Origin of the sequence: Rathayibacter sp. AY1C7, from assembly GCF_002931865.1 — a bacterium.
Taxonomy (GTDB): Bacteria; Actinomycetota; Actinomycetes; order Actinomycetales; family Microbacteriaceae; genus Rathayibacter.
The window spans coordinates 110,365-167,137 of sequence record NZ_PSWB01000002.1 but is presented as its reverse complement, the minus strand read 5'-3'; the positions used below and the strand labels follow the sequence as shown (position 1 = coordinate 167,137).

Here is a 56,773-nt window from a genome sequence, read left to right as displayed (position 1 = left end):
CGGATCACGACGGGGCCGTCAAGCCTCCGCGCACTCAGGTTCCGCGGGAGGGCGCTCCGATATTCTTGACCGACTTATGCGCTGGGTACACCTTGGGAGGAACATGTGATGCTCCTCATCCTCGTGATCTCGTTCGCGATCGCCGTGGTGACCCCCTGGCTGGTGGACCGGTTCGGGCCGAAGACGTTCTACGCGCTGGCGCTGATCCCGGCCGCGAGCTTCGTCGCCACCGCGACCGCCCTGCCGACGATCCTCGACGGCGGCGAGATCCGCGAGTCCGTGCCGTGGATCCCCGCGCTCGACATCGCCCTCTCCTTCCGCCTGGACGCGCTCTCGATCGTCCTCGCCCTCGTGGTCAGCGGAGTCGGCGCCCTGGTCCTCGCCTACTGCGCGACGTACTTCAGCCGCGACGAGCCCTCGCTGGGCCGGTTCGCAGCGCTCCTGTCCGCGTTCGCCGGAGTGATGTACGGGCTGGTCACGGCCGACGACGTGATCATCCTCTTCGTCTTCTGGGAGGCGACGAGCGTCCTCTCCTACCTCCTCATCGGCCACTACAGCGGGCGCAAGGAGAGCCGGGGTGCCGGGCTCCAGGCGCTCCTGGTCACGACTCTCGGCGGGCTGGCGATGCTGGTCGGGATCATCGTCCTGATCGTGCAGGCCGGTACCACCAGCCTCTCCGGGATCGTCGCCGCCGCCCCCTCCGGCCCGATCGTGTCGACGGCGCTGGTGCTCGTACTGCTCGGCGCGTTCTCGAAGTCCGCCCTGGTGCCGTTCCACTTCTGGTTGCCGGCCGCGATGGCCGCTCCCACGCCGGTCAGCGCCTACCTGCACGCCGCCGCGATGGTGAAGGCGGGCATCTACCTCGTCGCGCGCCTCGCGCCGGGCTTCGCCGACGACTCCGTCTGGCTGCCCGTGGTGGTGAGCGTCGGAGTCTGGACCATGCTCGTCGGCGGCTGGCGCTCGCTCCGGCAGTACGACCTCAAGCTCGTGCTGGCCTACGGCACCGTCAGCCAGCTCGGCTTCCTGACCGTCGCCGTCGGCTTCGGCTCGCGCGACGCCGCGCTGGCCGGACTGACCCTGCTCGTCGCCCACGCCCTCTTCAAGGCGCTGCTCTTCCTCACCGTCGGCATCGTCGACCACCGCGCCGGCACGCGCGACCTCCGCAAGCTCAGCGGCCTGGGACGGCAGGCGCCGGTGCTCGCGGGCGCCGCCCTCGTCGGCGTGCTGTCGATGGCGGGCATCCCGCCGCTGCTGGGCTTCGTCGCCAAGGAGGCCGTGTTCACGAGCCTGATCTCGGCGATCGAGCAGGGCTCGTTCTGGGCCTGGGTCGCGCTGGTCGGCCTCGTCCTCGGCTCGATCCTCACCGTGGCCTACTCCGCGCGCTTCTTCTGGGGCGCCTTCGCCCGGAAGAAGGGGCTCGAGGACACGCACCTGCACGCCGAGCCGTGGACCTTCACCGCCGCCCCGGTGCTGCTGGCCGCCGCCAGCGTGATCGGCGGGATCGCCGCCTCCGTGCTCGACCCGCTCGTCGCCGTCTACGCGGACACCCTCCCCTACGCCGCCCCGGACGCTGACCCGGAGCTCGCCGCCGCCGCGGAGGCCTCCGACCACGGCGGCTACCACCTCGCGCTCTGGCACGGCTTCGAGCCCGCGCTGGCACTCAGCGCCCTCGTGATCGCCGTCGGACTCCTGCTCTTCGCCAAGCGCGTCGCCGTCGCGCGCGCCCAGTCGATGCTGCCCAACCGGATCGACTCCGCCGAGGGCTACTGGGCCACCGTCCGCTGGCTCGACCGTGTCGCCAGCACGGTCACCGAGTCCGTCCAGCGCGGCTCGCTCCCCCGCTACCTGACGGTGATCTTCGCGGTCTTCGTCCTCGGCGTCGGCGGTGCGGCCGCCCTCAACCGCACCTGGCCGGGCGATCTCGTCTTCTGGGACAGCCCGGGCCAGCTCGCGGTCGCGGCCGTGATGATCCTCGCGGCGGTGCTGTGCGCGATCGCCCGCAACCGCGTCGCCGCCGTGCTGCTGGCCGGCGCCACCGGCTACGGGATGGTGGCCCTCTTCGCCCTGCAGGGTGCACCAGACCTCGCCCTCACCCAGGCGCTCATCGAGACGGTGACCCTCGTGGTCTTCGTCCTGGTGCTGCGCCGCCTCCCGACCCGCATCGCCGCGAAGCACCAGCCGATGCGCAAGCGCCTGCGCGCCGTCATCGGCATCGCGGTCGGAGCGGTCATGGCCCTCGCCGCCACCATCGCCCTCGGCGCCCGGACCGCGACGCCGATCTCGGCCGAGCTGCCCCGCCTCGCCTACGAGGAGGGCAAGGGCCGCAACATCGTCAACGTCCTGCTCGTCGACATCCGCGCCTGGGACACGATGGGCGAGATCTCGGTCCTCGTCGTGGTCGCCACCGGCGTCGCGAGCCTGATCTTCCTCTCCAGCCGGGCCGGAGGCGCTCCCCGCCTCGAGTCGCAGAGCGCCGACGACCGCCGCGAGCGCGCGATGGACCTGACCACCTCCTCCGCCGACGCCGAGCGCGACGGCGACCGCGGCTCCTGGCTCGTCGCCGGGCGCACGCTCCGGCCGGAGAACCGCTCGATCGTGCTCGAGGTGCTGGTGCGCCTGCTCTTCCACCCCGCGATGATCGTGTCGGTCTACCTGCTCTTCACCGGACACAACACCCCGGGCGGAGGCTTCGCGGGCGGCCTGCTCGCCGGTCTCGCCCTCGTCGCGCGCTACCTCGCCGGCGGCCGCTTCGAGCTCGGCGAGGCCGCGCCGATCGACGCGGGCAAGGTCCTCGGACTCGGCCTCTTCTTCGCCGTCGGCACGGCCGTCTCCTCCCTCGCCTTCGGCCTCGAGGTCCTCGAGTCGAGCTGGCTCGACCTCGAGGTGCCGGTGCTGGGCGAGCTCCACCTGGGCACGTCCACCCTCTTCGACATCGGGGTGTACCTGATCGTGATCGGCCTCGCCCTCGACATCCTCCGCAGCCTCGGCGGCGAGGTCGACCGCCACGGCGAGGAGGCCGAGCAGGGCTCCCCCTCGGGCGACGGCGTCACGCACTCGACGGACAGCACCCCCGGCCCCGGCCAGGGCACGGTCGACGGGCTCGAGACCTCGCTCCCCACCGGCTCCACGGTCGTCGGCGGACCGGGCAGGGGGGACGGCGCATGAGCATCACCCTCGTCCTCGTCGTCGTGATGGCGGTGATGTACGCGGCGGGCGTCTACCAGATGCTCGAGCGCAGCCTCACCCGCATCCTGATCGGGTTCCTGCTCGTCGGGAACGCGACCAACATCCTCATCCTGCTGATGGCCGGCCGCTCGGGCATCGCGCCGTTCGTCACCGACGACGGGCGCTCCTACGAGCAGATCGCCGCCGAGATGGCCGACCCGCTGCCGCAGGCGCTGATCCTCACCGCGATCGTGATCACCTTCGGGGTGTCCGCCTTCCTCCTCGCGATGATCTACCGGCGCTGGCGCCTCGCCAACGCCGACCAGGTGGAGGACGACGAGACCGACGCCTCCGTCCGCGAGGACGCGGCGGGCATCTCGGCCCAGACCACCGCCGACGACCGGGCGCTCGACGTCCTGCTCGAGTCCAGCGACGAGGGCACCGCCGCCAAGCACGGGGAGAGCGCCATGACCGACGACAGGAAGGAGGACCGATGAACGCCCTGATCCCGCTCGTCGTCACCCTCCCCCTCCTGGGAGCGGCCGTCGCGCTGATCCTCGGACGCCACCGGCGCGCGCAGATCACCGTGAACATCGTGACGCTCTCGAGCGTTCTGGTGATCTCCTCGGTGATGCTCGTGCTGGTCCTCACCGGCGACGGAGGCGGCAGCGCCGTCTACGTGGGCGGCTGGGAGCCGCCGTGGGGCATCGTGCTGGTCGTCGATCCGCTCGCCGCGCTGATGCTCGTGATCACCTCGATCACCCTGCTGGGCGTCCTGCTGTTCTCGGTCGGCCAGGGCCTCGTCGACGGCAACCGCGAGACGCCGGTCACGATCTTCCACCCGACCTACCTGATCCTTTCGGCGGGCATCCTCAACGCCTTCGTCGCGGGCGACCTCTTCAACCTCTACGTCGGCTTCGAGATCCTGCTGGCCGCGAGCTACGTGCTGATCACCCTGGGCGGCACCGCGCCGCGGATCCGCGCCGGCACGACCTACGTGGTCGTCAGCCTGGTCTCGAGCGTGTTCTTCCTCTCGGCCATCGGCCTGCTCTACGGCGCCACCGGCACGGTCAACATGGCGCAGCTCTCGATCCGCATCGCCGAGCTCCCCGCCGACGTGCAGCTGGTGCTCCACGTGGTGCTGCTGCTCGGCTTCGGGATCAAGGCGGCCGTGTTCCCCCTGTCGTTCTGGCTCCCGGACTCGTACCCCACGGCTCCGGCGCCGGTCACCGCCGTCTTCGCCGGACTCCTCACCAAGGTCGGCGTGTACGCGCTGATCCGCACCGAGACCCTGCTCTTCCCCGGCGGGAGGCTGAGCGAGGTGCTGCTGGTGGTGGCGCTGCTGACGCTGATCGTCGGCATCCTCGGCGCCGTCGCGCAGGCCGACATCAAGCGGATGCTGTCCTTCACGCTGGTCTCGCACATCGGCTACATGGTCTTCGGGATCGCCGTGGGCACCCCGGCCGGCTACGCGGCGACGATCTTCTACGTCATCCACCACATCACGGTGCAGACGACGCTCTTCCTCGCGACCGGCCTGATCGAGCGCGTCGGCGGCACCACCTCGATCCTGCGCCTCGGCGGGCTGCTCAAGGCCTCGCCGCTGCTGGCGCTGCTCTACTTCATCCCCGCGATGAACCTCGGCGGGATCCCGCCGTTCACCGGCTTCCTCGGCAAGGTGGGGCTCTTCGTCGCCGGCACGGAGGCGGCCGTCGACCAGCCGTCGTGGCTGATCTGGGCCGTCATCGCCGCCGGAGCCGTCACCTCGCTCCTGACCCTCTACGCCGTCGCGCGCGTCTGGAACATGGTCTTCTGGCGCCGGCAGGAGGAGGTGCCCGGCTACGAGTCGCCCCTGATCGACCAGCTGCAGGAGGACCCCGACGACACGGGCAGCATCCGCACCCGCCACTCGCCGCCCATGATGGTGCTCGCCACCGCGGGGATGGTCGTCGTCGGCGTCGTGCTGACCGTCGGCGCCGGTCCCCTCTACGACGCGAGCGAGCGAGCGGCGAGCGCGGTCGCCGACCCCGCGACCTACATCGCGACCGTCTACCGCGACTCGTCCTTCGGAGAGGAGGGGCCGCGATGAGCCCCCGCCGCCGCGTCGACATCTGGAACCGCGTCGCGATGTTCGTGACCCTCGTCGGGATCTGGGTGCTGCTCTGGGACGACGTCTCGGTGCTGTCGATCGTCACCGGCTTCCTGGTCGCCCTGCTGATCACCCGGGTGTTCTACCTGCCGCCGGTCGAGTTCTCGAACCGCATCAACCCGTGGTTCGTGCTCCTCTTCCTCCTGCGCCTGCTGGCCGACATCGCGGTGGCCTCGGTGCGGGTGTCCTGGCAGATCCTGACCCTGCCGGTCCCGGTGCACAACGCCATCGTCGCCGTGCACCTGCGCAGCCGCTCCGAGGGGATGCTCGTCTGGACGACGGAGGCCGTCTCGCTCGTCCCCGGCTCCCTGGTGATCGACGTGGACCCGCAGCTGAACGTCCTCTACCTGCACGTGCTCGGCGTGACCCACGACGAGGGCGAGCGGATCGACGAGGTGCGCCGGACGGTCCTCCGGACGGAAGCGCGCATCGTCCGGGCCATCGGCTCCCGCGAGGACGTGCAGCGCGTGAATCGGCCGATCGAGGCCGGATCGGGGGTGGTCCGGTGATCGACTGGCTGATCTGGATCCTGGTGCCGGTCTTCGGCGCCGCCTGCCTGCTCGCGCTCGTGCGGATCCTCCGCGGTCCGTCCGTGCTCGACCGGGTCGTCGCGGCCGACGTGCTCGTCGCGACGATCATCTGCGGGATCGGCGCCGAGATGGCGGTCAACCACCACGCGCGGACCCTGCCCGTCGCGCTCGGGCTCGCGCTGTTCGCCGTCTTCGGATCGATCAGCGTCGCCAAGTTCATGGCCAACCGCGAGGAGGACTGACATGGACCTGTTCTTCGACGTGCTCACCGCTGTGCTGCTGCTGGTCGGCGCCCTGCTCTCGCTGCTGGCCGCGATCGGCTTGATGCGGTTCGACGACCTGCTCTCCCGGATGCACGCGGGCACGAAGCCGCAGGTGCTCGGACTGATCTGCGTGATGCTCGCGGTCGCCATCCGGAACCCCGGCTTCGCCGCCGCGGGGACCATCGTGCTGGTGATCGGCTTCCAGCTGCTGACCGTGCCCGTCTCGGCGCACATGGTCGGCCGGGCGGCCTACCGGGCCGAGGCCGTCTCTCCCGGGTACCTCGTCGCCGACGAGCTCGCGGAGGCGGTCACCCGCGCCGACGAGCAGGCCCGCGCGACCGGGCCCGAGACCGCGCACGCGTCCGAGGAGCGGGCGCGCACCTCCTCCGCGCCCCCGCCCGAGGACGAGGACGGCCCGGCCGCGACCGCCTAGGCGACGAGGACGAGCTGCACGGCGGAGGCGCCGGTCATGCTGCGCAGCGCGAATCCGCCGATCGCGAGGGTGACGGCGACCAGGCCGCCGACCAGCAGCACCAGCAGCGGCACCACCCACAGCAGCGCCCGTCGGCGTCGGGCTCGGGCCTCGTCCGGCGTCTCATCGATCACCCGTCGACTGTACGGGACGGCGGAGGGCGTGCCCCCGGCGCCCCTGAGCCGCCCGATAAACTCGACCCCATGACCCTGGACTCCGCTCTCTCCGGCGCGCCCGAGAACTCCCCCGGCCCCGACTCCGAGGCCGAGCACCGCCGGGGAGCCGAGTGGTGGCGCACCGCCGTCATCTACCAGATCTACCCGCGCTCCTTCGCGGACGCGGACGGCGACGGCATCGGCGACCTGCCCGGCATCGCCTCGCGCCTCGAGAGCCTCGCCGAGCTCGGCGTCGACGCGATCTGGCTCTCGCCCTTCATGACCTCGCCGCAGAAGGACGCGGGCTACGACGTCGCCGACTACTGCGACGTCGATCCGCTCTTCGGCACCCTCGCCGACTTCGACGCGATGCTCGCCCGCGCTCACGCCCTGGGCATCCGGATCATCGTCGACCTCGTCCCCAACCACTCCTCCAGCGCCCACCGCTGGTTCCAGGAGGCGCTCGCCGCTCCCGCGGGCAGCGCCGAGCGGGCGCGCTACCTGTTCCGCGACGGCCGGGGCGAGTCGGGCGAGCTGCCCCCGAACAACTGGGAGTCTGTCTTCGGCGGCCCCGCGTGGACCCGCGTCATGGAGCCCGACGGCTCGGCCGGCCAGTGGTACCTGCACCTCTTCGACACCTCGCAGCCCGACTTCGACTGGACGAACGAGTGGGTGCGCGAGCGCTTCCGGGAGGTCCTCCGATTCTGGCTCGACCGCGGCGTCGACGGCTTCCGCGTCGACGTGGCGCACGGGATGATCAAGGCCGAGGGGCTGCCCGACTACACGCCGCCCGCCGACAGCGGGTCGATGGGCGGAGTCGCTCCCGCCGACGGCGAGGAGCCCGCCACCGCCCCCTACTGGGCGCAGGACGGCGTCCACGAGATCTACCGCGACTGGCACTCCCTGCTCGCCGAGTACCCGGACGACCGCGTGCTCTGCGCCGAGGCGTGGGTGCAGCCGCTCTCCAAGCTCGCCCGCTGGGTCCGCCCCGACGAGATGCACCAGGCCTTCAACTTCGCCTACCTCGAGACCCCGTGGAGCGCACCCGCCCTCCGCGACATCATCGACTCCTCCGTCGAGGCCTTCGCCGCCGTCGGCGCCCCGTCGACCTGGGTGCTGTCGAACCACGACGTCGTGCGCCACGCGAGCCGCCTGGCACTGACGTCCGACAACCCGCAGGGCTACGGCATCGGCCCGCGCACGCCCGGACTCCCCGACCCCGTCCTGGGGCTGCGCCGCGCTCGTGCCGCGACCGCCCTCATGCTCGCGCTCCCCGGCTCCGCCTACGTCTACCAGGGCGAGGAGCTCGGGCTCCCCGAGGCGATCGACCTGCCGGACTCGGCGCGTCAGGACCCGACCTGGTTCCGCACCGGCGGCGAGCGCTACGGCCGTGACGGCTGCCGGGTGCCGATCCCGTGGGAGGCGGACGCGCCCGCGTACGGCTTCAGCGGCTCCGGCGACTCCTGGCTGCCGCAGCCCGGCGACTGGGCGCCGCTCGCGCGCGACCGCCAACGCGGTGTCGCGGGCTCGACGCTCGAGCTGTACCGGTCCCTGCTCGCGGTGCGCCGCGCCGAGGACCTGGGCTCCGGCGCCGTCGAATGGCTCGAGGGCTACCCGGAGGACGTCGTGGCGTTCCGCAACGGAACGGTCACGGTGATCGCGAACGTCGGCGAGGCTCCGGTCGAGCTGCCCGTCGGCTACGTGGTGCTGTCCTCGGAGGAGCTGCACGAGCCGGCGCTGCCCGCCGACACCACGGTCTGGCTGCGCGCGGAGTAGCGGGCCGCGGGGTCCGCCCGGCGACTCCCGCGTCCCGCCGCCGGGTCAGCGCCCGGCGTTGGCCTTGAGCCAGAGGTAGGAGTCGACCTTCGTCACGCCGTCGAGGCGGATCTCGAAGTGCAGGTGCGGGCCGGTCGACATGCCGGTCGTGCCCACCAGGCCGAGCAGCTGGCCGACCTTCACCGGGTCGCCCTCGGACACGGCCGCCGAGCCGTGCTGCATGTGCGCGTACACGCTCGAGACGAGCTGCCCGTCGATCTCGTGGTCGACGATCACGTGCACGCCGAGCGAGCCCTCGCCGTCGATGACCGTGCGCACGACGCCGTCGGCGATCGCCTGGATGGGCGAGCCGTCGCCCGGGTTGAAGTCGGTGCCGCCGTGGTTCACCGAGCAGCCCGCGCAGTTGCGGTAGCCGAAGCGGTCGCCCACCGGCACGCCGACGGCGAAGGGCCACTGGATGGACGCGTTCGGGTCGTTCGTGAAGCCGGTGTCGGAGGTGCGGACGATGTCGGCGACGTTGGTCTGCGTCTTGCGCTCCTGCACGCCGAAGCCGTCGCGGGCGACCGTCTCGGCGCTGACCTCGCCGGCGACGAACGACTGCGCGCCGCGGCGGGCGTCGGCGCCGAAGGGGGTCGAGAGGCTCTGCGCCTGCACGTCCTCCGCGGTCAGGAGCGATGTGGCCGGCAGAGAGGTCGCCGCCACGATGGCCGCGACGAAGGAGAGGGCGACGAGTCCGCCGACCCGGGCCCGGCGCACGGGCCGGAGCGGCGTCGCGCGCGGTGCGGGGACGGGGGCCGGGGCGTTGCGGACCGAGGCGACGCGGCGCTCCGCCTCGCGCAGCTGCTCCGCCGTGGGTGCCGCGAGGAGGTCGTCGGAGCCGCTCGCCAGCGAGACGTCGGAGGCGAGGGCCAGAGCGCGCTCGCGCTCGCGGAGTTCGCGACGGGAGAGGGGTGGAGTCGATTCGCCGGGGGTCGATGCAGGGGCAGCGGGGGCGGGCGAATCGGGGCTCACGAAATCGATGTCTTCCGTCGGGGGCAGGGGACGAGCGGGCCTCCAGGGAGAGGCACCGCTCGGTTACGTGAGCGCAGCCTGTGCGAACATCACGAATTCATAAAGGATAACCACGGCCGGCGGGATCCGGCCAGAGGCCGCCGCGCACAGGCGCGATCGGGGCACGACGCGCGGCGAGCCCCGGCGGGATCCTGCGCCGATCCGCCTCTCGGCGCACGGAATCCTTGTCGGCCCGGCCTGGGAGAGCGGTTACACCTCGTCCGCGCGCAGGCGGCGCAGCAGATCCTCCAGCTCGGCGAAGAGAGGATCCGGTGCCGCGATGAGCAGGCCGGAGCCGAAGGGCGCGCCGTCGAGTCCCGCGACCCGCGCGCCCGCCTCCTCGGCGATGAGGGCGCCCGCAGCGAGGTCCCACGGGTTCAGGCCCCGCTCGTAGTACGCGTTCAGCTGCCCGGTGGCCACCGAGCACAGGTCGAGCGCCGCCGAGCCGATGCGGCGGATGTCGCGGACCGAGCCCAGGAGCTCCTGCACCACGGCGCCCTGACGCATCCGGCGGCCCGCGTCGTAGCCGAAGCCGGTGCCGACCAGCGCGAGCGAGAGGGAGGAGGGAGCCGAGACCTGCAGCGCGACTCCGTCCCGCTCGGCTCCCCCGCCTCGGCTGGCCGTGGTCACCTCGCCCGTCGCTCCGTTCACGACCGCGCCGGCGAGCGCGGTCCAGGTCGCGGGATCCGGCTCCCCCTCCACCACAGCGATGCTGACCGCGTAGGAGGGGATGCCGTAGAGGTAGTTGACGGTCCCGTCGATCGGATCGACGACCCAGGTCAGCCCGCTCGTGCCGCCCCCCGACCCCGACTCCTCGCCGAGGAAGCCGTCGTCCGGACGCGCCTCGGCCAGGCGCCGGCGGATCAGCTCCTCGACCTCCCGGTCCGCGGCCGTCACCACGTCCTCCGGGGACGACTTCGACGCGGCGATCTCGACACCGTCCTGCCGCCGCTGGCGGGCGAGGTGCGCCGCCTCGACGGCGATCGAGCGGGCGATGGCGAGGAGGGGGGCGTTGTCGCTCATGGCCCCAGCCTAGGGATCGGGCCCATCATGGGGGGATGAGCACCCCTATCGCCCTCACGGGAGCCACCGGAGCCGTGGGCGGTCGCGTCGCGCGCGAGCTCGCCGACGCCGGTCACGCCCTCCGCCTGCTGGTCCGCGACCCGTCCCGCGCGCCCGAGCTCCCCGGGGCCGAGGTGGTGCGCTCCTCCTTCGCCGACGCGGGCGACTCGCTCGAGGGCGTGCGCCTCCTCCTGATGGTCTCCGCCTCCGAGAACGAGGAGCGCCGCGCCGAGCACCTCGCGTTCGTCGACGCAGCCGCCGCCGCGGGTGTCGAGCACGTCGTCTACACCTCCTTCGCCGGAGCCGCACCCGACGCGGTCTTCACCCTCGCCCGAGACCACGCGGCCACCGAGGACGCGATCCGCCGCTCCGGCATGGGCTGGACGTTCCTCCGCGACAACCTCTACCTCGACTTCCTGCCCGCGATGCTCGGCGACGACGGCGCGATCCGCGGACCCGCGGGATCGGGCCGTGCCGCCGTCGTCGCGCGCGAGGACGTGGCACGCTCGGCCGCGGCGGTCCTCCGCTCCCCCTCCGAGCACCGCGGAGCCGCCTACGAGCTGACCGGACCCGAGGCCCTCACCCTCGACGAGGTCGCCGCGACACTGACGGCGGCCGGCCGCCCCGCCGTGTTCGTCGACGAGACCCTCGAGGAGGCGTACGCATCTCGCCGCCGGTGGAACGCACCGGACTGGCAGCTGGACGCCTGGGTCAGCACCTACTCCGCGATCGCCGCCGGACAGCTGGAGCACGTCTCGGGCGACGTCGAGCGGCTGACCGGACGGCCGCCGCTCTCCCTCGCGGGGTTCCTGGAGCAGGAGGCGCGGGGCTGAGGCGACGGCGCGGGCCTGGCCGACAGCGCGGGCCGGGCGACCGCGGAGGCCGGGCCGACGGCGTGCGGGGTGCGACGGGACGAAGACGCCGGGCCCGGCGATCCGCCGGACCGGTGCTCCCCCGGAAAGGCACTCCGCCGGAACGGCGATCCCCCGATATGCGGAACGCCCCGCGCATCTCGTGATGTCGGGGCGTCTGCTGGGTGTTCCTGCTCGGTGGCGAGTGAGGGATTCGAACCCCCGAAGGCTACGCCGTCTGATTTACAGTCAGATCCCTTTGGCCGCTAGGGTAACTCGCCGTGGCGCACCCGACCGCGTGTTCACAACCGGAGGCACTCAGCAAGGATACCCACGCGACCGGCGGATCGGAAATCGGTGCCGCGAGGCCTCAGTCCGCCTCCGCCGCGTAGCGGGACGCCGCCTCCGCGACCTTCCCCGCGTAGCTCCCGGCCGGGTTGTAGGCCGCGATCGCCGCCCGCCATCCCGACTCCGTCGAGAGGTCGCCGCCGGCGTCGCAGAGGTACCGGGCGGCGGTCACCGCCTGCTGGTCCACGTTCTGCGGATCCCATCCGCTCGACGCCCACGCCATCCACGTCGCGGGGATGATCTGCAGCGGACCCATCGCCCGGTCGACCTCGGCGTCGCCGTCCAGAGCCCCGCCGTCGTTGTCGGGGACCCGGTCGAAGCGCGTTCCGTCCAGGCGCGGACCGTAGATCGGCTCCGTCGGCCGCCCGTCCTCGCCCAGCTCGCCGCCGTCGATCGTGCCGTGCCTGCTCTCGACGTAGCCGATGCCGGCCAGGGTCGCCCAGTCCAACCGGCAGTCGGGGTCGACCGACGCCGTGAGGAGGGCCGTGCCCGCGTAGGCGGTGAGCGCACGCAGCGGGATGCCGCTCCCCTCGGACGCCGTGCCCAGCCACGCCTCGTCGGCGAGCAGTCGCACCGGCGTCGCCGCGGCCTGCTCGGGATCCTCCAGCACGACGGGGTCGGCCGCGACGGGAGCGGTCGCCGCGGGAGGGACGGTGGACAGGCCCTCCTCGACCGTCAGGGCGGGCGGCCGCTGGCCGCAGCCGGCCAGGAGGAGGCCGGCGAGCGGGACGAGGACGAGAACGGGGAGGCGGCGCACCCCTCAGAGGTACCAGCCGCGCCTGGGGCCGGGCTCCGCCACGCCTGAAAGCTAAACTCGGAGCCATGGCAGATTCAACGTTCGACGTCGTCAGCAAGATCGACAAGATGGAGGCGGACAACGCCCTGAACCAGGCCCACAAGGAGGTCGAGCAGCGCTACGACTTCAAGAACGTCGGCGCCTCGATCGCCTGGAGCGGCGAGAAGATCCTGATCAAGGCCAACACCGAGGAGCGGGCGAACGCCATCCTCGACGTCTTCCAGTCGAAGCTGATCAAGCGCGGCATCAGCCTCAAGAGCCTCGACGCGGGCGAGCCCTTCGCGTCCGGCAAGGAGTACCGGATCGAGGCCACCCTCAAGGAGGGCATCGACCAGGAGCACGCGAAGAAGATCAACAAGCTCATCCGCGACGAGGCGCCGAAGTCGGTCAAGTCGCAGATCCAGGGCGACGAGCTCCGCGTCTCCTCGAAGAGCCGCGACGACCTCCAGGCGACCATGGCGCTCCTGCGCGGGGCCGACCTCGAGCTCGACCTCCAGTTCGTCAACTTCCGCTGAGGAATGACGCACACGGGAGCACGCGCGTGACCGCCGGCATCGACGAGCCCGACCGGCGGGGCCGCACCGGACTCGACCGGGAGGGCCTCGACCTCGTCGGGAACCCCGACGTCGTCGTGAAGGAGGTCACCCTCCTCTCGAGCGACTGGTACGTCCTCCGCACCACCCGCTTCGACTACCGGCACCGCGACGGCAGCTGGACCAGCGAGCAGCGCGAGACGTACGACCGGGGGAACGGCGCGGCGGTCCTGCTCTACGACCCCGACGCGCGCACCGTCGTCCTGATCCGGCAGTTCCGCTACCCCGCGTACGTGAACGGCGACCTCGACGGGATGCTCCTCGAAGTGCCCGCCGGTCTCCTGGACGAGGACGGGCCCGAGGAGGGCGCCCGCCGGGAGGCGTCCGAGGAGACCGGACTCGAGGTCGGCCGGCTCGAGCACGTGTTCGACGCGTTCATGAGCCCCGGCTCGGTCACCGAGAAGCTGCACTTCTACGCCGGCCGCTACCGCGCGGGCACCCGCAGCGGAGCGTTCGCGGGACTCGCCGACGAGGGCGAGGACATCGAGGTACTCGAGCTCTCGTTCGACGAGGCGCTGACCCAGATCGGCGTGCAGATCGTCGACGCGAAGACGATCATGCTCCTGCAGTGGGCGGCTCTGTCCGGCCCGTTCTCGCGCTGACGCGCGAGCGTCGCGGCTGCGGACGCGTCAGCGCGCGTACTCGGCGAGGGCGCGTCCGGTCAGCGTGTCCGCCGCCGCGAGCCCGACCGGAGTCCCCTCGAAGACGATCGTCCCTCCGTCGTGCCCGGCTCCGGGCCCCACGTCGATGATCCAGTCCGCGTGCGCCATCAGGGCGCGGTGGTGCTCGATCACCACGACCGAGTTCCCGGAGTCGACCAGCCGGTCGAGCAGTCCGAGCAGCGTGTCGACGTCCGCGAGGTGCAGGCCCGTGGTCGGCTCGTCGAGCAGGTAGACGGATCCGGACGAGGTCATGTTGATCGCGAGCTTGAGGCGCTGGCGCTCGCCCCCGGACAGCGTGTTCAACGGCTGTCCGAGCGTGAGGTAGCCGAGACCGACGTCGACGAGACGGGCGAGCACCGTGTGCGCCGGTCCGCTCGCGAAGAACTCCGCGGCGTCGACGATCGGCATCGAGAGCACCTCGTGGATGTTCCTCCCGCGGAGGCGGTACTCGAGCACCTCAGCGGTGAACCGCTTGCCGTCGCACTCCTCGCAGACCGACGAGACCGTCGCGGCGGGGCCCAGCTCGGTGAAGATCATCCCGGCCCCCTTGCAGACGGGGCAGGCGCCTGCCGAGTTCGCGCTGAAGAGCGCCGGTCTCACACCGTTCGCCTTCGCGAAGACCGCCCGGATCGCGTCGAGGACCCCGGTGTAGGTCGCCGGATTGCTGCGCCGCGAGCCGCGGATCGGCGACTGGTCGGCCACCACCACGCCGGGCCGACCCGCGAGCGAGCCGTGCAGGAGCGACGACTTCCCCGACCCTGCGACTCCGGTGACGACGGTCAGCACGCCCAGCGGGACGTCCACGTCGACGCCGCGGAGGTTGTGCGTGGAGGCCCCGCGGATCTCCACCGCCCCGGTCGGACGGCGCACGGCCTCCTTCAACGGGACGCGGTGACCGAGATGACGGCCCGTCAGGGTGTCCGACGTGCGCAGCTGCGCCACCGACCCCTCGAACCGCAGCTCGCCGCCGTGCGCACCGGCCCTCGGACCGAGGTCGACCACGTGATCGGCGATCTCGATGATCTCCGGCTTGTGCTCGACCACCAGGACGGTGTTGCCCTTGTCCCGCAGGCGGCGCAGCAGCTCGATCATCCGCGAGACGTCGTGCGGATGCAGACCCGCCGTCGGCTCGTCGAAGACGTAGGTGACGTCCGTGAGGCTCGACCCCAGATGCCGCACCATCTTGACCCGCTGCGCCTCACCGCCCGAGAGGGTGCCCGACTCCCGATCGAGCGACAGGTAGCCGAGGCCGACCTGGACGAGGGCGTCGAGCGTCCCGAGGAGGGTCTCGACGATCGGAGCGACGGACGGCGCCTGCAGTCCGCGGAGCCACGCGGCGAGGTCGGTCGCCTGCAGCGCGGCGCACTCGGCGATGTTCCGGCCCCCGATGCGCGACTCCAGCGCCACCCGGGTGAGCCGGCCGCCTCCGCACTCGGGACAGGCGGCGAAGGTGGCCACCCGCTCGGCGAAGGCGCGGATGTGCGGCTGCGCCGCCTCCTTCGCCAGGTAGAGGCGGGTGACCTTCACCAGGAGGCCCTCGTAGGTCATCGTCATCCCGGCGATGGCCATCTTCGTGGCCGGACGGTGGAGGAACGCGTCCATCTGCTCGGGCGTGAAATCGGCGATCGGCACATCGGCCGGATAGAGGCCCGACTCGGCGAGGCCCTTCCAGTACCAGCCGCCGACGACGAAGTTGGGGATCGCATCGAGAGCGCCGCCCTCGAGCGACTTCGAGCGGTCGATCAGCGCGTCGAGGTCGATGCTCGACACCCGGCCCGTCCCCTCGCACCGCGGGCACATCCCCTCCGGCAGGTTGAAGGAGAACGCACCGCTCGTGCCCGCGTGCGGATCGCCGATCCGGCTGAAGAGGATCCGCAGCATCGTGTACGCGTCGGTCGCCGTGCCGACCGTGGACCGGCCGTTCGACCCCATCCGCTCCTGGTCGACGACGATCGTGGCCGACAGTCCGTCGAGCGACTCCACGTCCGGGCGGGCCGGCGACCCCATGAACTGCTGCACGAAGGCGGAGTAGGTCTCGTTGATGAGGCGCTGGGACTCGGCCGCGATGGTGCCGAAGACGAGCGACGACTTGCCGGAGCCCGAGACCCCGGTGAACACGGTGATCCTCCGCTTCGGGATGTCGACGTCGATTCCCCGGAGGTTGTTCTGGCGCGCACCGCGCACCCGGATGACGTCGTGGGGCGAGGCCGTGGTCATGCTGTCTCCGTCCAGAGCGGTGCCCGAATCCTAGAGGAGGTGCGCGGCGTCCGCGCCGGAACGACGAACGGCCCCCCCGGAGTGCACCGGAGGGCCGTTCGGAGAGCACGCGTCAGAGCGCGACCGGCTCCGCCCGCGAGATCGCGATCATGTCCTCGCGAGGAACGACCTTCACGCGCGCACGGCCCTCGGGCTCGCCGAGCGCCATCTCGTGCTCGTCCAGCCGGTGCCAGCCGTCGAGATCCGTGTAGGCGATCTCCCGCTCCTCGAGCAGGGCGACCACGGCCGCCTCCTCGGGGTGCTCGGGCGTCCACCAGGACGCCTGGTCGTTGAGCACGTGCGCGACGGTCTCCATGGCGTCGGACTTGGTGTGCCCGATGAGGCCCACCGGTCCGCGCTTGATCCAGCCGGTCGCGTAGACGCCGTGGACCTGCTGGTCCTCGTCGTCCAGGACCTGGCCCTCGCGGTTCGGGATCACGCCGCGCATCTCGTCGAACGGGAGGCCGTCGAGCGGCGAGCCGAAGTAGCCGACCGCGCGGTACACGGCCTGCACGGGGACCTCGCGGATCTCACCCGTGCCGCGCACTCCGCCCTCGCCGTCCGGCTCGGTGCGCTCGTACCGGATCGCGCCGACCCGACCCGATCCGTCGTCCACGAACTCGAGCGGCTTCGCCCAGAAGTGCAGGTGGAGACGACGCGAGGCGCTCCCGACCTCGCGGGTGCGCCACTGGTTGAGCACCCGGTTGATGACCATGACCTGCTTGTTGGTCGCGATGGCGGCCTCCGAAGCGGGATCGAGGTCGAAGTCCTCGTCGGCGACGATCATGTCGACGTCGCGCAGCTCGCCCAGCTCGCGCAGCTCCAGCGGCGTGAACTTCACCTGAGCGGGACCGCGGCGCCCGAAGACGTGCACGTCGGTGACGGGAGAAGCCTTCAGCCCCTCGTAGACGTTCGGCGGGACCTCGGTGGGCAGGAGGTCCTCGGCGTGCTTCGCCAGCATCCGCGAGACGTCGAGCGCGACGTTGCCGTTGCCGATGACAGCGACGGAGGACGCCTCCAGCGGCCAGGTGCGCGACACATCGGGGTGGCCGTCGAACCAGCTGACGAAGTCGGCCGCACCGTAGGAGCCCTGGAGCTCGACACCCGGGACGTCGAGCGGAGCGTCGCGGACGGCGCCGGTCGCGAAGATCACGGCGTGGTAGTGCCGCTTGAGATCCTCGAGCGTGATGTCGGTCCCGAAGTGCACGTTGCCGAAGATGCGGATGTCGCCCCGGTCGAGCACCTCCCGCAGCGCGGTGATGATCCCCTTGATGCGCGGGTGATCGGGCGCGACGCCGTAGCGGACCAGGCCGTAGGGCGCGGGCAGGTGCTCGAACAGATCGATCGAGACGTCGTACTTCTTCTCGGCCTTGATCATGAGGTCGGCGGCGTAGATGCCCGCGGGACCCGCGCCGACGATGGCCAGCCTGAGCTTGGTCATTGCGTTCCTCCTGCCGGGGCGCCGCAGCGCACAACCGGTCTCATTCCTGCGGCGCAGGGCGCGCCGCGACGATCGGGGTCAGCCGTTGCGCTCGACGACGGTGTCGGCGAAGCGCGTCAGCGCCTTGCGGACGGAGCCGTCGGGCAGCGGAGCGAGGGCGGCGACGGCCTCGTCGGCCCACCGGTGGGCCTCGGCGAGGGTCTGCGCGGTGACGTCGTGATCGCGCAGCTGAGCGATGGCGTCCGAGATGTCGGCGCTCTGCTCCTCCGTGTGCGCGATGGCGTCGTTCGAGCGGCTCACATAGCTCTCGATGCGGGCGAGGAGAGCCGCGGCGTCCCTGTCCGAGGAGGCGCGCTCGCGCAGGCGCAGGATCGGCAGCGTCGACACGCCGGCGCGGATGTCCGTGCCGGGGTTCTTGCCGGTCTCCTCCGGCTGGGGAGAGAGGTCGATGACGTCGTCGACGATCTGGAAGGCGACGCCGATCTTCTCGCCGAAGACGCGCATGGCCTCCTCGTACTCCTCCGGAGCCTCCGAGAACGCGACTCCCGTGCGGCCCGCCGCGGCGATCAGGGACCCGGTCTTGTCGGCCAGGACGGACAGGTAGTGCTCGACCGGGTCCTCGCCGTCGGTCGGGCCGACCGTCTCGTGCAGCTGCCCGAGGACGAGACGCTCGAACGTGTCGGCCTGGAGCCGGATCGCCTTGTCGCCGAGCTCGACCATCAGCTGGTTCGCGCGGGCGAAGAGCAGATCGCCCGTCAGGATGGCCACGTTGTTGCCCCACACGGTCTGCGCCGACGGGACGCCGCGGCGCTTCTCCGCCTCGTCCATGACGTCGTCGTGATAGAGCGATGCGAGATGCGTGATCTCGATCGCCTGCGCACCGAGCAGGACCTGCGGCGTGTTGCCGCGGCCCAGCGACGCGGCCAGGAGGGTGAGCATCGGGCGCACGCGCTTGCCGCCCGCCTCGAGGAGGTACCGGGTGGAGACGTCGGCCACGGCGTCCGCGAAGGACAGCTGCCGGACGAGACCCTCCTCGACCTGCTCCAGACCCGCGTCGATCGTGCGGGCGAGAGCGCGGTCCGACGAGGAGGAGAAGATGCGCTCGGAGAGGCCGAGCTGCGCCGTCAGAGACGGGCTGCGACGGGCGACGGGCGCAGTGGCGTTCACAGGGAAACCCTAACGTCTCGGCCTGTGCGGACCCCGGTCGTCATCGGGTCGCCGCGATCGGCTTGACGCCGCGGTGCAGCGCCACGATGCCCGCGGTCAGATCGCGGTAGGCCACACGCTCGAAGCCCGCCGCGCGGAGCCAGGCGGCGACGACGCTCTGCTCCGGCCAGGCCCGGATGGAATCGCCGAGATAGTCGTACGCAGGATTGTTCGACGACGCGAGGCGCACGACGGCGGGCATGACCGTCGACAGGTAGAAGTCGTACGCGGCGGCCAGCGGAGCGATCGGCGGAGTCGAGAACTCGCAGATCACGACCCGGCCGCCGGGCTTCAGCACACGCAGGAACTCGGCGAGCGCCGTCCTCGGCTCGGCCACGTTGCGCAGACCGAACGAGATGGTCACGGCGTCGAACGACTCGTCCTCGAACGGGAGGTCCATCGCGTCGGCCTGGACGAACTCGATCCGGTCGTTGCCCGCCTGACGGCGACGGCCGACGGCGATCATCCCCGGGGAGAAGTCGGCTGCGACGACCTGGGCGCCCGACCGCGCCAGCGACGCGCTCGACGTTCCGGTGCCGGCCGCGATGTCGAGGATGCGCTCACCGGGAGCAGGGTTGACGGCGCGAGTCGTCGCGATCCGCCAGAGCCGGTCGTTCCCCACCGAGAGGAGTCCGTTCACCAGGTCGTAGGCGGGAGCCACGGTGTCGAACATCGAGGCGACCTCGTCGGGCCGTTTGGTGAGGTCTGCCTTCGTCACGATCCGCAAGTCTACGGCGAGACGAGGGACGGCGGCTGTGCATCCGCCGTCCCGCGCCCGGTCGGCGCGCTCCCCCCTGGGGAAGCGCCGGGACCGCCCCGCTCCGCCTCGCGCGGCGGCCCCGGACCGGATCACGGTAGCAACGGAGCCCTGCGCCCCGAGCCCCGCGGCATGGGACGTCCCATCCTCTGGCGCGGGCGTACCCTGCTGAGGTGACGCTCATCGGCGCTGGAACCCCCCTGCTGCGTGCGGAGACGACTCCACTGGACTCTCCGCCGTCGCTCCTCTCCCACTCCGACCCGAGGCGGCCCCTCCTCTGGCAGCGCGACGGCGCCGGCCTCAGCGCACGCGGCGAGGCCCTGCGCCTCGAGTTCTCGGGCCCGGAACGGCTGCGGGAGGCGGCGGCAACCTGGCGTCGGCTCTGCGACGCGGCGACGGTGGAGGACCGGGTCGGACTGCCCGGGACGGGGCTGGTCGCGTTCGGGACCTTCGCTTTCTCGAGCCGATCCGAGGCGACGAGCGTGCTGATCGTGCCGCGCACCGTGATCGGGACGCGCGACGGCCGGTCATGGCTGACGCGGATCACGATCGGCGAGGCGGAGGGACCGGATACGCCGGGCGAGGAGCCGCTGGGGGCGGAGTACCACGTGCCGCTCTCGCCGGGTGCGCTGCCGCCGGACGGGTACCGCGCGGCGGTCGCTGCCGCGGTGGAGACGATCCGGTCGGGCGAGCTGTCCAAGGTCGTGATCGCGCGCGATCTGCAGGGGCGGCTCCCGCCGGGGGCGGACCTGCGTCGGATGCTGGGTGCGCTCACCGAGCGTTACCCGGACTGCTGGGGCTTCGCCGTGGACGGATTCCTCGGCGCCAGTCCGGAGACGCTGGTCGCGGTCGATCGGGGCGAGATCTCGGCGAGGGTGTTGGCCGGCACGGCTGCACGCGGAGCGGACCCCCTCGCCGACGCGGACGTGGAAGCCGCTCTGCTCGAGAGTCCGAAGGACCGCTCAGAGCACGCTTTCGCTCTCGCCAGTCTGGTCCGGGAGCTCGAGCCCCACACACGGGAGCTGACGGCCGGCGCCGCCCCGTTCACGCTCCGCCTGCCGAACCTCTGGCACCTCGCGACGGACGTGCGAGGAATTCTGGACGACTCCTCCAGCGCGCTCGATCTCGTCGATGCTCTTCACCCGACCGCCGCAGTGGCCGGCACTCCGACCGCCGACGCCCTTGCGCTCATCGAGCACCTGGAGCCCTTCGACCGCGGTCGGTACGCAGGACCCGTCGGCTGGATCGACGGCAACGGCGACGGCGAGTGGGCTGTCGGACTCCGCAGCGCCGAGGTCACGGCCGAGGGCGCGGTCACGGCCTGGGCGGGCGCCGGCATCGTGGCCGACAGCGTTCCCGAGTCCGAGCTCGCCGAGACCCGCATGAAGTTCCGCCCGATCACCGACGCGCTGGCCTGACGCACGTCGGGAGTCGTTGAAGCCGTCGGCTACCCGGCGCCTACCCCGCCGGGTCCCCGTCGAGCCGGGGAGCACCCGGCCGTCGTCCTGCGCCCACCGGCGGACGCCCGGGCAGTGCCGGCGGCCGGGTCGTCACGCGACGGCCGGTCGGTGTGGTCCAGTCCGCTGTGCCGTCCGGATGGAGCAGATACGTCCACCGGTCGCCGTGGCGCACGTGGTGGTGGGCGACGCACAGGGAGGCGAGGTTGTCGGGAGTCGTCTCTCCCCCGTTCCGCCATTCGACGCTGTGGTCGGTCTCCGTCGAGGACGCCGGCCGGGTGCAGCCCGGGAAGCGGCAGGTCTGGTCGCGGAGGCGGACCAGCAGCCTCATCCTCGGCGGCGGGAGGCGGTGGCGGCGCCCGACGGAGACGACCGCGCCGGTCTCCTCGTCGGTCAGCACGGGAGTGAAGGCGGCGGCGTCGTCGATGAGCGCTCGCACCGCCTCGGCAGGGATCGGCCCGTAGCCGTCGAGCTCGGCGGCCGCCTCGTCGTCACCCGCGGCGGTGCTCGCCGCCACGGTGACTCTCACCTCGGCCCGCAGCCCGGTCGAGGGCGCCGCGGCTCCCTCCGGAGTGGTCCCCGCCACGTCCCCGTGGCAGAGCAGGTCGGCCCACGCATCGGCGCGGAGCTGCGCCAGCGTCCGCAGATCGCGGTCCCCTTCGGCGCCGTCCCGCAGATCCCTCGCGATGCGATCGAGCCGGGCGAGCGCTCCGACGGCCTCGGGCGCGGGGACGTGCGCGCACACCGTCGCCATGCCGTCGATCCCGGCTGTCATCCACACCCGGCGGTCCTCACGGGCGCGAGCGTGCCGCTCGGCGAGGGGCTCGTCGTGCAGCTCCTCCCGCACCCGCGCGAGGGCGTGGCGCAGCTGCCCCGGGGTCAGCGTCTCCGCGAGGTCGACGGCCCGGTCGTCGTAGGCCGCGCGCGCCGCTGCCGGGAGGGTCGCCGCGACGGAGCAGACGAGCTGGCCGGCCTCCCAGCGCATCCTGGCGTCGGCGAGCGCGGAACGGGTCCGCGGCAGCTCCTCCATCAGGAGCGAGGCGTGCAGCAGCTCCCTGGCGGCGGTGCGCTCGGAGACCCCGAGGGCGACGGCGAACTCCGCTCGGATCGACCGTTCGACGAGGTCCGTCGCATCCTTGCTGTCCGCCGAGGAGCCTCGGGCGAACGCGTCGGGACAGGCCAGCGCCGCGCAGTGTCCCGCGTGCAGCGCCTCCGCCGCGGACAGGAGCACCGGGGAGGCGCTCCTCGCGAGCGCCGCCGCCCGGTCGCCGAGGGCGAGGACCTCTCCTCGCACGGTCTCCGCATCAGCCATTCCTCCAGCGAAGCAGCAGCTGACGAGCTGCGGAGCTCGAACGAGGCGTCCCCGGGAGAACAGCGTCCGACGACGACCTGTGGAGGACCGTCCGACCGGACCCGCGCGGACTCAGCGCTCGAGCCGGATCTCCACGATGCCCGGCCCGTCACCCGGCGAGGTCAGCGCCTGCTCCAGCTCGCCGCGCGTCGCCGCACGACGGTGGCCCCACCCGTAGGCGCGCGCGAGAGCCTCCAGATCGGCGCTCTGCGGGGTGAACTGCACGCGGTCGAACGCATCGGGATGCGAGCTCGACGCGACCTCGAGTCCGTCGAAGATCGTGCCGCCCCCGTCGTTCACGACGACGAGCTGCACGCGCGGGCGTCGCTCTCCGGGCGGGAGGAGGAGGCCGCCGGCCTCGTGGAGCAGAGTGAGATCGCCGAGGACCGCCCGGGTGACTCCGCCGGCTCCCTGCTCGGTCGCCTGCGAAGCCACCGCGATCCCGAGAGCCGTCGAGATCGTGCCGTCGATGCCGGCGAGGCCGCGGTTCGCCAGGACGGATATCCGCTTGCCAGGCAGGGTCCCGTCGGCGACGCGGATCAGCCGCGACGCTCCGAACAGCAGCCGGTCGTGCGGCCAGGTGACCTTCCAGACCGCGGCGACGACGAAGTCGCGGGTGAGCGGTGCCCTGATCGCGGCGAGGGCGTTGCGCGCGTAGCCGCGGCGGTCCTCGACCGACATCGACCCGGCGTCGGGGACCTCGTCCAGCTCGTCGGGGTCGACCGTCAGGGCGCGGCTCGCGGACACCCAGGATCCGGCCCAGGCGCGCTCGCCGCGCTCGGGACGCGGCGACCCCTCGGGTCGGACCACGTCGACGCCTCCGACGCGGCGGGCGCGCCGGCCGGGGTTGTAGAACTGCTCGCGCACGGCGTCCACGACGATGACCTCGACGTCCTCGCGCCGCAGCAGCTCGGGGACCTCGCGGGAGAGCGTCGGGTGTCCGAGCACGATCGCCCGGCGGATGCGTCCGCCGAAGTCGGGCTCGCCGAGCAGGCCCCGCCAGGCGACGACGAGCTGCGGTCCGAAGCGGGCGCCGGAGGAGACCTCGGCGAGCAGCGGCCAGTCGCCGGCGCGAGCGATCTCCTCGGCCGCGGCGCCCGCCTTGTCCCCGGCGATGACGACCGTGAGCGGCTCATCAGGGCCGGCGGTCACGACGGCACGCGGGATCCCGGATCCGACGGCGGGCGACGAGACCGGTTCGATCCGCTCGATGTCCGGCAGAGCGGAGGAGAGCGGATCGCGGAAGGAGAGGTTCAGGTGGACCGGCCCGCGGCGCGCCGCGGTGACGGCACGATCGGCGAGCGCCCGCGCGTCCTCGGGCAGGGAGGCGTCGTCCGGAGCAGCGACGTCCTCGAACAGCCGCGCGGCTCGCCCGTACAGCTCGCGCTGCTCGGCCGTCTGGTTCGAGCGGATGCCGCGCAGCTCGTCGGGCCGGTCGGCGGTCAGGACGATCATCGGCACGTCCGAGGCGTCCGCCTCGAGCACGGCCGGGTGCAGGTTCGCGGTCGCCGTGCCGGAGGTCGTGATGACGAGCGCCGGCATCCCGGATTCGAGGGCGAGGCCCAGCGCCAGGAACCCCGCGGAGCGCTCGTCGATCCGCACGTGCAGCCGGACGTCGCCGCGGGTCTCGAGCTCGGCCGCCACCAGGGCGAGCGCCTGCGAGCGGGAGCCCGGAGCGACGACGACGTCGCGGACGCCGAGCGCGACGAAGCGGGTGAGGAGGTCGACCGCGAATCGGGTGGAGGGGGCGACCGGCCGGTGCTCAGGCATCCCGGCGGCCGGGGCCGTCGGCCTCGCCCTGCTCGTCCATGTCGGCGAGGTCGCGCTCGAGCTGGGCGATGCGCTCGGCCTGCAGGCGTTCCTCCTCGGGGTCGCGCTCGGTGCGGAGGGTGCCGAGGAAGTCGGGGTCGTCGTCCGGAGCGGTGTAGCGGCGGCCGGCGGCGCGCTGCTTTCGGGGGCGGCCGATCCAGAACCACAGTCCCGCACCGATGACCGGGAGGATCAGCACGACCAGGAGCCAGGACCACTTCGGGATCGCCCGCACGGCGTGACGGTTGCTCATCGCGACGTCGATCACGGTGTAGACCGTGAAGACGGCGAGGGCCACGAGCAGGCCGATGACGAGGCGGATCATGGACACGAGTCTACGTCCGGCACCCCCGTCGGGAAGGGTCCGCACGGACGCTGGACAGGAGGCTCCCACGGTGCTCACGGAAGCGCGTGCAGGGGCCGACGTACACTGTCCCGGTGAAACTGAGCCGCGCGGTCGTCGTCTACTCGCTCCTGCGCCTGGCGATGTTCGCCGGCGTCTTCGTGCTGGTGTACCTGCCGGCGCGCACCTTCGTCGACTCGGAGCTGACGGCCGCGGTCACCGCGGGCTTCGTCGCCGCGATCGCGAGCCTGTCCCTCTCCTACATCCTGCTGAGGAAGCCCCGCGAGCGCATCGCGGAGGCGATCTACGAGCGCCGCAAGGACGTCCCGCGCGCCCCGACCGACGACGACGTCGAGGACGCCGCGGTCGACGCGACCCGCGACGACCGCTGACCCGGGCGCTCCCGCCGGCGAGGGCTCCCCTCGGACGCGCTGACCCCGCTCGCACCAGGCCCGGCACGCAACAGCCGTTCTCACCCGAATCCGGCCCACCCGAGCCCGCCTCGTGCGAGCCGCCGCTCTAGAACGCCAGCGCCGCCCCGAGGATGACCGCGTAGGCGAGCCCGCCCAGGCTGGTCAGCTGCAGCGCCAGGATGAGCTCCTTCGCCGTCTTCGCCGTCAGGGTGATCAGGATGGCCGGCAGGATCATCAGAAGCACGAAGAGCGTCAGCCATGCCAGCGGGTAGAACAGCGCGAGGATCACCGCGATGCCGAACGGGATCAGCACGAAGCCCGTGTAGATCGCCCGGGACACGGCCGGTCCCGCGAGGACCGCGAGGGTCCGCTTGCCCGAGAGGCGGTCGGTCGGGATGTCGCGGATGTTGTTGACCATGAGCACGGCGCAGGCGAACAGGCCCGCCGCCACGGCGCCGAGCCACGACTCCTGGTTGGTGCGGCCGATCTGCACGAACGTGGTGCCGACGGTGGCGACCAGGCCGAAGAACACGAAGACGAAGAGCTCGCCGAGTCCGAGGTAGCCGTAGGGGCGGCGTCCGCCGGTGTAGAACCAGCCGGCCGCGATCGCCGCCGCGCCGACGATCAGGAACCACCACTGCCCCGAGAGGGCGGTGAGCACGAGGCCGGCGACGGCCGCGATCCCGAAGAAGACCAGGGCGACGGTGAGCACCTGGCGGGGCTTCGCCGCTCCGGAGCCGGTCAGCCGCGAGGGTCCGACGCGGTTGGCGTCGGTGCCGCGCACGCCGTCGGAGTAGTCGTTGGCGTAGTTGACGGCGATCTGCAGGGCGAGCGAGACGGCCAGGCAGAGCAGGGCGCGCACCCAGTGCCAGCCCTCGTCGACGACCTGGGTCGCTCCGGTGCCGATGAGCACGGGGGCGACGGCCAGCGGGAGGGTGCGGAGGCGGGCGCCGGCGATCCACTCGCGGGGACCGGCGGGCTTCACGACGACCGCTCGCGGGCTGCCCCCGGGGCGGCCGCTGGAGGACTTCTTCTTGCGACTCGTACTCGACACGGAGGGAATCCTACCCACCGGCCCGTCGACGCTCGGAGCCGGTCAGGCCTGCTCGGCGAGCACCTCGAGGGCGCGGCGGTCGGGCTTCCCGGAGGCGAGGAGGGGGATGCGGCCGACCGGCAGCACGGCCGCGGGAGCGGCGGCGCGCCCGAGGCGGTCGGCGATCAGGGCGCGCAGGTCGGTGAGCGCGGGAGCCTCCTCCGCCGTGACGACGACCGGGACCTCGCCCCACTGCTCGTCCGCCCGCCGCACCACGACCGCGTCGGGGACGGGCCCCTCGCGGAGCACGGCCTCGACGGAGTCGAGCGAGACCTTCTCCCCGCCCGACACGATCACGCGGTCGAGCCGACCGGTCACCCGGAGGCGCCCGTCGACGATCGACCCCGCGTCGCCCGTGCGGTACCAGCGCTCCCCGTCGAGCTCGAGGAAGGTGGAGGCGCTGCGCTCGTGGTCGATCGCGCCGTCGGCGTCGAGGTAGCCCTCCGCGAGGGTCGGGCCGCCGAGCAGCACCTGCCCGTTCTCGACGCGCATCCGCACGTCGTGGAGCGGGACGCCGTCGTAGACGCAGCCGCCGGACGTCTCGCTCGATCCGTAGGTCAGGCGGATGCGCGCACCGAGGGCGGCGGCGCGGTCCCGCAGCGGCTGCGGCGTCGACTGGCCGCCGATCAGGAGCGCGTCGAACGAGCGGAGCGCCTCGGCCGCGGCCGGATCGCGCTCGGCGAGGTCCAGCAGCCGCGCGAGCTGCACGGGGACCAGCGAGGAGTACCGCCGCTCCCCCGCCGGCATCGTCCGAGCGAGAGCGAGGAAGGCCGCCGCGTCGAAGCCGCCGGCCGGGAGGACGACCGGGTCGGCCTCCGCGGTCAGCGAGCGGACGAGCACCTGCAGTCCCGCGACGTAGTGCGTCGGCAGGCAGAGCAGCCAGCGTCCCGGCCCGCCCAGCTCGGCGAGGGTCGCGGAGGCGCTGGTGAGCAGGGCCGCTGTCGAGAGCGCGACCCGCTTGGGCGGCCCCGACGAGCCCGAGGTCTCGACGACGGCGGCGACGCGCTGCGGCACGACGGCATCCTCGGAGGCGGTCGCAGCGCCGGGGGCGGAGACGCGGATCGCCGGGCCGCTGCCGTCCAGGGCCGCGCGCAGAGCGAGGAGGACGGCCTCGACCGTCGCGTCGACACCGGCGAGCGGGCGGGTCACCTGCGTGCCCTCCGGCTCAGAACTGCCACGGGAACGGCGACCAGTCGGGCTCGCGCTTCTCGAGGAAGGAGTCTCGTCCCTCGACGGCCTCGTCGGTGCCGTAGGCGAGGCGCGTGGTCTCGCCCGCGAAGAGCTGCTGGCCCACGAGGCCGTCGTCCACGGCGTTGAACGCGTACTTCAGCATCCGGATGGCCGTGGGCGACTTGGTGAGGATCGTCTCGGCCCACTCCACCGCGGTCGTCTCGAGCTCGGCGTGCGGGACGACCGCGTTCACGGCGCCCATCTCGTAGGCGCGCTGCGCGGAGTACTCCCGCGCGAGGAAGAACACCTCGCGCGCGGCCTTCTGCCCGATCTGGCGGGCGAAGTACGCCGAGCCGTAGCCCGCGTCGAAGGAGCCGACGTCGGCGTCCGTCTGCTTGAAGCGCCCGTGCTCGGCGGAGGCGAGGGTGAGGTCGCAGACCACGTGGAGCGAGTGCCCGCCTCCTGCGGCCCAGCCGGGGACGGCCGCGATGACGACCTTCGGCATGAAGCGGATGAGGCGCTGCACCTCGAGGATGTGCAGGCGGCCGTTCCGCGCGGAGTCGATGCCCTCGGCGGTCTCGCCGTCGGAGTACCGGTAGCCGTCGCGGCCGCGGATCCGCTGGTCTCCCCCGGAGCAGAACGCCCAGCCTCCGTCGCGCGGGCTCGGGCCGTTGCCGGTGAGGATGACGACGCCGACGCGCGGGTTCGTCCGGGCGTCCTCGAGGGCGCGGAACAGCTCGTCGACCGTGCGCGGCCGGAACGCGTTGCGGACCTCGGGCCGGTCGAACGCGACCCGCGCGATGCGGCCGGAGCGGTCGTGGTGGTAGGTGATGTCCTCGAGTGCGTCGAAGCCGTCGACGGCCGCCCAGCGGTGCGCGTCGAACAGTTCGGAGACCTGCGTGCTCATGTCACGACCCTACTGATCCGGACTGCACGGCGACTCGACACCGCTCGGGCAGACGGAAGGGGACCCCGCTGACGCGGAGTCCCCTTGCCGGTGCTCGCCCCTACTTGGCGGCGGAGGTGGTGCGGTTCTCGGCCGACACCATCCAGGCGTACTGCTCGAGGCTCTGGATGATCGCGTGGAGGAGGTCCGCGCTGGTCGGGTCCTCCTCGTCCACCTGGTCGTGGACCTCGCGCATGGTGGCGGCGGTGTTCTCGAGGCGGATCGTGACCAGGTCGACGGTCTCGGCCGTGTCGATCTCGCCGTGCGGGTACTCGGGGAGGGTGGTGGTCGCGGCGACGGTGTCGCTGCGGCCGTCCGGGATCCCGTGGAGGGCGCGCATGCGCTCGGCGATGTCGTCGCTGAACTCGCGCGCGGCCTCGATGATCTCGTCGAGCTGCAGGTGGAGGTCGCGGAAGTTCTTGCCGACGACGTTCCAGTGGGCCTGCTTGCCCTGGACGTGGAGCTCGATCAGGTCGACGAGGACGATCTGGAGGCTGTCGAGCAGCTCCTTGGAGGCCTTGAAGCCCTTCTCGGCGTTCTGACGGCGGCTGGTCTTGGCACCGGAGCCCGCGGGGGCTTCGACGTGGCGTTCGAGGGTGGTGGTCATGGACCGTTCCTTTCTCTTGCAGTGCCGGGTGCGGTGTCCCGCCCCGAGTCTGGCTTCTTCGGCTGGACGGCGCCCGCACGCGCGGGGTGCGCGCGCTGGACGGGGCCCGTGGTTGCGGGGATCAGATCGTGGCGACGGATCCGGAGTCGACGCGGTAGTTCGAGCCGTTCACGAACGAGGCGCGGTCGGAGCAGAGGAAGGCGATCACGGCTGCGACCTCCTCGGCCTCGCCCCGGCGTTTCAGCTCCATGTACGGGCGCTCCTCGTCGAGGAAGGACGAGATCGCCTCGTCGACCGAGGTGCCCCTCTGCTCGGCGCGCTTGGACATCATCGCGTCGGTCATCGGAGTGCGGATGAACGCGGGCGAGACCGTGTTCACGAGCAGGCCCTCCTGCGCGTATGAGCGCGAGAGGCCCTTGGCGAAGGCGAGGACGCCCGCCTTCGCGGCGCAGTAGGGCAGTTCGTCGTCGTAGGGCTGCACGGCGTCCTCGGAGGCGGTGAGCACGAGCCGGCCCCAGCCTCCGGTGCGGAGGTCGGGGAGGAACTCGCGCACGAGCCGCACAGGCCCGAGCAGGTCGACCTCGAGCGTGCTGGTCCAGCCCTCGTCGTCGATCTCGTGGAACAGGCCCTGCGCCCCCGTGACTCCGGCGCACTGCACGAGGATGTCGATCGCGCCGACCGCTCCGGCCACGCGGCGGTGCAGCTCGGCGAGCTGCTCCGTGCTGGTGACGTCGGCGGCGAAGGCGTGCAGGCGGCCCTCCGGAGCGTCGAGCCCGGCCGCGGCCCGGTCCAGCTCCGCCTGGTCCTTGTCGGTGATCACGACGGTCGCGCCCTCGGCGAGGAGGAGCTGCGCCGTGGCCAGGCCGATGCCGGAGTCGCCTCCGGTGACGAGGGCGATGCGGCCGCTGATGCCGAGATCCATGCTGAGGTGCTCCTTGTGGGTGCGGTGCGAGGGGGTGGTACCGGTCTACGCCCCTCGGAGCCGGCCCTCAACGGGTTGCGCGGACGCCGTCGGCGGGGTTACGCGCGGCCGACCTTCTCCGGCGCCAGCTCCTCGATGGTGATGGCCGCGTTGATCAGCGCGAGGTGGCTGAGCCCCTGCGGCAGGTTGCCCCAGAAGGCCAGGTCGTCGACCGCGATCATCTCGGACATGATCCCGACGTCGTTCGGGACCGTGGCGACGAGCTCGTCCATCAGGGCGACCGACTCGTCGTGCCGACCGACGCAGGCCAGGGCGGACGCGAGCCAGAACGAGCAGGCCACGAACGGGTGCTCCTCGCCCTCCATGCCGGAGTAGCGGAACAGCAGCGCGCCGCGGCCGAGCTCCTTCACCAGGGCGTCGATGGTGGAGATCATCCGCTCGCCGCGCTCGTAGCCGCTGGGCGCGTGCAGGAGCACCGAGGCGTCCAGCTCCTCGCTGCCCGGGTACATCACGTAGGAGCCGAGCTCCTCGGACCAGCAGTGCTCCTCGATCCACTCCCGGATGCGGTCGCGCTCGAAGCGCCAGCGGTCGGGGCTGCCCGCGACCTGGCCGAGCTCCGCCAGGTGCACGGCCGCGTCGAGCGCCTGCCAGCAGCCCATCTTCGAGGAGGTGTAGTGCTGCTCCTCCTCCAGCTCCCACATGCCCGCATCGCGGTTCCGCCACAGGTCGCAGGTGGTGTCGGCGACGCGGGCGAGGAGCCGACCGGTCTGGATGTCGAGGACGTTGCCCTCGTCGACGTAGATGCGGCAGATGTCGAAGAGGTCGCCGAAGACGCCCAGCTGCAGCTGGCTCTGCGCTGCGTTGCCGGCGACGACCGGGCCGATGCCGGCGTAGCCCGGGACGTCGAACTCCTCCAGGACGGTCGGCATGGAGCCGTCGAGTCCGTAGAAGATGTGCAGGTCCGGCCCGTGCTCCTTGATCGTGCGGAGGAGCCAGGACAGCGCGGCGTGCGTCTCCTCGCGCAGGCCGAAGCGCACCAGCGCGTGCATCGTGTACGCGGCGTCGCGCACCCAGGCGAAGCGGTAGTCCCAGTTCTTGCCGCCGTTGGGCGACTCCGGGAGCGACGTGGTCGCGGCCGCGGCGATGGCTCCTGTGGGCGAGTAGATCAGCAGCTTGAGCGCGAGGGCGCTGCGCTGGACGGCCTCGGACCACGGGCCGTCGTAGGAGAACTCCTCCGACCAGTCCTGCCAGCTGCGGATGGTGCGGTCGATGCCGCGGTCGACGTTCTTCGCGACCGGGAAGTGCAGCGGCTCGTCGTGCGTGGCCGACACGACCAGGACGTGCCGCACGGCGTCCTTCCCCGCGGTCACGACGAAGGAGCCCGTCAGCTCGTCGCCGGCGCCGGAGGGCGCGTCGTCGCCGTCGGGCCCGTGCTCCTGCCCGGTGACGCCGATGGTGATGTCTCCGGCGCGGATGAGCGAGCGGCCGTCGGCGTTCTGGATCCACGGGGAGAACCGGCCGAGTCCCGTTCCGGGACGCACGGCCCACCGCATCCGCACCTCGCCGTCGACACCGTCCACGCGGCGCGCGAGCTCGGCCCACGGGAGGCGGCCCGCGATCCCGGTGACGAGCGCGTCCGTCACGCGGACGGTGCCCGACTCGGTGGTGAAGGTGGTCTCGAGGACGTTCGTGTCGCGGATGTAGGCGCGCGAGACCTCGGCGGGCTCCTCGGGGGCGAGCTCGACGCAGCCGCCGGACTCGGCGTCGATCAGGGCGGCGAAGGCGGGGGTGGAGCCGAGGTCCGGGACGGGCATCCAGTCGACGCTGCCGTCCTTCGCGATCAGGGCGACCGTGCGACCGTCTCCGATCGCGGCGTAGTCGCGCAGGGGCCTGGTCGAGCGGGGTGCAGCCATCCCCTCACCGTAGGGCGCGGGCGGTGCGCCGATTCGGGCTTGCGGGCGGACGGGCTTGCTTGTAGCGCCCGGTCAGGTCGCGGCGACTCCGCCGTACTCCTCGAGGCGGTCGGTGAACTCGCCGCGGTCCTCGTCCTGCAGGACCCCGTTCGCGTACCCGGCGAGGAACGCGCCCTGCGGGTCCGGCGAGAGGCCGACTCCGTCGAGCATGTCGGCGACCAGGCCGGTCGGATCGGCGTCGAGGTCGACGAGGCCCAGCTCGATCGCGGGCACGAGGTCGGCGGAGGAGCGGGCGGTGACGATCCAGAGCGCGGCCGAGGCCTCCTCGTCCGAGAGGTCGCCGTCGAGCTCGTAGCCCGCCTCCGACCACTCCTCGGGGGTGTCGGCCACCTCGACGTCGTCGAAGCCGAGGGGCGAGAGCGCTGCGGTGAAGCGGTCGACCGCCGCCTGCCTGTCGGCGTCGGCCGAGACGTCGGCGGCGGCGTACTCGGTCGCCGAGATGTAGTCGTAGAGGAGGGAGGGCCCGCCGTAGGCGTTCTGCGACTGCTCGTAGTACTCGTCGTCGGCCGAGGTCCACTCTTCGGGGACGGCGCCCTCGACGGCCGCGACGGCCTTCTCGGCACTCGCGCGCACGTCCTCCGCGGACGGCTGGCCGAGGATCGTCGCGGCGTCGCCGTCCTGGTAGCCGGGGTAGTCGTAGAGCGGATCGGACGGGTCCCCGCTGCCGAACGGGTCGTCCGTCGGGTCGCCGAACGGCTCGGACGGAGCGCTCGTCGACGCGCTGCCGGCGGCGGAGTCGAGCGCGCCGCCCACTCCGACGGCGACGAGCGTGCCGAGCACGCCGGTGTAGACGACGCCCACGAGGAGGCTCGTGCCCAGCGCGATCCAGGCGCCCCTGCCGAGCGGGCGGTGGGAGGGGACGGAGCCCTGCGTCGGGCCCGGGGCGGGCGCGGGCGGCGGGCTCATCGGCATCTGGCTCATCGCACTCCTCCGGACTCCAACGGCAGCCTCGTCAGTCTGGCACCTCGGCGGGCGCTCGGAGGAGCGACCCCGGGGGCTTGCGCGCGCGTCGCCGACCTCCTGCGCCCGGGTGGCCGCCGCGTCGCCCCGGCCGGTGGACAATGGCCGGATGGACGACGTCGTGCCCGCCTCCCCGCTCCCCTCCCTCGGCGAGATCGACGCGGGACTCCGCGTCGTCGCTCTGCCGCTGCGCACCCGCTTCCGCGGTGTGGACCACCGCGAGATCGCGCTCGTGCGCGGCCCCGAGGGCTGGACCGAGTTCTCGCCCTTCCTCGAGTACGGCGCAGAGGAGTCGGCGGCGTGGCTCCGGGCGGCGATCGACTACGGCTGGAGCGAGCAGCCGGCACCGCTGCGCGACCGCATCCCGGTGAACGCGACCATCCCGGCCGTCGCACCGCACGAGGTCGCCGCCGTGCTCGCGAGCTACCACGGCTGCCGCACGGCGAAGGTGAAGGTCGCCGAGCGCGGCCAGACGCTGGCCGACGACGTGGCCCGGGTCGTCGAGGTCCGCCGCCTGCTCGGTCCGGAGGGCCGGATCCGCGTGGACGCGAACGGCGGCTGGAACCTCGACGAGGCCGAGCACGCCGTCCACGCCCTCGCGGAGTCCGACCTCGAGTACGTCGAGCAGCCGTGCGCGAGCGTCGACGAGCTGGCGGAGCTGCGCTACCGGGTGAAGTACATGGGCATCCCGATCGCCGCCGACGAGAGCGTCCGCAAGGCCGCCGATCCACTCGCCGTCGCCCGGGCCGGAGCCGCGGACCTGCTGGTCGTGAAGGCCCAGCCGCTCGGCGGGACGCGCCGGGCGCTGGCGCTCGTCGCCGAGGCGGGGCTGCCGGCGGTGGTCTCGAGCGCGATCGACAGCTCGGTCGGACTCGCCATGGGCGCCGCCCTGGCCGCGGCGCTCCCCGAGCTGCCCTTCGACTGCGGACTCGGCACCGCGTCCCTCCTCGCCGCGGACGTCACGGAGCGGCCGCTGCGGCCGGTCGACGGCAGCATCCCCGTCGGCCGCGTGGAGGTCTCGGAGGAGCTCCTCTCCCGTCACGCCGTGTCGCCGGAGCGGCTCGCCTGGTGGCGAGCGCGGCTCCGCGACTCCTACGCGCTGCTCTGATCGTCGGCGGCGGGCGCCGCGTCCGAGGAGCGGCAGAATGGGAGCGTCGGCCGCCGGTGCCCGACGCATCCCCCACCCTCGAGCATCGGAGCACCGTGAGCGCATCGACCGTCCCCGTCTTCCTCGACTGCGACACCGGCATCGACGACTCGCTCGCCCTGGCGTACCTCCTCCGCTCGCCCCGGGCCCGCCTCGTCGGGATCAGCACGGTCAGCGGCAACACCGACGCCCGCCGGGCCGCCGTCAACAGCCTCGGCCTGCTGGCGCTGGCCGGCCGCGACGACGTGCCGGTCGCCGTGGGGGCGCACCACTTCCTCGAGGAGGACTACGCCGGCGGATCTCCGCACGTGCACGGCGACGACGGCATCGGCGGGGTCGCGCTGCCCGAGGGCGGCGAGCCCGTCGACGAGGATCCGGCCGACCTCCTCCTCCGTCTCGCTCGTGAGCACGAGGGCGAGCTGCGGCTGGTCGCGATCGGCCCGCTGACGAATCTCGCGCTCGCCCTCCGTGCGCACCCGGAGATCGCGTCCCTCGTTCACTCGGTGACCGTGATGGGCGGAGCCGCGCTGGTCCCCGGCAACGTGACCGCCGTGGCGGAGGCCAACATCTGGCACGACCCTGCGGCCGCCGCCGAGGTCGTCGCGGCCGACTGGGATCTGACGCTCGTGCCCCTGGACGTGACCATGCGGCACCTGCTGACGGAGGAGGACCGCGCCGTCCTGCTCGCGTCGCCCGATCCCCTCGCGCAGGCCATCGGGCAGGCGCTCGACTTCTACTTCGACTTCTACGTCGGCCACTTCGGCGGGCGCACCGCTGCCATGCACGACCCCATGGCCGCCGCGATCGCCGTCGACGCCGTCGCCCTCACCTCCGCCCCGCGCGTCCACGTCACTGTCGACGCCACCCACGGCCCCGGCCGCGGCCAGACCGTCGCCGACCTCCGCGGCATCTACCGCGGCGTTCATCCCTTCGACGCCCGCACCCGCGTCGTCCTCGCCCTCGACGCCCCTTTCGCCCCCCACCTCATCGACGTCGTCACCTCCGTCTGACCCTTCCGCCGTCGCCCCCGGCGTCCACCACCGCCACTCGACAGGCACGGATCCGCCCGCAGCCCGTCCGTGCCCCCCTGTCCGCGAAACGCCCGCTCCGCGCGCTACTCGATCAGCAGGCGCCGCCCCCCCTGCGCGTCCATCTGCGGAAACTCGACCGGCCCGCTCCCCGCGTTCGCGCCATGGGATCTCGATACGCGCGCTGCGCGTGTTACCCGATCAGCATGTTCCGTCGACCGCCGTCTACCCCGGCCTTCCCGCGAAGCCCAGCTCATCAGAACCCGGCCGCGTAGCGGAGCCCACCCGGACCCGACCGCGAAGCGGAGCCCAACGAACGCGACCGCGTAGCGGAGCCCAACGAACCCGACCGCATAGCGGAGCCCGGCCAGACCCGACCGCGAAGCGGAGGCCTCCCGCGGCGACCGCGAAGCGGAGCCGTCCTCGTTCGTGTCCTGGTAAGCGGTCGGCGGGGCCTGGTGGGGTCGATCGCAAGGCGGAGGGGTCGGGCGTAGCGGCGCTACGTTCGTCGCCGACAACACCGCGAGCGGCCCCGCGAGGCCCCGCCGACCCGATCGCAAGGCGGAGGGGTCGGGCGTAGCGGAGCTACGTTCGTCGCCGACAACGCCGCGAGGGACCCCGCCAGGCCCCGCCGATCACATGCCGGTGTCGAGGCCGGAGTAGGCGTGGAGTCCCTTGAAGAACACGTTGACGACGCCGAAGTTGAACATGACGGCGGCGAAGCCGACGATGGCGAGCCAGGCGGAGGGGGTGCCGCGCCAGCCGCGGGTGGCGCGGGCGTGGATGTAGCCGGCGTAGATGGTCCAGATGATGAAGGTCCAGACCTCTTTGGTGTCCCAGCCCCAGTAGCGGCCCCAGGCCTTCTCGGCCCAGACGGCGCCGGCGATGAGCGTGAAGGTCCAGAGGATGAAGCCGAGGATCGTGACGCGGTAGGCGAGGTTCTCGAGGGTGAGGGAGCTGGGCAGGGTGCGCAGGAAGCGGAGGACCGAGCGGGGGCTGTCGCCGGAGGATTCGCGGCGGGCCTGGAGGAGCTGGGTGACCGAGAGCGCGAAGCCGAGGGCGAAGAACGCGGTGCCGAGGATCGCTACGAGCACGTGGATGACCAGCCAGTAGGACTGGAGTGCCGGCGGGAGCGGGACGACGGCGACGTAGTAGTTGACGGTCGCGATGCCGAGGAGCACCAGGACGAGGCCGGTGATGAACGCTCCGAGGAAGCGGAGGTCCCAGCGCAGCTGGACGGCGAGGAAGACGCCGATGATGATGAGCGTCCCGGTCATCGAGAACTCGTACATGTTCGCCCAGGGGACGCGGCCGGCGGCGACGCCGCGGAGGACGGTCGCGCCGAGGTGGAGCACGAAGCCGAGGAGCGTGAGCGAGAACCCGATGCGCATGGTCTTCGAGCGGGCGGGGGCGCGGTAGACCTCGTCCTCGACGCGGCTGCCGATGCGGGAGAGAGTCGCGGTGCGTCCGGAGCCTGCGGCGGCGACGGTGGCCTTGCCGCTGGCCGCGCGGTCGGCGGCGGCCTCGGAGGCGACGCGCTCCGCCTCCTGCACGACCTCGATCGACTCGCCGTCGGCCAGGGAGGCGCGGCGGGCGAGGTCGATCGCGAAGAAGACGAACGCCATGGCGTAGATGCCCATGGCGGAGGAGAGGCACAGCACCGAGTACTGCGAGAGGGTCGCGATCACCTCCTCAGGGTAATCGCTCGCCGCCCCGCCCGCCCCTTCGCGCTTGCACAGACTCGGCCCCTGCCCAGCCGGGTGGCGCCTGTGGAGGGGTCTCCGGCGCGTCCGGGAGCCGGGTCAGTCGAGCGGGGCGTGCCGGTCGGCGATCGTCCGCACGGCGCGCACCAGCTGGGGGTCCTCGCCGCGGGCGAGTCCCGCGTACTCGAGGAGGAGGCCGCCGTCGTCCTGGGCGGTCGCCTTCACCCACACGCGGCGCCGCGGGACGAACAGCGAGGTGAGGAGTCCGGCGAGCACGAGGATAGCGAAGAGCAGCACCCAGCCCTGGGTCGCGTCGTGGTGGATGTCGAACGAGGCGAAGCGCTTGACGCTGTCGGTGCCGATCCGCGTCGGGTCGGCGCCCGTGTTGTCGAAGGTCACGCTGCCGAGCCCGTTCGGGAGCTCGGCCGTGTCGCCGGGCTTGAGGGTGATCGGCGCGACGCCGGTGGTGCCGCCGGTGAGCCGGGTCAGCGAGTCGGTGTTGAGCACGTAGACGGATGTGGGCACTCCCCCGTCGAGGCCGAGGTCGCCCGCGAAGACGTTCAGCGAGAGCACGGGGTACTGCAGGTCGGGGAAGATCGAGGTCGACGCCCCGGAGGCCAGCGTGTCCTGCGTCGGGTAGAAGAAGCCGGTGAGGCCCAGCTGCTCCGAGAGCCCGTCCGGCACCTTCACGACGCCGACGGAGGTCAGGTTCGCGTCCTGCGGGAGGAACGGCACCGAGTCGGTGAAGATCGCCCGGCCGGAGGGATCCCGGACCGTGATCGTCGGGGCGTAGCCGTTACCGAGGAGGTAGACGTTCGTGCCGCCGATCGCGAGCGGGTCGTTGACCTTGATCGTGCGGTCCTCGGTGCGCCCGCCGCGCTCGGAGGTCGTGACGTTCGCGGTGAAGTCGACGGGCTGGCCGAGCGCCGACTGGTTCTGCTCCTCGTACTTCACGTCGAGGCTGTCGAGGGTCAGCTGGTACGGGTCGAGCTGGCTGCTGTCGAAGAAGCGACCGGGGTTGAAGGAGTCGTAGGCCGCGAGGTTGTTCGCGAACCCCTGGGAGCCCTCGACCAGCACGCGCTGCCCGCTGTAGCCGAATCCGCCGCCCACTCCGACGGCGACGAGGATGCCGACCAGGGCGGAGTGGAAGACCAGGTTGCCGGTCTCGCGGAGGTAGCCGCGCTCGGCCGAGACGCTCGACCAGCGGCCGCGCGGGTCGTCGTAGCGCTCGACGCGGTAGCCCGCCCGGCGCAGGACGGAGTGGGCGGAGGCGACGGCCTCCTCCTCCGTCGCGCCCTCGACCTCGCGGACGGTGTAGCCGGCGAGGCGCTGCAGGCGCGCCGGGGTGCGCGGCGGCCGCGATCGCATCGCCTGGAAGTGGTGACGCGTGCGCGGGACGATGCAGCCGATCAGGGAGATGAACAGCAGCAGGTAGATGCTCGAGAACCAGGCGGAGGTGTAGGTGTCGAACGCCTGCACCCTGTCGAGCAGGGGCGCGAGGTCGGGGTTGTCGACGAAGTACTGGGTCACGCCGTTGGGGTCGGAGGAGCGCTGCGGCACGAGCGATCCGGGGACCGCCGCGATCGCCAGCAGCAGCAGCAGGAACAGCGCCGTGCGCATGCTGGTGAGCTGGCGCCACATCCAGCGGAGCCAGCCGGTGAACCCGAGCGCCGGCTGCGTGACGGTGCCGTCGGAGTCGTAGTGGTCGGCGGGGCGGAAGGAGGCGTCCGTCCTCCGCTGCGCGGCCTCGTCGGGGCGGCGCGTGCTCTCCTCGGGCTCAGATCGCCGGCTGGAAGCCATCGATCACCGCCGAGAGGGATCCGTAGACGAGGGTGTTCCAGATGCCCGTGACCATCAGGACTCCGATCAGGACGAGGGCGGCGCCGCCGAGGATGTTGACCACGCGGATGTGGCGCTTCACGAAGGCGAGCGTGCTGGTCACCCAGCTGAAGCCGAAGGCGACGAGGAGGAAGGGGATGCCGAGTCCGAGGCAGTAGACCAGGGCGAGGAGGGCGCCGCGCCAGGGCGAGCCCACGCCGTAGCTGAGGGCGAGGATCGAGCTCAGCGTCGGGCCGAGGCAGGGCGTCCAGCCGACGCCGAAGACGATGCCGAGCAGCGGCGCTCCGATCAGCCCGGTGGCGGGACGGATCCCGGGTCGGAGCGTGCGCTGGAGGAACGAGAACTGCCCGATGAAGACGAGCCCCATCGCGATCACGACGAGCCCGAGGACGCGGGTGATCAGGTCGGTGTACTGGCGCAGCCAGAAGCCGACCGTGCCCGCCGCCGCCCCGTAGAGGACGAACACCAGCGAGAATCCGAGCACGAAGAGGAGCACCCCCAGCACGACCCGGCGGCGTCCGCGGGCCGCCCGCTCGTCGGCGTCGGTGAATCCGCCGACGTAGGCGAGGTAGCCGGGCACCAGCGGGAGCACGCAGGGCGACGCGAAGGACACGAGCCCGGCCAGGAGCGCGATCGGCACGGCCAGCAGGAGCTGACCGCTGACGACGATGTCGCCCACGCCGCTACTCCTCCTCGGCGAGCGTGTCGCCCACGAGGGTCGAGAGGATCGACGCCTCCTGGAGCTGGCCGAGGATGCGCGACGCGACGCGCCCCTCCCTGTCGAGGACGAGCGTCGTGGGCACGGCGTTCGGCGGGACGGTGCCGGTGAAGGCGAGCTGCACCGACGAGTCGGTGTCGACGATGGAGGGGTAGCCGAGCCCGAAGGTCTCGGCGAAGGCGGCCGCGGTGGGGGCCTGATCGCGCACGTTGACGCCGACGAACGACACGCCCTTGTCGGCGAACTCCGTGTTCACCGTCTCGAGGTCCGCGGCCTCGGCGCGGCACGGGGCGCAGCTGGCGTACCAGAAGTTGACGACGACGACCTGCCCGGCGAGATCCGCGGAGTCGATGGTGGCGCCGGTCTCGTCGGTGCCGGAGAAGACGATGGGGTCGTCCCGGTCGGCGGCGGCGATCTCGGTGACGGTGCCGTCCCCCGAGATGTAGCCCTTGTTGCTGCCGTTGCGGTACTGGTCGGCGAGCGGATCCTCGGAGCAGCCCGTCAGCGCGAGCGCGGCGGCCAGCGCGAGGACGCCCGCGGCGCGGAGCCGCCCCGTCCGGCGCATCAGACCGCTCCCACGTCGGTGGCCAGGCCCTGCAGGCCGGCGGCCGGGTCGGAGTAGCCGACCTCGACGAATCCGTCGCCGCGGCGCTCGAGGGTCGTGATACTCGAGAGGGCGCAGCGGCGCTTGCGCGGATCGTGGAAGAGGCGCTCGCCGGCGAGGGCGCGGTGGACCGTCCAGATGGGGAGCTGGTGGCTGACGATCGCGGCGTCGCCCTCCTCGGTGCCCTGCCACGCCGACTCGATCGCCGCGTACATCCGCGCCGAGATGGAGAGGTACGGCTCGCCCCAGCTGGGCTCGAAGGGATTGCGGAGCCACGGCCAGTGCTTGGGGTTCCGCAGGGCGGAGCTGCGCGCGGCGAGGGACTTCCCCTCGAAGCGGTTGCTCGGCTCGATCACCCGCTCATCGGTGCGGATCTCGAGCTCGAACGCCTGCGAGATCGGCTGCGCGGACTCCTGCGTGCGCTGGAGCGGCGACGCGATCAGCGCCGTGACGTGGCGCCGGCGCTCGAGCAGGTCGTCGGCGGCGGAGCGGGCCATGCGGTGGCCCAGATCCGAGAGCCGGAAGTTCGGGAGTCGTCCGTAGAGGACCCGGTCGGGGTTGAACACCTCGCCGTGCCGCACGAGATGGATCTGATCGGCAACCACGAGCGACAAGTGTACGGAACGCGGCGTGGGGGAACGCCGGGAAAGGGTCGCCTGAGCCGGACCTGAGCGGAGCCTCAGCGGCGCGCCGAGACCGCCGCCGACAGCCGCCGCACGAGCGGTCCGGGCAGGTGCCGCACCACGGCCATCGGGACCCCGAAGCGCAGCGACGGCACCGAGACGACGGAGCCGCGCGCGACGTCGCGGAGGAACTCCTCCACCACCGCGTCCGCGTCGAGCCAGAGGAAGGAGGGGATGGAGGAGGTGTCCATCGCCGCCCGCTCGTGGAACTCGGTGCGCACCCAGCCCGGGCAGAGCGCGGCCGAGCGGACGCCCGTGCCGCGCAGCTCGACGGCCAGCGACTGCGCGAAGGCGGTCGCCCACGCCTTCACCGCGGAGTAGGGGCCGAGGTGCACGAAGCCCGCGACGCTCGACACCGTGAGGATCGCGCCGCGGCCGCGGGCGGTCATCGCCTCGGCCGCCGCACCCGAGAGCACGGCGACCGAGCGAACCATCACCTCGAAGGCGTGGTCCTGAGCGGCGACGTCCGGCTCGGCGAAGGTCCCGTCGATCCCGAAGCCGGCGTTGTTGACGAGGACGCGGACGGGCCGGGCAGGATCGACGAGCCGCGCTCGCACCTGCTCGACCTGCTCGCGGTCGCCGAGGTCGGCGGGCAGGACCTCGACCGCCGCGGCGCCGAGGCCGCGCAGTCCGGCCGCCGCCTCCTGGAGGCGCTGCTCGCTGCGGGCGACGAGGACGAGGCTCCAGCCGCGGCGCGCGAACGCCCGGGCGAACGCGAGGCCGATGCCGGAGGAGGCGCCGGTGATCAGTGCGGTGCTCATGCTCCGACGCTAGTGGGGCTGGCTGCGCGACACCGCGGCTTGGCTCCGCCTATCCTCCGAACCCTCCGCAGGTATGGAAGTCAAGCGCGACGTCACTTCAGCGCTACAGATCGCCGTCGCGCTCCACGGCGTCGGCGTCGGCGTCGACGTCGATCCAGCCTGAGCCCCTCGGCCGGCACCGCCCCATCGCTCGGCAGCGAGCGCCGACGAGCGACGCGAAGTCCCCGTCCCTCTCGAGCGGCACCCGCGCCACCAGGCCGCCTCTCGGCATGAGACACAGACGAAGGGCCGGCGCTCGGGGAGGAACGCTATCCCGCCGAACATGCGCCGCTCGCGCAGGTCCCCGCTCGGCACGAGCATCCGCCGCACCCACCCGGCGAGACGCGTGACGTGCCGCATCCGCTGTTCCCCTCCCTTGGTGCGCCCGTAACGCCCCTCGCGTGCTCGCGTGCTCGCGACCGCATGCGTCCGACGCGCAAGAGGCGATCATGGCCTCCCTCCACGCACGCCAGACCGCAGGACCGGCGAGTCGGCGCTCGCGAGTCCGGCGCTCAACCCCGCCTCCCTCGCGGGCCCTCAGCGTCAGCCATGGATGAAGGCCAGCAGATCCGGGCTTAATCGCATCGGCGTGCGTCACAGCATGCCGCGCGAGTAGCCCTCGTCGATCCTGCGCGTGGCATTTCCGGCACTGCCAGCAAGGCGTTCAAGTAACTACCAGACTTGGCAAACCCGTCAGTCAGCATGACCTCACAAAAGTTTGTAAGTAAATTCCCGAAACCAGTACTCCTTGGCCAGCCGAGTCGGCGCCGTCGGTCTTAAACTTCAAATCCTAGAGACGCTGCATACGAACGAAGGACTCCTGCAAATTCTCGGGATTCGCCTATGCAGTCCCGCACATCCTCGGCGTATACTGCTCTGTACTCAGGATTGTCCGTGTCTGCCCAGATTCGTAATATTCGGTCCAGGTCCTCTATCCTGCGCATTCTTGAAATAAGCAAATCTTCCCGTTCAACAAATTTAAGTTGCCGAAGTGTATTCTTACCACGAGAACTCGACAGAAGGGCGACGGTTAAAGGGCCAAGGAACTGTAGATGCTCCTCAATGTCGTCCTCAAATGGGTTGAGCAGTCTCAGGCCCTCATCATTCGTCCAATAATCAGACTTATTTGTGTTGCATCGCGAACATGCAATTCCCAGATTTTTCCAATCGAGAACCATATCTGGAAACACTTTTTTTGGCTTGATATGGTCGACCGTAGAATAGGAGACGTCATCGATGATGCTTTCGCAGTAAATGCATTTGTGTGACGCTTCGATCTTCAGCGCATTTATCACTTCAGTGTTACTCCACGGCCGGGGTTTATGATCTTTCGGCGCTGCTAAATATTCGCGCGTCCTTTCTTCCTGATGCAGCTGGAGCCATTCCGGTGCCGAGTTCTTGCTAAGTCTTCGCATTTAGCCCCGCGCCTCGATTGCTCGAACCGCAGCAGGAAATTGCCGATCAAGACCCAACCGCTTCAGCTCCGAGCGGAAGGCGCGTAATTCATCTGCCGACGGACTTTCCCCGAGACCACTCATTAGACCTTCAAGCTCAGTTTCGGCCCAGATTGGTAGCGCAGAGTCAAGACCAAGAACAGACATAAGCGTCTCATCAGGCGTAGCTGTCGGGTTGATATTCTCGACCCTTCGAGAGCGAACTCGACCATCTTCGCCCTTGCTCAATGCGTAAACATTCGCGTCGCGAACTGCAGTTACAACCAAAGGGCTATGGGTAGCAACGATAAAATTGACATTAGGAAAGGCCCGCAAGAGTGAAGGTATAAGCGACCTCTGAAGTTCGGGATGGAGGTGATTTTCCGGCTCGTCAATGCAAACCGTAAACGCCAACTGGTTTCTCTGCCGGAGAAAGATCTGCCAAGAGAGCTCTAGCATTGCGCCTATTCCTCCTGACACAGCCTCGAGCGGAAACTCGGCGTTTTTTGTTACGAGGATTATTTCCGCATCGTCGACTAGTAAGCGATCAAACTCGAGGGCTTTAGGAAGAAACGTCCGGAGAATTCGCTGGTAACCCTCCCACACGTCGCGCGCCGCTTCATTTTGGCGCACAGCAGTGTTCCCGTAGGCGTACATTGCTGCAGCAACCAATGCCTCCTTCATGCGGTAGAGAGGAGAGTGATTCGAAGCCCCGCCAGCATATCTCACCTGAATTTCAGAGGAGAATTGTTGCAGGAGGGTGTCCGACTCCGAAAAGCGTGGCGGTAAAGACTCTAGTGGCTGATAAAAGCTGACCGACCGATGGGAATTTATGAAGATACCCGGCACGGTCTGCATGGAACTCATTTGTAGTGGAGCATTCCGCGTTCCGGAACCGTTAGACTGCAGTAGGTCCGTTCGCGCCCCGTTGGAGTAATATAATGTTCCGACTGAACCTGTCTTTTCGGCGCCTGAGCGGTCATCTCCACTGACCAGCAGCTGCGCTGGCCAGTTGAAATGTGGTCCGAGAATGTTGAGCAACGTAGTCTTGCCTGCTCCATTCGCCCCAGTCAGCACGGTGAGCGAGGAATGAAAGACGATGCTCACCGCGGAAAACTGTCTCCAATTCGTTATCGTCAGCTCGCTTAAGGTATTTGTCGATGAAGCTCGCTCTAGGTCGAGTTGCTCGCGAAGCTCTTCGAGTTCAATCCATTCGTCTAGCCACTGCGCCTTCTCCGTGAGAAGCGCAGGATCACTAAGCGCTCGGCGACCCGCCTGCGAAATTTGCGAACCATATCCATTAATCGCGAGTTCAATAAACCTTAGCCGCTCAAGAACGTCAATTGATCTTGCATTTAGGCGTACCCGCTCGGGATCCTCTCTCCATGACACATCACCATTGGCAGCCAGATCCGCAAAGGCCTGTTTCTCGGTAGGATGTGTATATCGACTAGCCGCGTGAAGCAATGCGCGCGCTTGAGTCTCAATCCGTTGAAGATCCACGGTACAAGTGTACCGACGATGACGCGCAGGATCACAAAAGTTTCATATGTATATTGCTCGCCAATTAGCGAGTGAATTTCAGAAATGCACAATTCCTCTAGATCGCATCCGAGCATCTGTCATGTTTTTTCGGCGGTTTCTCGGCCGCTAAAGTCAGACTCCGCTGGTTCCGCGAGCGGGATCGACGCGAAGGGCTGCAGAGAACTCGGAGGGCGCGCGAACTGCCCCCGAGTAGACTCCCCTACCGTGACCGACGAGACCCGCCTCCCCCGAACCACTGTCAAGAAGCTCGCCGCGCTCGAGGACGGACCCGTCCGCGTGTCCGGCTGGGTCGAGACCGTGCGCGACCAGAAGAAGGTGCAGTTCGTCGTCCTGCGCGACGAGTCGGGTGCCGTGCAGCTGGTGAACCCGGCCGTGCGCGAGGCCGTCGAGGGCGACGACGCGTCGGCTGCGCGCCTCGCGATCACCGAGGAGATCTCCGGCCTCGCCCAGGGCTCCTTCATCACCGTCACCGGCGCGCTCAAGCACGACGAGCGCGTGAAGCTCGGCGGCATCGAGGTCAAGCTCGAGACGCTCGAGGTCGTCGCCGCGTCGATCCCGGAGGCGCCGATCGCACCCGACTCCGGCATCGACAAGCGCATGGACTGGCGCTTCCTCGACCTGCGCCGTCCCGAGCAGAACCTCATCGCCCGCGTGCAGACCACGTTCGAGCACGCGCTGCGCACGTACTGGATCGAGCACGACTTCATCGAGATCCACACCCCGAAGCTCATGGCGAGCGCCTCGGAGTCGCGGGCCGAGCTCTTCGAGGTCGAGTACTTCGAGACGAAGGCCTACCTGGCGCAGAGCCCCCAGTTCTTCAAGCAGATGGCGCAGCCCGCCGGCTTCGGCAAAGTCTTCGAGGTCGGCCCCGCCTTCCGCGCCGACCCCAGCTTCACCTCGCGTCACGCGACCGAGTTCACGAGCGTCGACGCCGAGGTCTCCTGGATCGACTCGCACGAGGACGTCATGGAGCTGCACGAGCAGCTGATGGTCGCCGGCCTCACCGCCGTCGTCGAGAAGCACGGCGCCGAGGTCAAGGCGCTCTTCGACATCGACCTGACCGTCCCGACCACGCCGTTCCCGCGCATCCCGCTCGCCGAGGCCAAGCGCATCGTCGCCGAGCGCGGCTACGAGGTGCCCCGCGCCGACGACGACATGGACCCCGAGGGCGAGCGCCGCATCGCGGCCTACGTGCAGGAGGAGTTCGGGCACGACTTCGTGTTCCTCACCGACTACGCGTCGAGCATCCGGCCGTTCTACCACATGCGCCGCGAGGGCGACGGGACGATCACCAACAGCTACGACCTCATCTACAACGGCGTCGAGATCTCGACCGGAGCCCAGCGCGAGCACCGCGTCGACGTCCTCGTCGAGCAGGCCCGCGAGAAGGGCCTGGACCCGGAGGAGCTCGAGTTCTACCTCGACTTCTTCCGCTACGGCGTCCCGCCGCACGGCGGCTTCGGCATGGGCCTCTCGCGCGTGATCATGCTGATGCTGAACCAGGCGAACCTCCGCGAGGTCACCTACCTGTTCCGCGGCCCGACCCGCCTGCTGCCCTAGGCGCGCACCACGGTCGCGGGAACCCCGGACCATCGAGACCGCCGCGGACGGCGGTTCCCCTCGACGGGCCGGGGTTCCCTCGCGCCAGCGGCTAGGGAGCCGGCAGCACCACGAGGTCGAGGTAGTCGGCCAGGCACGCCACCATGTCCACCGCGTCGCGCTCGAGCAGCCACTGCAGCTGCACACCGTCCCAGAGCGCGATGATCGACGCCGCCACCCGCTCCGGATCGGACCCCTCGCGCAGGCGCCCGGCTGCCTGGAGCTCGCGCAGCTCGGCCGCGTACTCGCTGCGGAGGCGGCGGAACCGCGCGGCGAAGAAGTCGCGCCCCGGGTGCTCCTGCGTCGTCGACTCGCCGCAGAGCACGGCGTACAGCTCGATCACTCCGGGCGCCGTCTCGTTGTAGCGGGTCTGCCGCAGGATGCCGGCGACCAGCCCCTCCTCCGGGTCGGGCGGCGAGGAACCGTCGCCCGTGATCAGGTCGCGGTGCTCGAGGACCGCGAAGAGCAGGTCGGTCTTCGACGGGAAGTAGTGCAGGAGGCTCGTCTGGCTGAGCCCGACGCGGTCGGCGACCTCCTGGAGGGAGCCGCGGGCGTAGCCCCGTGCAGCGAAGACCTGGTGGGCCGCCTCGATGATGGCGCGGCGGCGCTCGGCCGACTTCGCGTACGGGCCGCGTCGCCTCGTCGCCTCCGCCATCGACCCCTCCTCAGCACTGGAGGCACCTCGCCGTGCCCCTCGAACGGCCAGCGTAGCGGCGGCGGAGGAGCAGTGCCGCCAATTTCGAGTACCTACTCGAATTCGTGGTAGCGTCCCGATCATCGCCGGGTGAGACTCCCCGGCTCTCCACCACGACGAAGTGAGGGAAGATGCATCCGTTCACCCGGAGACAGCTCATCGCCGCCGGTCTCGGCACCGCGGCACTCGGGAGCCTGACGGCCTGCGCGACACCGGGCACCGTCTCGGTCAACACGGCGCCGACGATCGCCCCGGCCACCGGCCCGGTCCGCCTGCAGTACTGGGGCTGGCTGAAGGACCTGCAGAAGGTCTGCGACGTCTGGAACGCCTCGCACCCCGAGATCCAGGTCGAGGCCGTCTGGATCCCCGGCGGCAACGCGGGCGGGTACCAGAAGCTCTACTCGGCCCTCGCCGCGGGCGGCGGGCCGGACCTCGGCCAGGTCGAGATCCGCTCCGTCCCCGAGTTCATGCTCGTCAACGGCCTGGTCGACCTCACCCGGTACGGCGTCGAGCAGTATCGCGACCTGTACGACCCCACGCTCTGGGGCCAGGTCAGCTACACCGGCGGCGTCTACGGCATCCCGCAGGACAGCGGCCCGATGGCGCTCTTCTACCAGCCCGAGGTGTTCGGGAAGGTGGGTGCGGAGCCGCCGACGACCTGGGACGACTGGGCCGCGGTGGCGACGGAGCTGCGCGGAGCCGGCTCCTACATCGACTGCTTCCCCCTCGCCGACGCCTCGGTCTTCGCCGCGTTCGCGACGCAGGCCGGTGCGCAGTGGCTGCGCCCGGAGGAGGACGGCTGGGTCATCGACATGACCGACGACGCCACGACGCGCGTCGCCTCCTTCTTCGACACGGCCATCGACCAGGACCTGGTGCAGACCGGCTACGGCGCGTACTCCCCCGCGTGGTTCGCGGCCGCGGCGAAGGGCGGCATCGCCTCCTGCGCCACCGGCAGCTGGGGCGACGCCCTGATCGAGGGAGTCAGCGGAGGCGCGGGCAAGTGGCGCGCTGCTCCCATGCCCGTCTGGGGCGACACCGGCTTCGGCTCGAGCTTCCTCGGCGGATCGACCGCGGCGGTGTTCTCGAGCAGCAAGCACCCGGAGGAGGCGATCGCGTTCGCCGTCTGGATGACCACCACGCAGGAGGGCATCGACGCGATGATCACCAACAGCGGCATCGGCTGGTCTCCCGCGGTCGGCGAGATCGGCACGGCCCGCAAGGGTCCGAGCGACTTCTTCAGCGGGCAGAACTACAACGAGGACGTCCTCGTGCCCGCATCGAAGGAGCAGAACCCGGACTGGTCCTGGTGGCCCGTCACGCAGCAGTCCTTCAACATCCTCAGCGACGGCTTCCGGAAGAAGGCGTCCGGGCTCTCGCTCGTGGACGCGGTCGCCGAGGCGGAGCAGCAGATCATCACGGTCTTCGAGAACAAGGGCCTGAGCATCAGGAGGGCCTCCGCATGACCACCACGACCTCCCCCGCCGCCGCCGCGGTCGCGGCCACCACGCGGACGCCGGGCGCGCCCCGGCGCAGCCGCGCGGTCGCCCGCGCCCCGTGGATCCTCCTCGGACCCTTCCTGGCCCTGTTCGTCCTCACGTTCATCGTCCCGATCGTCGTCGCCGTCGGCTCCAGCTTCACGAAGGTGACGCGCTCCGGCCTCTTCGGCGAGGCCGGGGTCACCAGCGGGTTCGCGGGCTTCGACAACTACGCGCAGGCCCTCGCCGACGGCAACTTCATCGCCTCCATCGGGCGGATGTTCCTCTTCGGCATCGTCCAGGTGCCGGTGATGATCGCCCTCTGCACCGTCCTCGCGCTGATGCTCGAGTCGGCGTCGGCGAAGTTCCCCGGCTTCTTCCGTGCGGCCTACTTCCTCCCTTACGGAGTGCCCGGAGTGATCGCGACGATCCTCTGGTCGTTCCTCTACGTGCCCGGCCTCAGCCCGCTCATCGACGCGGCGAACGTGGTCGGGCTCCAGCCCGACTTCCTCGGTGCGGACACCGTGCTCTGGTCGATCGCGAACATCTCGCTCTGGAGCTACACCGGCTACAACATGCTGATCATCGTCGCCCAGCTCAAGGCGATCCCGGTCGAGCTCTACGAGGCGGCGAAGGTCGACGGCGCCTCCACCTGGCGCGTCGCCCGCAGCATCCAGCTGCCGCTCATCCGCCCCGCGCTGGTGCTGACGACGATCTTCTCGATCATCGGCACGCTCCAGCTGTTCGCCGAGGCGCAGGTGCTGAAGACGGTCGCTCCGGCGATCGACAGCCAGTACACGCCGAACCTCAGCGCGTACACCACGGCCTTCGCCTACAACGACTACAACGTCGCCGCCGCCCAGGCCGTCCTGATCGCGCTGGTCGCGTTCCTGCTCTCCTTCACGTTCCTCTCGATCTCGAACAGGAGGTCGTCATGAGCCGCACCGAGACCCCGCCGACCACGACCACCGGAGTCGTCACCGCCGACCGCCCCGTGAAGGCCGGACGCGGGCCCGACCGCTCGGCCGGCCGCAACCGCGCCTCGACCATCATCGTCACCGCGATCCTCGTCGTCGTGGCGGTCTACTTCCTCATCCCCGTCTACTGGGTCGTCGTCGCGGCGACCAAGACGACCGAGGACCTCTTCGCCACCTACGGCTTCTGGTTCGCCCCGACGTTCGCGCTCTGGGACAACCTGACGCAGGTGCTGACCTACGGCGACGGCATCTTCGTCCGCTGGTTCCTCAACTCCGTCCTCTACGCCGGAGTGGGCGCCCTGCTCGCGACCTACCTCGCCGCGGCGGGCGGCTACGCGCTGGCCAAGTACGAGTTCCGCGGCAGCAGGCTCGTGTTCGGCACGATCCTCGCGGGCGTCCTGGTGCCGGGCACCGCGACCGCTCTGCCGCTGTTCCTGCTCTTCAGCCAGATGGGCATCGCGAACACCTACTGGAGCGTGCTGATCCCCTCGCTCGTCTCGCCGTTCGGGCTGTTCCTCTGCCGGATCTACGCTCAGGCGACCGTGGACACCGCGATCATCGAGGCGGCGCGCATCGACGGCGCCGGCGAGCTGCGGATCTTCCACACGCTCGGGCTGCGCATCCTGACTCCCGCGCTGGTCACCGTGTTCCTCTTCCAGCTGGTCGGGATCTGGAACAACTACTTCCTGCCCCTGGTGATGCTCTCGGACACGAACCTGTTCCCGATCACACTGGGACTGAACAACTGGCTCGGACAGGTCGACCGCCTGCCCGAGTTCTACGAGCTGACGACCGGCGGCGTCCTGCTGTCGATCATCCCGCTCGCCATCGCCATGATCGTGCTGCAGCGCTTCTGGCGCGGCGGCCTGACGGAAGGCTCCGTGAAGTGACGACTCCCCCGACGACCTCCCACTACCTGACGGACACCGGACCGGGCTCCGGCCGCCGCCGGGCCCCCCGCTCGTGGCTGCACACCGACGCCCCGGCGCTCCCGCTGGACGGGGAGTGGCGCTTCCGCCTGCTCCCCGCCGCTCCGGGAACCCTGGGCGGCGCCGGCGTGCTGCCGGAGGGCGAGGGCGTGGACGCCGTCGGGGACGAGTCGTTCGACGACTCCGGCTGGGACCTGATGCCGGTGCCCTCGCACTGGGTGCTGCAGGGCGACGGGCGCTACGGACTGCCGGCCTACACGAACGTGCAGTTCCCGTTCCCGACCGAGCCGCCGTTCGTTCCGGACGCGAACCCGACGGGCGACTACCGCCGCACCGTCGTGGTCCCGGAGGAGTGGGACTCCGCCGAGGCGGTCGTCCTGCGCTTCGACGGCGTCGATTCGCGGTACCGCGTCTGGGTCAACGGCGTCGAGATCGGGATCGGCTCCGGCAGCCGGCTCGCGCAGGAGTTCGACGTCACCGGCGTCGTCCGCCCGGGCGAGAACCTCGTCGTGGTCCGCGTGCACCAGTGGTCGGCCTCGAGCTACGTGGAGGACCAGGACCAGTGGTGGCTGCCGGGGATCTTCCGCTCGGTGCACCTGCTCGCGCGCCCCGTCGGCGGGATCGAGGACGTGTGGCTGCGCTCCTCCTTCGCCGGCGGCGCGGGCCGCATCGAGGCGGAGGTGACCGCCGCGGCCGACGCGTTCCCGCTGACGCTGCGCGTGCCCGGGCTCGGGATCGAGACGGTCTGGGCCTCGGCGGAGGAGATCGCCGCGATCGAGGTGCCCGAGGTCGAGCCGTGGTCGGCGGAGGCTCCGCGCCTCTACGACGCGACGCTCGCCTCCGCCGGCGAGACGGTCTCGCTGCGGCTCGGCTTCCGCACGGTCGAGATCCGCGGCGACCGCTTCCTGGTCAACGGCGAGCGCGTCGTCTTCCACGGAGTCAACCGCCACGAGACGCACCCCGACCGCGGTCGAGCGTTCGACGAGGACTCCGCCCGCGAGGACCTCGCGATGATGAAGCGCTTCAACGTGAACGCCATCCGCACCAGCCACTACCCGCCGCATCCCCGTCTGCTCGACCTCGCCGACGAGCTCGGCTTCTGGGTGGTCCTCGAGTGCGATCTCGAGACCCACGGCTTCGAGCGGGTCGGCTGGGCGGGCAACCCCAGCGACGACCCCGCCTGGCGCGAGGCCTACCTCGACCGCATCGAGCGGACTGTCGAGCGCGACAAGAACCACCCGAGCATCGTGCTCTGGTCCCTCGGCAACGAGGCGGGCACCGGCGCGAACCTCGCCGCGATGTCCGCCTGGGTGCACGGGCGCGACCCGGAGCGCCCCGTCCACTACGAGGGCGACTACACCGGCGCGTACACCGACGTGTACTCGCGGATGTACTCCTCGATCCCCGAGACCGAGCGGATCGGCACCGACGGCTCGCTCACTCCGCTGCTCGGCTGCTCCCCCGGCGAGTCCGCTCGGCAGCGCTCCAAGCCCTTCCTGCTCTGCGAGTACGTGCACGCGATGGGCAACGGCCCGGGAGCGATCGACCAGTACGAGGACCTCGTCGACCGCTTCCCGCGGCTGCACGGCGGCTTCGTCTGGGAGTGGCGCGACCACGGCCTGCGGGCGCGCACGCCGGAGGGCGTCGAGTACTACGCGTACGGCGGCGACTTCGGCGAGGTGGTGCACGACGGCAACTTCGTGATGGACGGCATGGTGCTCTCCGACGGCACGCCCAGCCCGGGCCTGTTCGAGTGGAAGCAGATCGTCGCTCCGGTGCGCCTCACGGTCCGCGGCGACGGCGTCGTCATCGAGAACCGCCGACACGACGCCTCCACCGCCGATCTGCGCTTCGCGTGGCGGGTCGAGCGGGACGGGCGGGTCACCGCGGAGGGAGTGCTCGACGCCCCGGTCATCGCGGCCGGCGACGCCGTGCACGTCGAGCTCCCCCCGCTCGAGGTGCGTCCCGGCGGCGAGACCTGGCTCACCGTCGACGCGGTCCTCGACGCCTCGACCGCCTGGGCGGAGGAGGGCCACGTGCTCTCCACCGGTCAGCACCTCCTCGCCGTGCCGTCGGCGGTGCCCGCGTGGACCCGCGCCGTCCGCGCCGCTCCGCCCCTCGAGGGCGGTGCGCTCGGAGTCGCGCGGTTCCGCGACGGCCGGCTCGCCTCCCTCGCCGGCCTGCCCGTCGACGGACCGCGCGCCGAGCTCTGGCGCGCCCCGACCGACAACGACGAGGGCGCGGGCTTCCCCGGCTACGTCACCGGCGACCCGTACGACGGCGACGGCCGCGGGACGCCGGCCCCCTCCTCCGCCGCCCGCTGGCGCGAGGCCGGACTCGACCGCCTGGTCGGCCGCGTGCAGGAGGTGGACGCCTCCGCCGGGCTCCGCCGCGTGACCCGCTTCTCGGCCGCGGACCTCGATGCGGGACTCCTGATGGAGGAGCGCTGGAGCGTCGACGGGGAGAGCACGGTCCTCCGCGTCGACCTCGTGCCGACCCGGGGCTGGGACTCCGTCTGGCCGCGGCTGGGCATCCGGATCGACATGCCCGCGTCGATCGACGGCGCGGAGTGGTTCGGCACCGGCCCGCTCGAGTCCTACCCCGACAGCCTCCGGGCCGCGCGGGTGGGGCGCTTCACGGCGGACATGGACCGGCTGACGACTCCGTACGCCCGCCCGCAGGAGAGCGGTCACCGCAGCAGCGTGCGCGAGCTGACGCTGACGGAGGCGGGCTCGCCCCGGCTCCGCATCGAAGCCGCGCGCGACCTGCACGGGCGCCTCCCCGGCTTCACCCTGGCGAGGCACACGCCGCAGGAGATCACGGCAGCCGCGCACCCGCACGAGCTGCCGGCGTCGGAGCGCGCGGTCCTCGTGATCGACGCCGCCCAGCACGGCCTGGGCTCCCGTGCGTGCGGTCCGGACGTGTGGCCCGACTTCCAGATGCGGCCGGAGGCGCGGACGATCCTCCTCCGCTTCACCGCGGCCGGCTGAGCGCCGGGAGAGGACGAGGGAAGGCCCGCGGGATCGCGTCCCGCGGGCCTTCCCTCGTCCTCCGGACGCGTCAGTCGCTCTGCGTGCGCGGCAGCGGTCCGCCGATGAAGAGGTCCGTGTTCATGCGCCGGCGGCGCATCACGACCAGGACGGCCGCGCAGGCGACGAGCGACGCGGCGACCGCGCCGCCGCCGATCATCAGCGCGGTAGTCGGCGTGATGCCGGCCGGTCCCGCCGAGGCGGCCGTGCTGAGGAAGGCGGTGCGCGCGGCGCTGATCGCGGTGCCGCAGACCTGCTGCGCCTCCCACGGTGCGGCCGTGGTGTCGCTGTCACGGTAGGAGACGGTCACGGCTGCCGTGCGGTGCGACTCGCGGCCGAAGGCGACGACGCAGTAGACGGAGGGGTCGGGGTCGGCGATGACCGCGTCGCCCAGCGCCAGCTCTGCCCAGCCGATGGAGTCGGACTGCACGGCGACGTCGCCGGCGGCCAGGTCGGCGCGGGCCCCGGAGGTCTCGAAGGCGCCCACGGCGACCTCCTCGTCGGCGTCGAAGCCCCAGACGGCGCCGCGGGGCGCCTCGGTGCTGCCGTCGCCGAGCTCGCGCGGCTCGAGCAGGAGGCCGTTGCCGGTGGAGGGCGCGAGCCGGAAGACGACCTTGGCGGCGGAGCCCTGGTCGCCCGTGAGGTCGACCGTGAAGGCGCCCGACTTGGTGATCAGCGCGGTCGGCACGGTCGCGGTGCCGCTCCCCGCCTCGAGGGTCAACGGGGTCTTGGTGCCGTTCGGGTCGCGGAGGACCGCCGAGACGGCCTCGCCGCTGGCGAAGCCGGTGTACGAGAAGCCGACGCCGTAGAAGCGGGCGAGCTCGACGGTGAGCGCCTCCGGCTGGACGGCGAGCTCGCGGGTGAGGAAGACGTCCGCGGTCGCTGCACCGGCCGCCGGCTTCGCGCCCTCGGTCGAGGTGCCGAGCTCGGTGCGTCCGGGGGCCGACGCCGCCGGAGTGACGGCGCCCGCACCGGAGGAGCCGGCGGTGCCGGACGTGGTGGTGCCGGTTGTGGTGCCGCCGCCGGAGGTGCCGCCGGACGTCCCTCCGCCGGTGGATCCGCCGCCGGAGCCGGAGCCGGAGCCGCCGGAGGACGATCCGCCGCCGGTGGAGGGCTGGCCGCCGCCGGAGCCGCCCTGCTGGCCGCCGCCGGTCGAGCCGCCGCCGGTCGAGCCGCCGCCGGTGGATCCGCCGCCCGTGGAGGGCTGGCTCGGCTGCTGGGGCGCGGGGTCGACCGGTGCCGGATCGACCGGCGCGGGGTCCACGGGCGCGGGGTCGACGGGAGCGGGCTGCTCGGGTTCTGCCGGCTCCTCGGGCACTCCGGGAACGGACGGCTCCTCGGGGACGCCGGGAACGGGGTCGGAGCCGCCGTCGCCCGGCTGCTCGGGATCCTCCGGCACGCCGGGGATGGTCGTCGCGGCCGGCTGCTCGACCGTGGTCGAGACCGTCGAGGCGGAGGGGGCCGCGACGGCCGCTCCGGGGAGGGCCAGGCCGAGCACGAGCGCCGCGAGAGCGGCGGCGGGCAGGGCGAGTCGGCGGGATGACGGCATGGCGGTTCCTTCCTCCACGGGCGACGATCTGCGTCCGCGCACGGAGGAGCGCACTCCCCCCTCACGAGGGTAAGGGCGAGAGGCGAGCTATCGCGAGCCGTCCTGTCCCCCGTCAGAGGGACGTCGCGGTCGTGCTTCCGTCCGGACGGCCCGGTCGAGGCTCACCCGCGATCGAGGAGGGCCCGCCGGAGCCGCACGGGATCGACCCGCCAGAAGGTGTGCACGCGCCCGTCGATCAGCACCACCGGGATCTCCTCGACGAAGCGCTCGTGCAACTCGGGATCGTCGAGGATCGACACCTCCGAGACGGCGACCGACGCCTCGGCGCCCAGGTCGGCGACCACCTGCTCGACCACGGTCCGCGCGTCGTCGCAGAGATGACAGCCCGGCTTGCCCACGAGCGTCAGCTCCACGTCCACCATGCGGTCAGTGTACGGCGGCCCCGGCGACGGGCGCCGAGACGGCGAGCGCCGCCGGGATGATCCGTGAACGCAGACGAGCGCCCGACCCCGGAAGGGCGGACGCTCGAGTGGGAAGAGGCGCGAGCCTACTTCTTGTTGCGACGCTGGTGGCGAGTCTTGCGAAGCAGCTTGCGGTGCTTCTTCTTCGCCATACGCTTGCGACGCTTCTTGATGACAGAACCCACGAAGACCTCACAACGTTCAGGGGGTCGACCGCCCGACGGGCGGCCGCTTACGAAAAACTGGCTCCCGCGAGCTTACACGACCCGGGGCTCCACCGTTTCCGGCTCCTCGGCGCCCCTCACTTGCGGATGCGCAGCGCCTCCGCCACCTTCGTCGCTCCCTCGCTGACGCCCCGCTGGATGTCCTGCACCACGGTGCTGACCTGGTGGGTGCGCTCGGCGAGCGCCCGACCCAGCGACTCCGCCCGGGCCGCGGTCGGAGCGTCGAGCAGGGCGCCGGCCGCCTCGTCCTCGGCGAGGAAGGGCAGCAGCCAGTCCTCGACCTCCGCCAGCGGCGCGTACTCGAGCGCGTAGAAGCGGTGCTGTCCGCTCTCGCGCACCGTGACGAGGCCGGTCTCGCGCAGCACCTTGAGATGCTTGGAGACGGTCGGCTGGCTCAGCTCGAGGCGCGCCACGATCCGCGACACGCTCATGCCCTCGGCCGAGCCGTCCCGCCGCTGCTCGAGCAGCAGGGCGAGGATGTCCCGGCGGGTCCCGTCCGCGATCACCCCGAAGATGTCAGCCATGCGCCCAGGCTAGTCAGCGCCCCGGGGGCCAGGCACCGAGCGGGTAGCATGGCCGCGATCGAGTGGAGGATCCGCCGTGGTGGTTCGGCAGCAGTTCCGCAGCCCCGTGGGCGTCTCGCCCGTCTCCCCCTGGTCGGGGTTCGAGCGGGCCCGCGACCTCATCGACGACTTCGCCGGACGCTCGCCGTCCCGCTTCGCGATCCTCATCTTCTCGGCGCTCGTGCTCGTCTTCACCCTGCTGTTCTCGCTGCCGGTGTCGAGCACCACGGGCACCGTCACTCCGCTGCACGACGCCTTCTTCACCGCGATGTCGGTGATCTGCGTGACCGGCCTCGCGACGGTCGACATGGCGACGCACTGGTCGGCGTTCGGCCACTCGATCATCTTCGTCGGCGTGAACATCGGCGCTCTGGGAGTGCTGACGCTCGCCTCGATCATGGGCCTGGCGATCTCGCGCCGCCTCGGCCTCCGGGCGAAGCTCATGGTCGCCAGCGACTCGAATCCGCTGCGGATCCACTCCGGCCCCGTCGCCGAGGGCCAGGCCGTGCGCCTGGGCGAGATCGGCGGACTGCTCGCCACCGTCGCGATCAGCGCCGCCGCGATCGAGATCATCGTCGCGCTGCTGCTGTTCCCGCGGATGCTGATCGACGGGATCCCGATCGGCGAGGCCGTCTGGCACTCCTTCTACTACTCCGCGATGGCGTTCACGAACACCGGCTTCGCCCCGAACGCCGCGGGACTCACCCCGTTCGAGGACGACTACTGGTTCCTCGGCATCCTGATGCTCGGCGTCTTCCTCGGCTCGATCGGCTTCCCCGTCATCTACGCCTTCTCCCGCGGCTGGCGGCGCCCGCGCAAGTGGTCGGTGCACGTGAAGCTGACGCTGGTCACCTCCGTGATCCTGCTCGTCGCCGGGGCCGTCCTCTACATCGTGCTCGAGTTCGACAATCCGAGGACCTTCGGCAGCCTCGATGCGGGAGACACCGTCTTCCAGTCCTTCTTCCTCTCGACGATGACGCGGTCGGGCGGCTTCTCGACGATCTCGGTCCCCGACCTCAACGGCTCGAGCCTGCTCGTGACGGACATGCTGATGTTCATCGGCGGAGGATCGGCCTCCACGGCCGGCGGGATCAAGGTCACGACCCTCGCGATCCTGTTCCTGGCCGCCTTCGCCGAGGCCCGCGGCAACAACGACATGGAGGCCTTCGGCCGCCGGATCCCGAACGACGTCCT

51 protein-coding genes and 1 tRNA gene (1 of these 52 cut by a window edge) are annotated in these 56,773 nt (G+C 71.3%); 20 read left to right on the top strand and 32 right to left on the bottom strand.

The window, feature by feature from the left end:
- Positions 1-108: 108 nt before the first annotated feature.
- From C5C69_RS01740 to mnhG, 6 genes are read left to right on the top strand one after another with little or no spacing between them, the layout of a single operon-like run.
- Positions 109-3,165 carry a Na+/H+ antiporter subunit A gene (locus C5C69_RS01740; RefSeq protein ID WP_104257170.1) on the top strand — a complete coding sequence of 1,019 codons (3,057 nt, stop codon included), beginning with the start codon at positions 109-111 and terminating at the stop codon, positions 3,163-3,165.
- On the top strand, positions 3,162-3,662 hold the full coding sequence (locus C5C69_RS01735; protein WP_104223614.1) for a Na(+)/H(+) antiporter subunit C: 501 nt from the start codon (positions 3,162-3,164) through the stop codon (positions 3,660-3,662). Before C5C69_RS01740 ends, C5C69_RS01735 begins: the two co-directional genes overlap by 4 nt.
- A complete protein-coding gene (locus tag C5C69_RS01730) occupies positions 3,659-5,254 on the top strand; it encodes a Na+/H+ antiporter subunit D (RefSeq protein ID WP_104227034.1) in 1,596 nt (531 codons plus the stop codon). Before C5C69_RS01735 ends, C5C69_RS01730 begins: the two co-directional genes overlap by 4 nt.
- A complete protein-coding gene (locus tag C5C69_RS01725; RefSeq protein ID WP_104234245.1) occupies positions 5,251-5,823 on the top strand; it encodes a Na+/H+ antiporter subunit E in 573 nt (190 codons plus the stop codon). Before C5C69_RS01730 ends, C5C69_RS01725 begins: the two co-directional genes overlap by 4 nt.
- Positions 5,820-6,086: a monovalent cation/H+ antiporter complex subunit F gene (locus tag C5C69_RS01720; RefSeq protein ID WP_308470711.1), complete on the top strand. Its 267-nt coding sequence runs from the start codon at positions 5,820-5,822 to the stop codon at positions 6,084-6,086. The genes C5C69_RS01725 and C5C69_RS01720 overlap by 4 nt, the downstream gene beginning before the upstream one ends.
- A 1-nt stretch (position 6,087) precedes the next feature.
- Positions 6,088-6,540 carry a monovalent cation/H(+) antiporter subunit G gene (gene mnhG / locus C5C69_RS01715; protein WP_244229587.1) on the top strand — a complete coding sequence of 151 codons (453 nt, stop codon included), beginning with the start codon at positions 6,088-6,090 and terminating at the stop codon, positions 6,538-6,540.
- Here mnhG and C5C69_RS16825 read toward each other — a convergent pair.
- On the bottom strand, positions 6,537-6,713 hold the full coding sequence (locus tag C5C69_RS16825; protein ID WP_159939698.1) for a hypothetical protein: 177 nt from the start codon (positions 6,711-6,713) through the stop codon (positions 6,537-6,539). The two genes, mnhG and C5C69_RS16825, sit on opposite strands and share 4 nt — an antisense overlap.
- A 69-nt stretch (positions 6,714-6,782) precedes the next feature.
- On the opposite strand from C5C69_RS16825, the gene C5C69_RS01710 reads away from it, so the two are divergent.
- Positions 6,783-8,510, top strand: coding sequence for a glycoside hydrolase family 13 protein (locus C5C69_RS01710; RefSeq protein ID WP_104257169.1), 1,728 nt, complete (start codon positions 6,783-6,785; stop codon positions 8,508-8,510).
- A 45-nt stretch (positions 8,511-8,555) separates the two neighbouring features.
- Here C5C69_RS01710 and C5C69_RS17360 read toward each other — a convergent pair whose 3' ends face one another.
- The gene (locus C5C69_RS17360; protein WP_104295595.1) at positions 8,556-9,521 is read right to left on the bottom strand and encodes a M23 family metallopeptidase; all 966 of its coding nucleotides are present in this window, start codon (positions 9,519-9,521) and stop codon (positions 8,556-8,558) included.
- A 249-nt stretch (positions 9,522-9,770) separates the two neighbouring features.
- Positions 9,771-10,583, bottom strand: a complete 813-nt coding sequence (locus C5C69_RS01700; protein ID WP_104223609.1) for an inositol monophosphatase family protein — start codon at positions 10,581-10,583, stop codon at positions 9,771-9,773.
- A 35-nt stretch (positions 10,584-10,618) separates the two neighbouring features.
- On the opposite strand from C5C69_RS01700, the gene C5C69_RS01695 reads away from it, so the two are divergent.
- Positions 10,619-11,455 (top strand): SDR family oxidoreductase, encoded by an 837-nt coding sequence (locus C5C69_RS01695; protein ID WP_104257167.1) that lies wholly within the window; start codon positions 10,619-10,621, stop codon positions 11,453-11,455.
- A 217-nt stretch (positions 11,456-11,672) separates the two neighbouring features.
- On the opposite strand, the gene C5C69_RS01690 is transcribed toward C5C69_RS01695, so the two are convergent.
- Together C5C69_RS01690 and C5C69_RS01685 are read right to left on the bottom strand one after the other, a co-directional pair.
- Positions 11,673-11,754 (bottom strand) — tRNA-Tyr (locus tag C5C69_RS01690).
- Positions 11,755-11,843: 89 nt separating this feature from the next.
- Complete coding sequence (locus C5C69_RS01685; RefSeq protein ID WP_104247936.1) at positions 11,844-12,578, bottom strand: hypothetical protein; 735 nt, start codon at positions 12,576-12,578, stop codon at positions 11,844-11,846.
- A 65-nt stretch (positions 12,579-12,643) separates the two neighbouring features.
- Here C5C69_RS01685 and C5C69_RS01680 point away from each other — a divergent pair, with 65 nt between their 5' ends.
- A complete protein-coding gene (locus C5C69_RS01680) occupies positions 12,644-13,132 on the top strand; it encodes a YajQ family cyclic di-GMP-binding protein (RefSeq protein WP_104223606.1) in 489 nt (162 codons plus the stop codon).
- Between the two features lie 26 nt (positions 13,133-13,158).
- Positions 13,159-13,812, top strand: a complete 654-nt coding sequence (locus tag C5C69_RS01675) for an NUDIX domain-containing protein (protein ID WP_104257166.1) — start codon at positions 13,159-13,161, stop codon at positions 13,810-13,812.
- A gap of 27 nt (positions 13,813-13,839) precedes the next feature.
- Here C5C69_RS01675 and C5C69_RS01670 read toward each other — a convergent pair whose 3' ends face one another.
- The 4 genes from C5C69_RS01670 to ubiE all read right to left on the bottom strand — a co-directional run bounded on the left by C5C69_RS01670 (position 13,840) and on the right by ubiE (position 19,493).
- Entirely contained in the window at positions 13,840-16,089 is a 2,250-nt protein-coding gene (locus tag C5C69_RS01670) for an excinuclease ABC subunit UvrA (RefSeq protein WP_104257165.1), read from the bottom strand.
- 112 nt (positions 16,090-16,201) lie between these two features.
- Positions 16,202-17,569, bottom strand: a complete 1,368-nt coding sequence (locus C5C69_RS01665; protein ID WP_104257164.1) for an FAD-dependent oxidoreductase — start codon at positions 17,567-17,569, stop codon at positions 16,202-16,204.
- Between the two features lie 78 nt (positions 17,570-17,647).
- Positions 17,648-18,736 (bottom strand): polyprenyl synthetase family protein, encoded by a 1,089-nt coding sequence (locus C5C69_RS01660; protein ID WP_104233415.1) that lies wholly within the window; start codon positions 18,734-18,736, stop codon positions 17,648-17,650.
- Between the two features lie 40 nt (positions 18,737-18,776).
- Positions 18,777-19,493, bottom strand: coding sequence for a bifunctional demethylmenaquinone methyltransferase/2-methoxy-6-polyprenyl-1,4-benzoquinol methylase UbiE (ubiE, locus tag C5C69_RS01655; protein WP_104226060.1), 717 nt, complete (start codon positions 19,491-19,493; stop codon positions 18,777-18,779).
- 212 nt (positions 19,494-19,705) lie between these two features.
- Here ubiE and C5C69_RS01650 point away from each other — a divergent pair, with 212 nt between their 5' ends.
- Positions 19,706-20,950, top strand: a complete 1,245-nt coding sequence (locus C5C69_RS01650; protein ID WP_374953563.1) for an isochorismate synthase MenF — start codon at positions 19,706-19,708, stop codon at positions 20,948-20,950.
- A gap of 40 nt (positions 20,951-20,990) precedes the next feature.
- Here C5C69_RS01650 and C5C69_RS01645 read toward each other — a convergent pair whose 3' ends face one another.
- The 3 genes from C5C69_RS01645 to C5C69_RS01635 all read right to left on the bottom strand — a co-directional run bounded on the left by C5C69_RS01645 (position 20,991) and on the right by C5C69_RS01635 (position 24,474).
- Positions 20,991-22,301, bottom strand: coding sequence for an HNH endonuclease signature motif containing protein (locus tag C5C69_RS01645; RefSeq protein WP_104257163.1), 1,311 nt, complete (start codon positions 22,299-22,301; stop codon positions 20,991-20,993).
- Positions 22,302-22,412: 111 nt separating this feature from the next.
- Positions 22,413-24,110, bottom strand: coding sequence for a 2-succinyl-5-enolpyruvyl-6-hydroxy-3-cyclohexene-1-carboxylic-acid synthase (gene menD, locus C5C69_RS01640; protein WP_104233417.1), 1,698 nt, complete (start codon positions 24,108-24,110; stop codon positions 22,413-22,415).
- Entirely contained in the window at positions 24,103-24,474 is a 372-nt protein-coding gene (locus C5C69_RS01635) for a PLD nuclease N-terminal domain-containing protein (RefSeq protein WP_104225908.1), read from the bottom strand. Before C5C69_RS01635 ends, menD begins: the two co-directional genes overlap by 8 nt.
- Positions 24,475-24,587: 113 nt before the next feature.
- Here C5C69_RS01635 and C5C69_RS01630 point away from each other — a divergent pair, with 113 nt between their 5' ends.
- The gene (locus C5C69_RS01630; protein ID WP_104239140.1) at positions 24,588-24,884 is read left to right on the top strand and encodes a DUF4229 domain-containing protein; all 297 of its coding nucleotides are present in this window, start codon (positions 24,588-24,590) and stop codon (positions 24,882-24,884) included.
- Between the two features lie 127 nt (positions 24,885-25,011).
- On the opposite strand, the gene C5C69_RS01625 is transcribed toward C5C69_RS01630, so the two are convergent.
- The 7 genes from C5C69_RS01625 to C5C69_RS01595 all read right to left on the bottom strand — a co-directional run bounded on the left by C5C69_RS01625 (position 25,012) and on the right by C5C69_RS01595 (position 32,537).
- Positions 25,012-25,959, bottom strand: coding sequence for a 1,4-dihydroxy-2-naphthoate polyprenyltransferase (locus C5C69_RS01625; protein ID WP_374953116.1), 948 nt, complete (start codon positions 25,957-25,959; stop codon positions 25,012-25,014).
- 42 nt (positions 25,960-26,001) lie between these two features.
- Positions 26,002-27,147 carry an AMP-binding protein gene (locus tag C5C69_RS01620; RefSeq protein WP_104257162.1) on the bottom strand — a complete coding sequence of 382 codons (1,146 nt, stop codon included), beginning with the start codon at positions 27,145-27,147 and terminating at the stop codon, positions 26,002-26,004.
- Positions 27,148-27,163: 16 nt separating this feature from the next.
- Positions 27,164-28,075, bottom strand: coding sequence for a 1,4-dihydroxy-2-naphthoyl-CoA synthase (locus tag C5C69_RS01615; RefSeq protein ID WP_104249778.1), 912 nt, complete (start codon positions 28,073-28,075; stop codon positions 27,164-27,166).
- Between the two features lie 100 nt (positions 28,076-28,175).
- A complete protein-coding gene (locus C5C69_RS01610; RefSeq protein WP_104223596.1) occupies positions 28,176-28,721 on the bottom strand; it encodes a Dps family protein in 546 nt (181 codons plus the stop codon).
- A gap of 121 nt (positions 28,722-28,842) precedes the next feature.
- Positions 28,843-29,643: an SDR family NAD(P)-dependent oxidoreductase gene (locus C5C69_RS01605; RefSeq protein WP_104225910.1), complete on the bottom strand. Its 801-nt coding sequence runs from the start codon at positions 29,641-29,643 to the stop codon at positions 28,843-28,845.
- A 98-nt stretch (positions 29,644-29,741) separates the two neighbouring features.
- Positions 29,742-31,556, bottom strand: coding sequence for a glycoside hydrolase family 15 protein (locus tag C5C69_RS01600; protein WP_104247930.1), 1,815 nt, complete (start codon positions 31,554-31,556; stop codon positions 29,742-29,744).
- Between the two features lie 72 nt (positions 31,557-31,628).
- Entirely contained in the window at positions 31,629-32,537 is a 909-nt protein-coding gene (locus C5C69_RS01595; protein ID WP_104257161.1) for a hypothetical protein, read from the bottom strand.
- A gap of 148 nt (positions 32,538-32,685) precedes the next feature.
- Between C5C69_RS01595 and C5C69_RS01590 the strand changes: the two genes are divergently transcribed.
- Both C5C69_RS01590 and C5C69_RS01585 read left to right on the top strand, forming a co-directional pair.
- The gene (locus C5C69_RS01590; protein ID WP_104254851.1) at positions 32,686-33,684 is read left to right on the top strand and encodes an o-succinylbenzoate synthase; all 999 of its coding nucleotides are present in this window, start codon (positions 32,686-32,688) and stop codon (positions 33,682-33,684) included.
- A gap of 95 nt (positions 33,685-33,779) precedes the next feature.
- A complete protein-coding gene (locus C5C69_RS01585; protein WP_104257202.1) occupies positions 33,780-34,733 on the top strand; it encodes a nucleoside hydrolase in 954 nt (317 codons plus the stop codon).
- 653 nt (positions 34,734-35,386) lie between these two features.
- Here C5C69_RS01585 and ccsB read toward each other — a convergent pair.
- The 8 genes from ccsB to C5C69_RS01545 form a co-directional block, all read right to left on the bottom strand.
- Positions 35,387-36,439 (bottom strand): c-type cytochrome biogenesis protein CcsB, encoded by a 1,053-nt coding sequence (gene ccsB / locus C5C69_RS01580; protein WP_374953562.1) that lies wholly within the window; start codon positions 36,437-36,439, stop codon positions 35,387-35,389.
- 114 nt (positions 36,440-36,553) lie between these two features.
- Complete coding sequence (locus C5C69_RS01575) at positions 36,554-38,254, bottom strand: cytochrome c biogenesis protein ResB (RefSeq protein ID WP_104257160.1); 1,701 nt, start codon at positions 38,252-38,254, stop codon at positions 36,554-36,556.
- Positions 38,232-38,972 carry a cytochrome c biogenesis CcdA family protein gene (locus C5C69_RS01570; protein WP_244230512.1) on the bottom strand — a complete coding sequence of 247 codons (741 nt, stop codon included), beginning with the start codon at positions 38,970-38,972 and terminating at the stop codon, positions 38,232-38,234. The genes C5C69_RS01575 and C5C69_RS01570 overlap by 23 nt, the downstream gene beginning before the upstream one ends.
- A gap of 4 nt (positions 38,973-38,976) precedes the next feature.
- A complete protein-coding gene (locus tag C5C69_RS01565; RefSeq protein WP_104224865.1) occupies positions 38,977-39,576 on the bottom strand; it encodes a TlpA disulfide reductase family protein in 600 nt (199 codons plus the stop codon).
- Positions 39,576-40,220: a histidine phosphatase family protein gene (locus tag C5C69_RS01560; protein WP_104257159.1), complete on the bottom strand. Its 645-nt coding sequence runs from the start codon at positions 40,218-40,220 to the stop codon at positions 39,576-39,578. Before C5C69_RS01560 ends, C5C69_RS01565 begins: the two co-directional genes overlap by 1 nt.
- A gap of 74 nt (positions 40,221-40,294) precedes the next feature.
- Positions 40,295-41,059, bottom strand: a complete 765-nt coding sequence (locus tag C5C69_RS01555) for an SDR family oxidoreductase (RefSeq protein WP_104257158.1) — start codon at positions 41,057-41,059, stop codon at positions 40,295-40,297.
- Positions 41,060-41,874: 815 nt separating this feature from the next.
- A complete protein-coding gene (locus tag C5C69_RS17430; protein ID WP_104257157.1) occupies positions 41,875-42,513 on the bottom strand; it encodes an HNH endonuclease in 639 nt (212 codons plus the stop codon).
- Complete coding sequence (locus tag C5C69_RS01545; RefSeq protein WP_104257156.1) at positions 42,514-44,034, bottom strand: AAA family ATPase; 1,521 nt, start codon at positions 44,032-44,034, stop codon at positions 42,514-42,516.
- A gap of 246 nt (positions 44,035-44,280) precedes the next feature.
- On the opposite strand from C5C69_RS01545, the gene aspS reads away from it, so the two are divergent.
- Positions 44,281-45,636, top strand: coding sequence for an aspartate--tRNA(Asn) ligase (gene aspS / locus C5C69_RS01540; RefSeq protein WP_244229585.1), 1,356 nt, complete (start codon positions 44,281-44,283; stop codon positions 45,634-45,636).
- A gap of 91 nt (positions 45,637-45,727) precedes the next feature.
- Here aspS and C5C69_RS01535 read toward each other — a convergent pair whose 3' ends face one another.
- Positions 45,728-46,330, bottom strand: a complete 603-nt coding sequence (locus tag C5C69_RS01535) for a TetR/AcrR family transcriptional regulator (protein ID WP_258059745.1) — start codon at positions 46,328-46,330, stop codon at positions 45,728-45,730.
- 170 nt (positions 46,331-46,500) lie between these two features.
- Here C5C69_RS01535 and C5C69_RS01530 point away from each other — a divergent pair, with 170 nt between their 5' ends.
- From C5C69_RS01530 to C5C69_RS01515, 4 genes are read left to right on the top strand one after another with little or no spacing between them, the layout of a single operon-like run.
- Positions 46,501-47,835, top strand: coding sequence for an ABC transporter substrate-binding protein (locus tag C5C69_RS01530; protein WP_104257153.1), 1,335 nt, complete (start codon positions 46,501-46,503; stop codon positions 47,833-47,835).
- On the top strand, positions 47,832-48,785 hold the full coding sequence (locus tag C5C69_RS01525; RefSeq protein WP_104225918.1) for a carbohydrate ABC transporter permease: 954 nt from the start codon (positions 47,832-47,834) through the stop codon (positions 48,783-48,785). Before C5C69_RS01530 ends, C5C69_RS01525 begins: the two co-directional genes overlap by 4 nt.
- A complete protein-coding gene (locus C5C69_RS01520; RefSeq protein ID WP_104225919.1) occupies positions 48,782-49,714 on the top strand; it encodes a carbohydrate ABC transporter permease in 933 nt (310 codons plus the stop codon). The genes C5C69_RS01525 and C5C69_RS01520 overlap by 4 nt, the downstream gene beginning before the upstream one ends.
- Complete coding sequence (locus tag C5C69_RS01515; protein WP_219812331.1) at positions 49,711-52,743, top strand: glycoside hydrolase family 2 TIM barrel-domain containing protein; 3,033 nt, start codon at positions 49,711-49,713, stop codon at positions 52,741-52,743. Before C5C69_RS01520 ends, C5C69_RS01515 begins: the two co-directional genes overlap by 4 nt.
- Positions 52,744-52,813: 70 nt before the next feature.
- On the opposite strand, the gene C5C69_RS01510 is transcribed toward C5C69_RS01515, so the two are convergent.
- The 4 genes from C5C69_RS01510 to C5C69_RS01495 form a co-directional block, all read right to left on the bottom strand.
- Positions 52,814-54,331: a hypothetical protein gene (locus C5C69_RS01510; protein WP_104257152.1), complete on the bottom strand. Its 1,518-nt coding sequence runs from the start codon at positions 54,329-54,331 to the stop codon at positions 52,814-52,816.
- A 161-nt stretch (positions 54,332-54,492) separates the two neighbouring features.
- Positions 54,493-54,753 (bottom strand): glutaredoxin family protein, encoded by a 261-nt coding sequence (locus C5C69_RS01505; RefSeq protein WP_104233428.1) that lies wholly within the window; start codon positions 54,751-54,753, stop codon positions 54,493-54,495.
- A gap of 125 nt (positions 54,754-54,878) precedes the next feature.
- Positions 54,879-54,977: a 30S ribosomal protein bS22 gene (locus C5C69_RS01500; protein ID WP_003792170.1), complete on the bottom strand. Its 99-nt coding sequence runs from the start codon at positions 54,975-54,977 to the stop codon at positions 54,879-54,881.
- A 116-nt stretch (positions 54,978-55,093) separates the two neighbouring features.
- Positions 55,094-55,540: a helix-turn-helix transcriptional regulator gene (locus C5C69_RS01495; protein WP_104224854.1), complete on the bottom strand. Its 447-nt coding sequence runs from the start codon at positions 55,538-55,540 to the stop codon at positions 55,094-55,096.
- A 160-nt stretch (positions 55,541-55,700) separates the two neighbouring features.
- Here C5C69_RS01495 and C5C69_RS01490 point away from each other — a divergent pair, with 160 nt between their 5' ends.
- Positions 55,701-56,773, top strand: partial view of a TrkH family potassium uptake protein gene (locus C5C69_RS01490; protein ID WP_244229642.1) — the 5' portion only. The gene runs 298 nt beyond the window's last position; only the first 1,073 of its 1,371 coding nucleotides appear in the window; it begins with the start codon at positions 55,701-55,703; the stop codon falls past the right edge of the window.

Excerpts from the sequence above, each read along its gene's own strand:
- C5C69_RS01565 (WP_104224865.1), bottom strand. The coding sequence starts at position 39,576 with ATGCGCCGGACGGGGCGGCTCCGCGCCGCGGGCGTCCTCGCGCTGGCC.
- C5C69_RS01530 (WP_104257153.1), top strand. The coding sequence starts at position 46,501 with ATGCATCCGTTCACCCGGAGACAGCTCATCGCCGCCGGTCTCGGCACC.
- C5C69_RS01645 (WP_104257163.1), bottom strand. The coding sequence starts at position 22,301 with ATGGCTGATGCGGAGACCGTGCGAGGAGAGGTCCTCGCCCTCGGCGAC.
- C5C69_RS01535 (WP_258059745.1), bottom strand. The coding sequence starts at position 46,330 with ATGGCGGAGGCGACGAGGCGACGCGGCCCGTACGCGAAGTCGGCCGAG.
- C5C69_RS01610 (WP_104223596.1), bottom strand. The coding sequence starts at position 28,721 with ATGACCACCACCCTCGAACGCCACGTCGAAGCCCCCGCGGGCTCCGGT.
- C5C69_RS01665 (WP_104257164.1), bottom strand. The coding sequence starts at position 17,569 with ATGACCAAGCTCAGGCTGGCCATCGTCGGCGCGGGTCCCGCGGGCATC.
- C5C69_RS01735 (WP_104223614.1), top strand. The coding sequence starts at position 3,162 with ATGAGCATCACCCTCGTCCTCGTCGTCGTGATGGCGGTGATGTACGCG.
- C5C69_RS01495 (WP_104224854.1), bottom strand. The coding sequence starts at position 55,540 with ATGGCTGACATCTTCGGGGTGATCGCGGACGGGACCCGCCGGGACATC.
- C5C69_RS01510 (WP_104257152.1), bottom strand. The coding sequence starts at position 54,331 with ATGCCGTCATCCCGCCGACTCGCCCTGCCCGCCGCCGCTCTCGCGGCG.
- C5C69_RS01730 (WP_104227034.1), top strand. The coding sequence starts at position 3,659 with ATGAACGCCCTGATCCCGCTCGTCGTCACCCTCCCCCTCCTGGGAGCG.
- C5C69_RS01695 (WP_104257167.1), top strand. The coding sequence starts at position 10,619 with ATGAGCACCCCTATCGCCCTCACGGGAGCCACCGGAGCCGTGGGCGGT.
- C5C69_RS01740 (WP_104257170.1), top strand. The coding sequence starts at position 109 with ATGCTCCTCATCCTCGTGATCTCGTTCGCGATCGCCGTGGTGACCCCC.
- C5C69_RS01600 (WP_104247930.1), bottom strand. The coding sequence starts at position 31,556 with ATGGCTGCACCCCGCTCGACCAGGCCCCTGCGCGACTACGCCGCGATC.
- C5C69_RS01575 (WP_104257160.1), bottom strand. The coding sequence starts at position 38,254 with ATGGCTTCCAGCCGGCGATCTGAGCCCGAGGAGAGCACGCGCCGCCCC.
- C5C69_RS17430 (WP_104257157.1), bottom strand. The coding sequence starts at position 42,513 with ATGCGAAGACTTAGCAAGAACTCGGCACCGGAATGGCTCCAGCTGCAT.
- C5C69_RS01525 (WP_104225918.1), top strand. The coding sequence starts at position 47,832 with ATGACCACCACGACCTCCCCCGCCGCCGCCGCGGTCGCGGCCACCACG.
- C5C69_RS01725 (WP_104234245.1), top strand. The coding sequence starts at position 5,251 with ATGAGCCCCCGCCGCCGCGTCGACATCTGGAACCGCGTCGCGATGTTC.
- C5C69_RS01555 (WP_104257158.1), bottom strand. The coding sequence starts at position 41,059 with ATGAGCACCGCACTGATCACCGGCGCCTCCTCCGGCATCGGCCTCGCG.
- C5C69_RS01615 (WP_104249778.1), bottom strand. The coding sequence starts at position 28,075 with ATGAGCACGCAGGTCTCCGAACTGTTCGACGCGCACCGCTGGGCGGCC.
- C5C69_RS01590 (WP_104254851.1), top strand. The coding sequence starts at position 32,686 with ATGGACGACGTCGTGCCCGCCTCCCCGCTCCCCTCCCTCGGCGAGATC.
- C5C69_RS01680 (WP_104223606.1), top strand. The coding sequence starts at position 12,644 with ATGGCAGATTCAACGTTCGACGTCGTCAGCAAGATCGACAAGATGGAG.
- C5C69_RS01635 (WP_104225908.1), bottom strand. The coding sequence starts at position 24,474 with ATGATCCGCCTCGTCATCGGCCTGCTCGTGGCCCTCGCCGTCTTCACG.
- C5C69_RS01710 (WP_104257169.1), top strand. The coding sequence starts at position 6,783 with ATGACCCTGGACTCCGCTCTCTCCGGCGCGCCCGAGAACTCCCCCGGC.
- C5C69_RS01595 (WP_104257161.1), bottom strand. The coding sequence starts at position 32,537 with ATGAGCCAGATGCCGATGAGCCCGCCGCCCGCGCCCGCCCCGGGCCCG.
- C5C69_RS01700 (WP_104223609.1), bottom strand. The coding sequence starts at position 10,583 with ATGAGCGACAACGCCCCCCTCCTCGCCATCGCCCGCTCGATCGCCGTC.
- mnhG (WP_244229587.1), top strand. The coding sequence starts at position 6,088 with ATGGACCTGTTCTTCGACGTGCTCACCGCTGTGCTGCTGCTGGTCGGC.
- C5C69_RS01605 (WP_104225910.1), bottom strand. The coding sequence starts at position 29,643 with ATGGATCTCGGCATCAGCGGCCGCATCGCCCTCGTCACCGGAGGCGAC.
- C5C69_RS01670 (WP_104257165.1), bottom strand. The coding sequence starts at position 16,089 with ATGACCACGGCCTCGCCCCACGACGTCATCCGGGTGCGCGGTGCGCGC.
- C5C69_RS01505 (WP_104233428.1), bottom strand. The coding sequence starts at position 54,753 with ATGGTGGACGTGGAGCTGACGCTCGTGGGCAAGCCGGGCTGTCATCTC.
- menD (WP_104233417.1), bottom strand. The coding sequence starts at position 24,110 with ATGCCTGAGCACCGGCCGGTCGCCCCCTCCACCCGATTCGCGGTCGAC.
- C5C69_RS01520 (WP_104225919.1), top strand. The coding sequence starts at position 48,782 with ATGAGCCGCACCGAGACCCCGCCGACCACGACCACCGGAGTCGTCACC.